This is a genomic window from Leucobacter sp. USCH14 (genome assembly GCF_037619215.1).
GTDB lineage: Bacteria > Actinomycetota > Actinomycetes > Actinomycetales > Microbacteriaceae > Leucobacter.
This window is the reverse complement of record NZ_JAQPZP010000006.1, coordinates 1-56,979: the sequence shown is the minus strand read 5'-3', so window position 1 is coordinate 56,979 and position 56,979 is coordinate 1. Positions and strand designations below refer to the sequence as shown.

The 56,979-nt window shown below is 67.6% G+C and carries 53 protein-coding genes and 1 other RNA gene (1 of these 54 only partly in view); 35 read left to right on the top strand and 19 right to left on the bottom strand.

Translation table 11 applies throughout. The annotated features are described in order from the left end of the window. Both PQI23_RS07870 and PQI23_RS07865 read left to right on the top strand, forming a co-directional pair. Positions 1-501: the 3' end of an endo-type 6-aminohexanoate oligomer hydrolase gene (locus PQI23_RS07870; protein ID WP_339973248.1), read on the top strand. The gene continues 579 nt to the left of window position 1, outside the view; the window shows 501 of its 1,080 coding nt (coding positions 580-1,080); its start codon lies beyond the left edge, outside the window; it ends in the stop codon at positions 499-501. Between the two features lie 10 nt (positions 502-511). After that, entirely contained in the window at positions 512-1,630 is a 1,119-nt protein-coding gene (locus PQI23_RS07865) for a C45 family peptidase (protein WP_339973246.1), read from the top strand. A gap of 4 nt (positions 1,631-1,634) precedes the next feature. On the opposite strand, the gene PQI23_RS07860 is transcribed toward PQI23_RS07865, so the two are convergent. Next, complete coding sequence (locus PQI23_RS07860) at positions 1,635-3,287, bottom strand: amidohydrolase (RefSeq protein WP_339973244.1); 1,653 nt, start codon at positions 3,285-3,287, stop codon at positions 1,635-1,637. Positions 3,288-3,300: 13 nt separating this feature from the next. Then, positions 3,301-4,563 (bottom strand): MFS transporter, encoded by a 1,263-nt coding sequence (locus PQI23_RS07855; RefSeq protein ID WP_339973242.1) that lies wholly within the window; start codon positions 4,561-4,563, stop codon positions 3,301-3,303. Between the two features lie 162 nt (positions 4,564-4,725). Between PQI23_RS07855 and PQI23_RS07850 the strand changes: the two genes are divergently transcribed. Beyond that, entirely contained in the window at positions 4,726-5,721 is a 996-nt protein-coding gene (locus PQI23_RS07850; protein ID WP_339973240.1) for a LacI family DNA-binding transcriptional regulator, read from the top strand. 1 nt (position 5,722) lies between these two features. Here PQI23_RS07850 and PQI23_RS07845 read toward each other — a convergent pair whose 3' ends face one another. Both PQI23_RS07845 and PQI23_RS07840 read right to left on the bottom strand, forming a co-directional pair. Beyond that, positions 5,723-6,793: an LLM class flavin-dependent oxidoreductase gene (locus PQI23_RS07845; protein ID WP_339973238.1), complete on the bottom strand. Its 1,071-nt coding sequence runs from the start codon at positions 6,791-6,793 to the stop codon at positions 5,723-5,725. An 80-nt stretch (positions 6,794-6,873) separates the two neighbouring features. Beyond that, positions 6,874-7,242 (bottom strand): DUF2568 domain-containing protein, encoded by a 369-nt coding sequence (locus tag PQI23_RS07840; RefSeq protein WP_339973236.1) that lies wholly within the window; start codon positions 7,240-7,242, stop codon positions 6,874-6,876. A 479-nt stretch (positions 7,243-7,721) separates the two neighbouring features. Here PQI23_RS07840 and PQI23_RS07835 point away from each other — a divergent pair, with 479 nt between their 5' ends. The 7 genes from PQI23_RS07835 (at position 7,722) to PQI23_RS07805 (ending at position 17,306) form a co-directional block, all read left to right on the top strand. Continuing rightward, positions 7,722-8,969: an amidohydrolase family protein gene (locus PQI23_RS07835; protein WP_339973234.1), complete on the top strand. Its 1,248-nt coding sequence runs from the start codon at positions 7,722-7,724 to the stop codon at positions 8,967-8,969. Next, positions 8,966-10,585 (top strand): ABC transporter substrate-binding protein, encoded by a 1,620-nt coding sequence (locus PQI23_RS07830; protein WP_339973232.1) that lies wholly within the window; start codon positions 8,966-8,968, stop codon positions 10,583-10,585. The genes PQI23_RS07835 and PQI23_RS07830 overlap by 4 nt, the downstream gene beginning before the upstream one ends. Before the next feature lie 28 nt (positions 10,586-10,613). Next, entirely contained in the window at positions 10,614-11,630 is a 1,017-nt protein-coding gene (locus PQI23_RS07825) for an ABC transporter permease (protein ID WP_339973465.1), read from the top strand. A 32-nt stretch (positions 11,631-11,662) separates the two neighbouring features. Further along, the gene (locus PQI23_RS07820) at positions 11,663-14,242 is read left to right on the top strand and encodes an ATP-binding cassette domain-containing protein (RefSeq protein ID WP_339973230.1); all 2,580 of its coding nucleotides are present in this window, start codon (positions 11,663-11,665) and stop codon (positions 14,240-14,242) included. Between the two features lie 101 nt (positions 14,243-14,343). Further along, a complete protein-coding gene (locus PQI23_RS07815) occupies positions 14,344-14,910 on the top strand; it encodes a hypothetical protein (RefSeq protein ID WP_339973227.1) in 567 nt (188 codons plus the stop codon). After that, on the top strand, positions 14,910-16,670 hold the full coding sequence (locus PQI23_RS07810) for an SPFH domain-containing protein (protein ID WP_339973226.1): 1,761 nt from the start codon (positions 14,910-14,912) through the stop codon (positions 16,668-16,670). The genes PQI23_RS07815 and PQI23_RS07810 overlap by 1 nt, the downstream gene beginning before the upstream one ends. Before the next feature lie 42 nt (positions 16,671-16,712). Next, the gene (locus tag PQI23_RS07805; protein WP_339973224.1) at positions 16,713-17,306 is read left to right on the top strand and encodes a PH domain-containing protein; all 594 of its coding nucleotides are present in this window, start codon (positions 16,713-16,715) and stop codon (positions 17,304-17,306) included. Between the two features lie 21 nt (positions 17,307-17,327). On the opposite strand, the gene PQI23_RS07800 is transcribed toward PQI23_RS07805, so the two are convergent. Then, entirely contained in the window at positions 17,328-17,858 is a 531-nt protein-coding gene (locus tag PQI23_RS07800) for a YqaJ viral recombinase family protein (RefSeq protein WP_339973463.1), read from the bottom strand. A 297-nt stretch (positions 17,859-18,155) separates the two neighbouring features. Between PQI23_RS07800 and PQI23_RS07795 the strand changes: the two genes are divergently transcribed. The 15 genes from PQI23_RS07795 to PQI23_RS07725 all read left to right on the top strand — a co-directional run bounded on the left by PQI23_RS07795 (position 18,156) and on the right by PQI23_RS07725 (position 33,094). Beyond that, a complete protein-coding gene (locus PQI23_RS07795; protein ID WP_339973222.1) occupies positions 18,156-18,878 on the top strand; it encodes a response regulator transcription factor in 723 nt (240 codons plus the stop codon). A gap of 500 nt (positions 18,879-19,378) precedes the next feature. Beyond that, positions 19,379-19,888: a 50S ribosomal protein L10 gene (gene rplJ, locus PQI23_RS07790; RefSeq protein WP_058593907.1), complete on the top strand. Its 510-nt coding sequence runs from the start codon at positions 19,379-19,381 to the stop codon at positions 19,886-19,888. Positions 19,889-19,965: 77 nt separating this feature from the next. Continuing rightward, complete coding sequence (rplL, locus tag PQI23_RS07785) at positions 19,966-20,343, top strand: 50S ribosomal protein L7/L12 (protein ID WP_010154996.1); 378 nt, start codon at positions 19,966-19,968, stop codon at positions 20,341-20,343. Between the two features lie 209 nt (positions 20,344-20,552). Beyond that, positions 20,553-22,289 (top strand): ABC transporter ATP-binding protein, encoded by a 1,737-nt coding sequence (locus tag PQI23_RS07780; protein WP_339973217.1) that lies wholly within the window; start codon positions 20,553-20,555, stop codon positions 22,287-22,289. Further along, positions 22,289-24,334 (top strand): ABC transporter ATP-binding protein, encoded by a 2,046-nt coding sequence (locus PQI23_RS07775; RefSeq protein WP_339973215.1) that lies wholly within the window; start codon positions 22,289-22,291, stop codon positions 24,332-24,334. Before PQI23_RS07780 ends, PQI23_RS07775 begins: the two co-directional genes overlap by 1 nt. 63 nt (positions 24,335-24,397) lie before the next feature. Further along, positions 24,398-24,494: signal recognition particle sRNA small type (ffs, locus tag PQI23_RS07770), an RNA gene on the top strand. Positions 24,495-24,544: 50 nt separating this feature from the next. Further along, positions 24,545-26,020 carry a phytoene desaturase family protein gene (locus PQI23_RS07765; protein WP_339973213.1) on the top strand — a complete coding sequence of 492 codons (1,476 nt, stop codon included), beginning with the start codon at positions 24,545-24,547 and terminating at the stop codon, positions 26,018-26,020. 198 nt (positions 26,021-26,218) lie between these two features. Next, positions 26,219-27,103 carry an ABC transporter permease gene (locus tag PQI23_RS07760; protein ID WP_339973211.1) on the top strand — a complete coding sequence of 295 codons (885 nt, stop codon included), beginning with the start codon at positions 26,219-26,221 and terminating at the stop codon, positions 27,101-27,103. Between the two features lie 16 nt (positions 27,104-27,119). Continuing rightward, entirely contained in the window at positions 27,120-27,890 is a 771-nt protein-coding gene (locus PQI23_RS07755) for an ABC transporter permease (protein ID WP_339973209.1), read from the top strand. 56 nt (positions 27,891-27,946) lie between these two features. After that, entirely contained in the window at positions 27,947-29,005 is a 1,059-nt protein-coding gene (locus PQI23_RS07750) for an ABC transporter substrate-binding protein (RefSeq protein WP_339973207.1), read from the top strand. Positions 29,006-29,036: 31 nt separating this feature from the next. After that, positions 29,037-30,134, top strand: coding sequence for an ABC transporter ATP-binding protein (locus PQI23_RS07745; RefSeq protein ID WP_339973205.1), 1,098 nt, complete (start codon positions 29,037-29,039; stop codon positions 30,132-30,134). Positions 30,135-30,163: 29 nt separating this feature from the next. Continuing rightward, positions 30,164-30,964 (top strand): nitrilase-related carbon-nitrogen hydrolase, encoded by an 801-nt coding sequence (locus PQI23_RS07740; RefSeq protein ID WP_339973203.1) that lies wholly within the window; start codon positions 30,164-30,166, stop codon positions 30,962-30,964. Positions 30,965-30,975: 11 nt separating this feature from the next. Continuing rightward, complete coding sequence (locus PQI23_RS07735) at positions 30,976-31,662, top strand: RraA family protein (RefSeq protein ID WP_339973201.1); 687 nt, start codon at positions 30,976-30,978, stop codon at positions 31,660-31,662. A 105-nt stretch (positions 31,663-31,767) separates the two neighbouring features. Then, the gene (locus PQI23_RS07730; RefSeq protein WP_339973199.1) at positions 31,768-32,493 is read left to right on the top strand and encodes a 3-keto-5-aminohexanoate cleavage protein; all 726 of its coding nucleotides are present in this window, start codon (positions 31,768-31,770) and stop codon (positions 32,491-32,493) included. Positions 32,494-32,617: 124 nt separating this feature from the next. Continuing rightward, the gene (locus tag PQI23_RS07725) at positions 32,618-33,094 is read left to right on the top strand and encodes an Lrp/AsnC family transcriptional regulator (RefSeq protein WP_339973197.1); all 477 of its coding nucleotides are present in this window, start codon (positions 32,618-32,620) and stop codon (positions 33,092-33,094) included. A gap of 15 nt (positions 33,095-33,109) precedes the next feature. On the opposite strand, the gene PQI23_RS07720 is transcribed toward PQI23_RS07725, so the two are convergent. Further along, on the bottom strand, positions 33,110-33,625 hold the full coding sequence (locus PQI23_RS07720; protein ID WP_339973195.1) for an Lrp/AsnC family transcriptional regulator: 516 nt from the start codon (positions 33,623-33,625) through the stop codon (positions 33,110-33,112). A gap of 63 nt (positions 33,626-33,688) precedes the next feature. Here PQI23_RS07720 and PQI23_RS07715 point away from each other — a divergent pair, with 63 nt between their 5' ends. The 4 genes from PQI23_RS07715 (at position 33,689) to PQI23_RS07700 (ending at position 39,648) form a co-directional block, all read left to right on the top strand. Then, positions 33,689-36,532 (top strand): DNA polymerase III subunit gamma and tau, encoded by a 2,844-nt coding sequence (locus PQI23_RS07715; RefSeq protein WP_339973193.1) that lies wholly within the window; start codon positions 33,689-33,691, stop codon positions 36,530-36,532. Positions 36,533-36,607: 75 nt separating this feature from the next. After that, the gene (gene recR / locus PQI23_RS07710) at positions 36,608-37,204 is read left to right on the top strand and encodes a recombination mediator RecR (protein WP_339973191.1); all 597 of its coding nucleotides are present in this window, start codon (positions 36,608-36,610) and stop codon (positions 37,202-37,204) included. A gap of 70 nt (positions 37,205-37,274) precedes the next feature. After that, positions 37,275-38,552, top strand: coding sequence for an aspartate kinase (locus tag PQI23_RS07705; protein WP_339973189.1), 1,278 nt, complete (start codon positions 37,275-37,277; stop codon positions 38,550-38,552). A 37-nt stretch (positions 38,553-38,589) separates the two neighbouring features. Next, complete coding sequence (locus PQI23_RS07700; RefSeq protein WP_339973187.1) at positions 38,590-39,648, top strand: aspartate-semialdehyde dehydrogenase; 1,059 nt, start codon at positions 38,590-38,592, stop codon at positions 39,646-39,648. Positions 39,649-39,740: 92 nt separating this feature from the next. Here the strand turns inward: PQI23_RS07700 and PQI23_RS07695 are convergent, their stop codons facing one another. Together PQI23_RS07695 and PQI23_RS07690 are read right to left on the bottom strand one after the other, a co-directional pair. Continuing rightward, positions 39,741-40,682: a metallophosphoesterase gene (locus PQI23_RS07695; protein ID WP_339973185.1), complete on the bottom strand. Its 942-nt coding sequence runs from the start codon at positions 40,680-40,682 to the stop codon at positions 39,741-39,743. A gap of 2 nt (positions 40,683-40,684) precedes the next feature. Further along, complete coding sequence (locus PQI23_RS07690) at positions 40,685-43,381, bottom strand: transglycosylase domain-containing protein (RefSeq protein WP_339973183.1); 2,697 nt, start codon at positions 43,379-43,381, stop codon at positions 40,685-40,687. Positions 43,382-43,491: 110 nt separating this feature from the next. On the opposite strand from PQI23_RS07690, the gene PQI23_RS07685 reads away from it, so the two are divergent. Both PQI23_RS07685 and PQI23_RS07680 read left to right on the top strand, forming a co-directional pair. Beyond that, a complete protein-coding gene (locus tag PQI23_RS07685; RefSeq protein WP_010154983.1) occupies positions 43,492-43,665 on the top strand; it encodes a DUF4177 domain-containing protein in 174 nt (57 codons plus the stop codon). 1 nt (position 43,666) lies between these two features. Beyond that, positions 43,667-44,143 carry a RidA family protein gene (locus PQI23_RS07680; protein ID WP_339973178.1) on the top strand — a complete coding sequence of 159 codons (477 nt, stop codon included), beginning with the start codon at positions 43,667-43,669 and terminating at the stop codon, positions 44,141-44,143. 82 nt (positions 44,144-44,225) lie between these two features. Here the strand turns inward: PQI23_RS07680 and acs are convergent, their stop codons facing one another. After that, a complete protein-coding gene (gene acs, locus PQI23_RS07675) occupies positions 44,226-46,214 on the bottom strand; it encodes an acetate--CoA ligase (RefSeq protein ID WP_339973176.1) in 1,989 nt (662 codons plus the stop codon). Positions 46,215-46,462: 248 nt separating this feature from the next. Here acs and PQI23_RS07670 point away from each other — a divergent pair, with 248 nt between their 5' ends. Next, positions 46,463-47,485, top strand: coding sequence for a CpaF family protein (locus PQI23_RS07670; RefSeq protein WP_339973174.1), 1,023 nt, complete (start codon positions 46,463-46,465; stop codon positions 47,483-47,485). Between the two features lie 3 nt (positions 47,486-47,488). Further along, complete coding sequence (locus tag PQI23_RS07665; protein WP_339973171.1) at positions 47,489-48,463, top strand: type II secretion system F family protein; 975 nt, start codon at positions 47,489-47,491, stop codon at positions 48,461-48,463. Between the two features lie 23 nt (positions 48,464-48,486). Here PQI23_RS07665 and PQI23_RS07660 read toward each other — a convergent pair whose 3' ends face one another. The 4 genes from PQI23_RS07660 to PQI23_RS07645 are packed head-to-tail and all read right to left on the bottom strand — an operon-like array spanning position 48,487 to position 52,459. After that, entirely contained in the window at positions 48,487-49,287 is an 801-nt protein-coding gene (locus PQI23_RS07660; protein ID WP_339973169.1) for an ABC transporter ATP-binding protein, read from the bottom strand. Next, on the bottom strand, positions 49,284-50,357 hold the full coding sequence (locus PQI23_RS07655) for a FecCD family ABC transporter permease (RefSeq protein ID WP_339973167.1): 1,074 nt from the start codon (positions 50,355-50,357) through the stop codon (positions 49,284-49,286). Before PQI23_RS07655 ends, PQI23_RS07660 begins: the two co-directional genes overlap by 4 nt. Then, a complete protein-coding gene (locus PQI23_RS07650; protein WP_339973164.1) occupies positions 50,354-51,397 on the bottom strand; it encodes a FecCD family ABC transporter permease in 1,044 nt (347 codons plus the stop codon). The genes PQI23_RS07655 and PQI23_RS07650 overlap by 4 nt, the downstream gene beginning before the upstream one ends. A gap of 30 nt (positions 51,398-51,427) precedes the next feature. Beyond that, on the bottom strand, positions 51,428-52,459 hold the full coding sequence (locus tag PQI23_RS07645) for an iron-siderophore ABC transporter substrate-binding protein (protein WP_339973162.1): 1,032 nt from the start codon (positions 52,457-52,459) through the stop codon (positions 51,428-51,430). Between the two features lie 293 nt (positions 52,460-52,752). Between PQI23_RS07645 and PQI23_RS07640 the strand changes: the two genes are divergently transcribed. Together PQI23_RS07640 and PQI23_RS07635 are read left to right on the top strand one after the other, a co-directional pair. Beyond that, positions 52,753-52,956, top strand: coding sequence for a DUF4244 domain-containing protein (locus PQI23_RS07640; protein ID WP_339973159.1), 204 nt, complete (start codon positions 52,753-52,755; stop codon positions 52,954-52,956). Between the two features lie 58 nt (positions 52,957-53,014). Then, entirely contained in the window at positions 53,015-53,302 is a 288-nt protein-coding gene (locus PQI23_RS07635; protein WP_339973157.1) for a hypothetical protein, read from the top strand. A gap of 165 nt (positions 53,303-53,467) precedes the next feature. Here the strand turns inward: PQI23_RS07635 and PQI23_RS07630 are convergent, their stop codons facing one another. The 6 genes from PQI23_RS07630 to PQI23_RS07605 all read right to left on the bottom strand — a co-directional run bounded on the left by PQI23_RS07630 (position 53,468) and on the right by PQI23_RS07605 (position 56,887). Next, entirely contained in the window at positions 53,468-53,797 is a 330-nt protein-coding gene (locus PQI23_RS07630) for a DUF7882 family protein (RefSeq protein ID WP_339973155.1), read from the bottom strand. Positions 53,798-53,938: 141 nt separating this feature from the next. Next, positions 53,939-54,436 carry a Panacea domain-containing protein gene (locus tag PQI23_RS07625; protein WP_339973153.1) on the bottom strand — a complete coding sequence of 166 codons (498 nt, stop codon included), beginning with the start codon at positions 54,434-54,436 and terminating at the stop codon, positions 53,939-53,941. A 55-nt stretch (positions 54,437-54,491) separates the two neighbouring features. Next, on the bottom strand, positions 54,492-55,271 hold the full coding sequence (locus PQI23_RS07620) for a hypothetical protein (protein WP_339973151.1): 780 nt from the start codon (positions 55,269-55,271) through the stop codon (positions 54,492-54,494). A gap of 212 nt (positions 55,272-55,483) precedes the next feature. Continuing rightward, positions 55,484-55,807, bottom strand: a complete 324-nt coding sequence (locus PQI23_RS07615) for a hypothetical protein (protein ID WP_339973149.1) — start codon at positions 55,805-55,807, stop codon at positions 55,484-55,486. After that, positions 55,804-56,187: a hypothetical protein gene (locus PQI23_RS07610; RefSeq protein ID WP_339973147.1), complete on the bottom strand. Its 384-nt coding sequence runs from the start codon at positions 56,185-56,187 to the stop codon at positions 55,804-55,806. The genes PQI23_RS07615 and PQI23_RS07610 overlap by 4 nt, the downstream gene beginning before the upstream one ends. Before the next feature lie 94 nt (positions 56,188-56,281). Next, positions 56,282-56,887, bottom strand: a complete 606-nt coding sequence (locus PQI23_RS07605; protein ID WP_339973461.1) for a peptidoglycan recognition protein family protein — start codon at positions 56,885-56,887, stop codon at positions 56,282-56,284. Positions 56,888-56,979 lie beyond the last annotated feature (92 nt).

Below are 56,979 nucleotides of genomic sequence, written 5' to 3'. Positions count from 1 at the left end.
GTCGATTGGGAGCGCACCGAGATCACCGGACAGGGCGCCGCGTTCAGGCAGATCGGCGATGTCCGCATCCTGGCGGTCGTCGTGCCGAACCCCGTCGGGGTCATCCTCGACCGGGCCGGGCGCGTCGTGCGCGGCAACTACGACGCCTCCACCGGCGAGCGCCGCCATCCGGTGCACGACTACGCCGAGGCGTTCGCGGAGCATCGCGGCGCCGAGACGCAGTCGGGCAACACGACCATCAGTGCTGTGGTCACGAACGTGAAAATGAGCGCGGTCGAGCTGAATCAGTTCGCCAAGCAGGTGCACAGCTCCATGCACCGAGGCATCCAGCCCTTCCACACCGATATGGACGGCGACACGCTCTTCGCCCTCACGACGGATGAGATCGACCTGCCCGCGAACCCCGGTTCGTCTCGCGGCCGTCTCTCGGTGAATGCCACTGCGCTCGGGGCCATCGCCTCCGAGGTCATGTGGGATGCGCTGCTCGAAGCAGCGAAGTAGGGGGAGGCCGATGGACATCATCACAGCAACCCTCGCCGGTTCCGATCCGCGCGAGCGCGGCAGCGAGCTCGGCACCCGCTTCGGCGTCGAGATTCGGGAAGCCGTCAGCGGATACCTCGATTTCTTCGAGGTGCGGAGGCTCACGGAGGATCGCGTGCGCGAGATCGCGGAGAGCTGCTTCGCCGCACTGCAGCGCTGGGCCCCCAACCTCGCGGAGGAGCTCGCGGCGACCGCGCTCGCCGCCGAGGTGCCGCTGTGGCAGCTCGCGGCGCTGAACGCTCGGACCGAGGTGCTCGCGGTCGTCGAACCGGACACCGAGGGAGAGTGCTCCACTGCGGTCTTCGCGCCGCGCGGTGTCGCGATGCCCGAGAGCATCCAGACCTGGGACTGGCACGAGCACCTGTGCCGAGTCGGGCTCGTCGTCTCGTACGCGCCCGATGCACCCGCATCGTCGCATGCCGCGCCATCGACCTCGCCGAAGGTGGGGCGCGTCGCCATGTTCACCGAGCTCGGCGTGCTCGGCAAGATCGGCGTCAACGACGCGGGCCTCGCCGTGCACTTCAACATCCTGCACCACGCATCGGATCGCGGCGTCGGTGGGGTGCCGGTGCACGCGATCGCGCGGCGGGTGCTCGATGAGGCGACGACCGTCGACGAAGCCGAGGCCATCATCGCGTCGGCCCCGGCGAGCGCCTCGACCGTGATCACCGTTCTCGCTCGAGATGACGCCGAGCATCGCGCCGCCTGCTTCGAGATCTCATCGGAGCGCGTCGCCGCGGTGCGGCCGGACGCGCAGGGGTGGCTCGTGCACACGAACAATTTCCTGGCGCCCTCGCAGCTGCCGGGAGAAGCGACTCGGGACGCCTCGACGACGTACGCCCGGCTCGAGCATGTGAGCGACCAGCGCGCCCGCATGTCGGGGCGCTCGATCGAACAGCGAGCCCGAGCCATGGCGGGAGATGCGGGCGCGCTCGCCCCCATCTGCTTCCGGCCCGATCCCTCCGAGCCGCTGCACGAGCAGTGGTCGACCCTGCTCACCGTGGGTTTCGACCTCGCCTCGGGAGAGCTCGAGTTCTACCCGGGCTCTCCCGTCGCGCTGGCCGAGCACGGAGCTCGCCGCTTCGGCTGAACGCTCACCGGAGCACGGGCGCCCCGTCCACGTACGTCGCCACGACGTCGATGGTGGCGAGTTCCTGCGCCGAGGTGGCGAGCGGGTCGGCGGCGAACACGGTGAACGCCGCTCGCGCGCCCGGGCGGATGACGCCCTCGTCCTCGGCGCCGATCGCGCGCGCCGCGTGCGAGGTGTAGCCCTCGAGCGCCTGGCGCACGGTGAGCGCCTGCTCGGGCTGAATGGGTGCGAGTTCGGGGCGGGCAACGGGGTAGCGCAGAATCGACTCGGCCATCATCACGCGGGGGTCGTACGGGGTGACCGGCCAGTCGCTGCCGAGCGCGAGCACGGCGCCCGAGTCGCGGATGTCGCGGCACCGCCAGCCGTGCGACGCGCGCTCCTCGCCGAGCCGCACCGACCAGTTGTCGGAGCGATCCGCCCGAGTGTGGCGCGTGCCGTGGATGGGCTGCATGCTCGCGGCGACGCCGAGCTGCGCGAAGCGGGGCACCGTGCCGTCGGGGATCGTCTCGATGTGCTCGATGCGATGCGCCGACCGACCTGCGACCTCGCCGAGCGACTCGATAGCGTCGAGCACGAACGCGACGCCCTGATCGCCGATCGCGTGCGTGGCCGTGGCGATGCCGCGCTCGGCGAAGAACCGCAGCGCCTCGCGATACGCCTCCGTGTCGGTCCAGATCGAGCGACGCCCCTGCCCGTAGCAGTCGGGCTCGTGCAGCCAGGCCGAGCCGTTGTCGACGGTGCCGTCGATCATGAACTTCACGCCGTCCACGCGCCACCGGCGGCCGTGCAGACCCTGCACCTCTGCGATCCGCTCCAGCGCCTCACGAGTCGAACCGGGCGGCACCATGGGGGAGAAGCGGAGCCGGATCGGCAGATCGCCGCGCGACTCGAGGATCTCGAGCACTTCGCGACTCCCGGTGTGGAAGTCCATGACGTGCGTGCCCGTGATGCCGCTCGCGGCCATCCCGTCGAGCACGATCGCGAGCCGATCGGCGAGCTCCTCGTGGCTCTCGTCGGGGATCTGCCCCAGCACGAGATCCATCGCGGCGAGTTCGAGCAGATACCCGGTGGGTGCGCCGTGCTCGTCGACGCCGACGACCGACTCGTCGGGGAAGGTCTCCTGCCCTGTGAGCCCGATCGCCTCGATGCCGGCGCTGTTGATCACCGCGGAGTGCGCGTCGCGCATGCGGAGGAAGACGGGATGGCCGGCAGCCGCCGCGTCGAACAGCCTTCCCGTGAACCCGGTGCCGGTGAAGATGTTCGGGTCGATGCCCCAGCCGAACACCCATGCGCCGGGAGCGGCCTCGGTAGCGGCGGCGGCGATGCGATCCTGCGCCTCTTCGAGCGTCAGGTCGGTGAGCTGCACCCCGCGGGTGAGTTCGAGCCCGAAGACGATGTGCGTATGGCCGTCGACGAGACCGGGCACCAGCGTCGCTCCCGGGTGCTCGTCGATCACGGTGGTATTTCCCACATGGATCGCGAGGTCGTCGCGCGCGCCGACGGCGATCACGCGGCCCTCGCGGATGGCGACGGCGTTCGCGACGGCGTTCGTGTCGCCTCCGTCGAGGGCCTCCGCGAACGCGTGGACGCGGTCTGCGACGACCAGTCGGTCGGCGATGCCGGTGACTGCTGCAGGGGAAGGGGATGCGTGCGTCATGCTGGCCTCCGGGTCAGTGCTGCTGGGCGGGAGCGGAGTCGGGCTGGGCCGCCGCGGCCCGGGCGACGGGCACCGCCGTGGTGTTGCCCTGTTCGAACTTGCGGTTGCGGCGCGCGATGACGAAGAGCGCCGCGGCGAAGATCACGCTCGGAATCGTCACGGTGATCGCGTACTGCAGCGGGCTGAGCAGGCCGACGAGCTGGCCGCCGACGAGCGGGCCGAAGGCCACTCCCGCGAGGTAGAAGCCCGAGACGAGCACCCCGGTGCGCCCGGTGACGTCCATGATGGCGGCGAGCCCGGTGTAGAGGACGAGGATCGCGCCGTACATGACGCCCCAGACGAGAATCGACACGGTGTACGCGAGCGGCGTCGTGCTCGTGACCATGATGAACTTGGTGATCGTGCTGATCGCGATGATGAGCGCGAACGACCAGCTGCGGCCGAGCCAGCGCAGCGCGAGCGGGGCGAGCAGCGCCCCGACGAGCCCGCCGAGCACCTTGCCCGCGAGCAGCGAGCTGTTGGTCTCGGGGGTGATGTCGGACTGCTGCGCGAGCACGCTCGTCATGGAGTAGACCATGTCCTCGGTGAGCGACCAGAGGAGGATCGACACCGCGAAGACGAGCGCTGCGCCGCCGACGGTGCGTCGCACCCGCCCGTCGCCGGTGTCGATCGCGCCCGTCGCGTCGAGCGCGCTGGTGGGCAGGTTCGGGAGGCCGCCGGCGAGCAGGAGCCCCAGGACGCCGAGTGCCGCGATCACGATGAGCACGGTGCGCAGATCGTTGTGGAAGATCGGAGCGATCGCGAGGAGAGCGGACGCGCCGAGTCGGTTGATCACCATGATCGTGGTGACGGTGCGGTCCGGATTGCGGGTCGATGACGCCGCAGCGGTGCCGGTGGCGATCATGATGCCCGCGCCGATGCCTCCGACGATCAGGCCGATCATCACGGCGGGGGTGGTGAGCACGGCTGCGGGGAAGCCGTAGCCGAGCACCATGAGCACGAGGCCGATGCGGCCGAGCTTCGGGCGGTCTGCGCGGGCGATGAAGCGATTCGTCACGAACATCGCGAGCGCGGAACCCGCGGTCATGCCGGTGGCCAGGGCGCCTGCGGCGGCGATGTCGACGCCGAGATCCTGCACCATCGCGGCGATGAGCACGGGCACGAGGTTCGCCGCCATGAGCGCGAACACCCAGGTGCCGACGAAGCCGAAGACGACTCTGCCGGTGAGGGCGGCGAGGCCGCTCGATGCGGTGTTCGGGGGCGAGGTGTTCGACATGGGACTCCTTTGTCGCGTGCAGGCGGACGAGTGCGGTCGGTGATGCCGCCGCGGTGTGCGGTGCGGGAACGTTCCCGCACCGCATGCAAATATACGTCGCGGGTGCCGTCCCCGCAAGCGGCCCGCGCCGATGCGCGTCGGCGCAGACCGTACACTGAGGCTATGGCGCGTGTCGGTTCAGGGGTGACGATCGTCGACATCGCCCGTGCGCTCGGCATCTCGAAGACCGCGGTCTCGGCCGCGCTCCACGGCAGCGGGCGCGTGTCCGAGGCGACGCGATCCCGCGTGCTGGCGCAGGCCGCTGCAATGGGCTACGTCTCGAATCGGGCCGCCCAGCGACTGCGCGGCGGGCGGCACGGCGCGATCGGCCTGAGCGTTCCCCACGATGTGCGCGAACTGTCCTTCTACATGGAGCTGGCGTTCGGTGCCGCCGCCGCCGCATCCGAGGCGGGGAGCGATCTCCTGCTGCTCGCGGATGCCGCTCCCGGCGCCGCTCGACGCCCCAGCACCGACGGCGTGATCGTGGTCGACCCCACCCCTGCTGCGTTCCCCCGGCTGCTCGAGCGCGTCGGCGACGTACCGCTCGTCTCCGTCGGCGAGTACCTCGGACCGGGTCGGGAGCGGGTCTCCGCGTGGATCGCGGCGGACCACCGATCGCTCATCGCCGAAGCGCTCGACGCGCTGACGGAGGAGGGCGTGACCGCGCCGGCGCTCGTGGCGCTGCCCGAGGATCGCGAGCCCGCGTGGGCGAAGGATGTCGCAGAGGGCTACACCGCGTGGTGCGCCGCGCACGAGGCGACGCCCGTTCTCCTGCGATCCGCCCTCGACCCCTCCGATGCGGAGCTGCACGCCACGATGAGCCGTGCCGTGGACGCGCACTGCGACGGCATCGTGTGGGTGGCGCAGGGGCTCGTACTCCGAGCGCTCGCCGCGCAGTCCCGTCGCGCAGACGACTCGGTGCGCTCGACGACGGGCGGATCCCGGCTCGCCATGGCCACCATGGCCGCCGAGCCCGGCGCACCGGGGGTGACCGGGGTCGATCTCCGCGCGCGCGACTACGGCCGGTCGGCCATCAGGCTGCTGCTCGGAGTGCTGGGCGGGGAGGTCGCTCCCGGCACCCATGAGGTGCACGACGCACGGGTGATCCGCCCCGCCTGACTCACGACGCGGCGAGCAGCTCGCGCACGCGCGGCATCACCTCGGTCGCGTACAGCTCGATGCTCCGCATGAGCAGGGAGTGCGGCATGGTGCCGTTGGCGTACTTGAGGTCGAAGCGGTCGGCCGACAGCGTGCGGATGGTCTCCGCGATTCGCTGCGCAACCGTCTCGGGCGACCCGACGTACAGCGATCCGCCGTCCGCCTCGCGTTCGAACTCGGCACGCGTGGTATTCGGCCACCCCCGCTCGGCCCCGATGCGATTGCGGTTCGCCTCGAAATGCGGCCAGAGCTGCTCGCGCGCCTCCGCGTCGGTCGCCGCGACGTGACCGGGCGAGTGCACGCCCAGCGGCATGGGGTCGCGACCGAGCTCCTGCTGCGCCCTTCGGTACAGGTCGGCGAACGGCGCGAAGCGCGACGGGTCGCCGCCGATGATGGCGAGCATCATCGGAATCCTCATCTGCACCGAGCGCACCACGGACTCGGGGCTGCCGCCCACGCCGACCCAGGCGCGCACGCCGTCGGGCTGCTCGGTCTTGGGGAAGACGTGCTGGTCGACGAGGGGAGCTCGATGCTCGCCCGACCAGGTCACCGGGCCCTCCTCGCGCAGTCGGGTGAAGAGATCGAGCTTCTCCGAGAACAGGGCCTCGTAGTCGTCGAGGTCGTAGCCGAAGAGCGCGAACGACTCGATGAACGAGCCGCGACCCAGTACGGCCTCGGCGCGACCCGAACTCACCGCATCGAGCGTGGCGAAGCGCTCGTAGACGCGCACGGGGTCGTCGCTCGAGAGCACCGTGACGCCGGTGCCGAGGAGTATCCGCTCGGTGCGGCCCGTGATCGCCGCGAGCACGATCTCCGGCGAGGTGAGTGCGAAGTCATCCCGATGGTGCTCGCCGAGCGTGATCGCGTCGACGCCGAGGCGGTCGGCGAGCACCGCCTGTTCGACGACGTCGCGCAGCACCTGCGCGTGCGTGCTCCGTTCACCCGTGTCGTCGAGCGTGACGTCGCCGAAGGTGTCGAGGCCGAGAATGAGCTGGTCGGGGGTGGCGCCCGCGACGGCGCGAAGTGCGGTCATGCCGGTGGGAACGCCGCGCGCGCGGCGTGTATTCCTGGCTGCGCCCGCTGCCGCGGGTGGCTACGAGGGGTGGGGGTCCGTTACCCGCGGCGACTCGAGGCGATGAAACCGACTGCGGCGGCCGCGACGCCGAACAGGGCCGGCCACACCCAGTACAGGCCGAGGGCGAGCAGCGCGGCGACGGCGGCCGCGATGAGGCAGAGCTCGAACAGCGCCTGGGCGAAGCGGTCGACGCGCAGCACCGGTTTGGGGGAGAGGAACAGGGCCCACAGCAGCACGGCGAGCACGAACAGCCCGATGCCCGTGAAGATTCCGGGGAACGGCAGCGGCCATGCCAGGAAGCCCCACACCGTGACGATCACGATGGATGCGAGTTGGAAGAGCCCGCGTGCGAGCTGAAGTGCCGGGCTCGCAGCGTGCGGGGCTGGTGCGGAGGAACTACTGGTCACCGCACCAGTCTACCCGCCGCCCGAACCGCCCCCTCCCACCTGTGGGCGCCTCCCCGCTGCCCAGCCCGCCCCCTCCCACCTGTAGGCGCCTCCCCGCTGCCCGGCCCGCCCCCTCCCACCTGCGAGCGGGGTCACTTCGGGAGGGTGTTGCTCTCGACAGCGACGGCGACACGCTCTGAAAGTGACCCCTCTGCGGAGGAGCGAGCCCTCACATCTGCGAGCGGGGTCACTTCTCGTGCGTGTCGAAAGCGCGACACCCACGAGAAGTGACCCCGCCGTGGAGGGGCGCGCCATGGGCCGCGGAGGGGCGGGGCGGACGAGTGGCAGAGGGGCGGGCGAGCGTTGGGCGGCGGTGGTTCAGCGGAGCGCAGCGCGAATGGTCTACTCGTGAGCACGTGAATATGGTGAAGGGATAGACCACGCGGGCGCTCATGCTCGACGAAGCGAACACGAACCGAACACGCACCGAGGAGCACCGCATGAACACGGCGACGCTGCGCGTCATGGACGCGAACGGCGGCTTCTCCGCACCGCGGCGCGTCGCGTGGAGCGAGGGCGCGTTCACAGCGGTCGGTGGCGGCAGTGTCGATGGCGACAGCGCAGACGACGCGGTTCCCAGTGCCGCGGGGTGGATCATGCCCGGCCTGGTCGATGCGCACGTCCATGCCGCCTGGCACGCGTTCGACGCGGGAGACCGCGCTCGGCTCAGCCCCTCAGAGACGTATCGCGCCACCGCGGACGCACTCGCGCGCACACTGCGGGCGGGCTTCACGAGCGTGCGCGACGCCGGAGGGTTGAGCGCCGCCGACCGAGACCGCATCCCGGCGGGCGCCCGGCCCAGAGTCGCCTGCTCCGTCGCGATGATCGATCGAGCCCGGGCCGACGCTGCAGGTGGACTCGACCGCGCGGTCGGCGAGGTGCTCGAAGCAGGTGCCGCCTGGGTGAAGCTCGTCGCGACCGCCGGTGTCACGGCTCCAGCGGGCGCGACACTCGACTCGCACTTCTCGCGGGCGGAGTTCTCGGCTGCCGCGCGACGAGCAGCGGCGGCCGGCGCCGGCGTCATGGTGCACGCCTGGGGCGGCGACGCCATCGACTACGCCATCGAGTCGGGCGCGGCGAGCATTGAGCACGGCATCTACCTGACCGCCGACCAGGCGCGGCGGGCCGCCGATGCGCGCACTGCCTTCGTGCCGACCCTGCGCATCTACCGGCTCGTGCAGCGGATGATCGCCGAGGGGCGCCTCCCTCTGACACTCGGCGGGCGCGTCGACGAGGTCGTCTCAAGGCATCCGCACGCCGTGCGCATCGCGCGCGATCACGGCGTCGCGATCGCGCTGGGCACCGATTACGGCACGCCCGCGCAGCACGGAACCAACGGGCTCGAGTTCGATGCCCTCATCGGCGCCGGCCTCAGTGCGCAGGAGGCGCTGGTCGCGGCGACGAGCTCCGGTGCGGCTCTGCTCGCGCAGGCGCAGGATCCCGCGGCCCCGAGCGGCGCAGCGCCGAGCGGCGTGATCGCACCGGGGGCCGTCGCGGACGCCGTGCTGCTGTCGCGCGACCCGCGTGAGCCCGGCGTCCTGTCAGACCGAGGGGCGATCGTCGGCGTCTTGCTCGACGGGCGGCTGATCGATCCGCGTCGCCCCGAACCCGATCCCGAACCCGACCCCGAACCCCGACCCGGATCCGAACCCCACTCCCACCCCGTCTCACGAGAGGATCACCCGTGATTCCCGCCCATCGCAACGCCCACAGCGCCACTCATTACTCGGGCCCCCGTAACCGCCGCCGCACAGCGGCCGCGGCGGCCGCGCTCTCCGCAGCGCTCCTGCTCAGCTCCTGCGCCGGCGGCTCGGCGTCCTCCGGCGGCGGCTCGGACGAGGCGGGCGACCCGGTGACCGGCGGCACCCTCGAATTCGGCCGGGTCGCCGCGGTCACCGATCTCGATCTGAATCAGCAGATCACCGCCAACAACGCGTTCGCGATCGACAAGATCTTCGAACCGCTGGTGAGCTTCGACGCCGAGGGAGAGATCGTGCCGTGGCTCGCGGAGTACGAGGCCTCCGACGACGGACTGACCTACACCTTCACGCTGCGCGACGGGCTCGCGTTCTCGGACGGTGCAGAGGTTATGCCCGCCGACGTGGTGTACTCGCTCGAGCGGCACATCGACGTCGGCGGTCCGCTGCCGCTCGAAGCTCCCATCGAGAGCATCACGGCGTCGGGGGAGCAGGAGGTGACCATCACGCTCACGGAGCGCTACACGCCGTTCCTCTCCGAGCTCGCGAGCTTCTCGAACGGCATCTTCCCCGAGAATTTCGGGGGCGCGAGCGAGGAGGAGTTCTTCCAGGATCCCATCGGAACCGGCCCGTTCGCGGTCGAGGAGTGGGACCCGAACGGAGACTTGACCTTCGTGAAGAACGAGCACTACTGGCAGGAGGGCAAGCCCTACCTCGACTCGCTCGTGTACAAGCTCGTGGCGGATGACACGCAGCTGCAGCAGCAGCTCTCGGCCGGTCAGCTCGATGCGATCGACGACGTGCCGGCGGCGAACGCGGACCAGGTCGATGCGGGCGCCGGCACGGTGCTGTCGCAGACGAGCGGCTGGTCGACGGAGCAGGTCTTCTTCAACACGCAGCGCGAGCAGTTCGCCGACGAGCGCGTGCGTCGCGCCGTCGCGTTCGCGCTCGATCGGGAGGGCATCACGCAGGCGACCACGTTCGGCACGGCGGAGGTGGCGAACGCATTGCTGCCGCCGACCATCACGGACTCCGCGAACGAGACGGTCGAGCCGCTCGACTTCGACCTCGACGCCGCGCGAGCAGAGCTCGCGAAGTCGGAGTTCCCCGACGGGTTCTCCGTCACGCTGATGCTCGCGAGCGGCGACTCGCAGCGGGCCCAGATCGCTCAGATCGTGCAGGAGTCCCTCGCGCAGATCGACATCGAGGTCGAGATCGAGCAGCTCGACATCGCGGCGTTCCGCGAGCGCTTCTTCGCGTACGACTACGACTTCATGCTCAACAGCGGGCAGTCCGACGCGCCCGATCCGAACGGCTTCATCTCGTTCCAGGCCGATCCGGAGGGGTTCAGCAAGTCGTACTGGACGCACTACACGAACGATCGCGTCACCGAGCTGATGCACCGGGGACGGGTGACCGCCGAGGGTGAGGAGCGCACGGAGATCTACCGGGAGATTCAGCAGACGCTCGCCGACGACGTGCCGTACATCCCGCTCTTCTTCCCGGCGAACCTGAAAGCGACGCGCGACGATGTGCACGGATTCACGGTGCTCCCGAACGGCAGCGTGCGCTTCGAGGACACCTGGATCGCGGGCGGCTCGCGGTAGTCGCCGGGGCGCCTACAGTGGGCACGTGATGAAACGTGGAGCGCGGGCTGCCGGTCGCATCCTGGCGCGCACCGCACCGGTCATCCTCGGCGTCGTCGTCGCGGTGTTCTTCCTGCTGCGTCTCGTGCCCGGCGACCCGGCCGCGATGATCCTCGGCGAGCGGGCGACCCCGGAATCCGTCGCCGCCCTGCGTGCGGAGCTCGGACTGGATGCTCCGCTGTGGCGCCAGTTCACCGACTTCCTGGGGCAGGTCGTGTTCCACTTCGACACGGGCGCGTCCCTGGTCACGGGGGTCCCGACTCGGGAGCTCATCCTCGAAACGGCCCCGGTGAGCGCCGGCATCGTGGTGCTCGCCCTGGTGCTCGCAGTGCTCATCGCGGTGCCGCTGGCGCTCGTCGCCGCGCTGCGCCGTGACGGGTGGGCGGATCACCTCGTGCGGATCCTGCCCGCCGTCGGCATGGGCATGCCCCTGTTCTGGCTCGGGCTGCTGCTGATCATCGTGTTCGCGGTGCAGCTCGGATGGTTCCCGGTCGGGGGTGTCGGATCAGGGCCGGGCGAGCCGCTCCGCAGCCTCTTCCTGCCCGCGCTCGCCGTCGCACTCGGCATGGCGCCGCCACTGATCCGCTCGCTGCGTGCTCAGCTCATTGACGCGCTCGACGCCGACTTCGTGACGACGCTGCGAGCGGCACGGATCGCGGAGCGGAGGATCGTGTGGCGTCACGTGATGCGCAGCGCGGCGCTGCCCACCCTCACCCTGCTCAGCGTGAATACCGCGTATCTCATCGGGGGCACGCTCGTCGTCGAGCGCGTCTTCGGGATCAACGGTCTCGGCTCGCTCCTCTTCCAATCGATCAGCACCCGCGACTTCCCGGTGGTGCAGGGCGTCGCGCTCTACTGCGCGATCACGGTCGTCCTGGTCACGACCGTCGCCGAGATGCTCGCCGGCGTGCTCGATCCGCGCTTGCGGGCGGGGGACGCCCCGAGCTCCGCGCACGGAGCGGAGCGCGCCTCGCTCATCCCCGGTGCGCAGTCGGAGGCGCGATGACAGCGCTGCTTCGAGGAGGACGAGGAGGACGAGTGGGCCGGGTGCGCCGGGTGCGCCGTTCGCCGGCGTTCATCGCCGGTGCGATCCTCACCGCCCTGCTGATCTCGGTCGCGCTCGCCGCGCCGGTGCTCGCGCCGTACTCGCCGACCGAGCAGCAGCTCACGCAGGGGCTCCTGCCGCCGTCGCCCGAGCACTGGTTCGGCACCGATCAGCTCGGGCGCGACGTGCTGTCGCGCATGCTCTTCGCGGCGCGCACCGACTTCGGCATCGCCGCGCTCGCCGCGCTCGCGCCGTTCGTCGTCGGAGTGGGTGCGGGGCTCATCTCCGGGTACTTCGGTGGCGCCGTCGACTGGGTCGCCTCGCGAGTGACCGACACGGTCATCGCGTTTCCCTTTTATGTCATCGTGATCGCGCTCGTCTTCGCGCTGGGAGCCGGGGCGGGCGGCATCGTCGTCGCGTTCGCGCTCGTCGGCTGGGTGGGGTACGCCCGCGTGCTGCGCGCGATGACGGCAGCACTGCGCGAATCCGGGTGGGTGCGGAGCGCTCGGGGCAGCGGATTCTCCCACGCTCGGGTGCTGCTGCGTCACGTGCTGCCGAACGTGCTGCCGCAGGCTGTCGTGCTGCTCGCCACGGAGATCGTGCTCATCATGGTGGCGATCGTGACGCTCGGGTATCTCGGGCTCGGCATTCGCCCGCCGACTCCCGACTGGGGCACGATGATCGCCGATGCGCAGCCGTTCGTCACGACGCAGTGGTGGCTCGCAGCTATCCCTGGTGCCGGGGTGGTTCTGACGGGTATCGCGCTCTCGCTGCTCGGGGACGGGATCGGCGACCTGCTGCGTGTGCCCGCGACGCAGGGCCGACGCGGGCGGTCTCGGCCCGGTGGTCGGGCCGGTGCTCGCGCTGAGCGACGCGGGCCCGACGCTCCCGGCACTCCCGACACTCCTGGTGCCCGTGAACCGCGCAGCGACGACGCGCTCGCCGCCGGGGCGGTCAGTGTCGTCGGGCTCCGTATCGCCGCCGAGAGCGGTGCGATGCTCGTCGGCAAGCGGGCCGGCATCGACCTCGAGCTTCGCGCGGGCGAGTCCCTCGGCATCGTCGGCGAATCGGGCTCGGGCAAGAGTCTCACCCTCCGCGCGATGCTCGGCATGCTGCCGCGCGGAACGCGTGCGGTCGACGGCGGCGTCGCGGTTGCCGGGGCGGCTGGCATGGTGTTCCAAGAACCGCTCACGGCGCTCGATCCGCTCTCGCGGGTGGGCAGTCAGGTGCGAGCCGCCGTGCAGGCCGCGTCGCCCGGCATCGCACGACGTGCGACGGAGAAGCGGGTCCTCGATCTCCTCGAACAGGTGCGCCTTCCCGACCCGGCACGCATCTCGCGCGCGTACCCGCACGAGCTCTCGGGCGGTCAGCGGCAGCGGGTGGTCATCGCCCTCGCGCTCGCCGGTTCGCCGGAGGTGCTGCTCTGCGACGAGCCCACGACGGCGCTCGATGTGACCGTGCAGCGCGAAGTGCTCGACCTGCTGGGCCGACTGCGCGCGGAGCGCGGGCTCACGCTCGTCTTCGTGTCGCACGACCTCGCTGTGGTGGCGGAGATGTGCGATCGTCTCGTCGTGATGGCGGACGGCGACGTCGTCGAAACGGGAACGGTCGGCGATCTCATCGAAGCGCCGAGGTCGGCCGAGGCGCGCGCACTGCTGGCTGCGGCGCCGTCGCTCCCCGAACTCGCGGCTCCGGCCGAGCCGGCCGTACCGTCTGACCCGTTCGAGCCGTCCGTACCGGACACACCGGTCGCACCGGTTACGTCGGTCACCCATCGTGCGTCCGACTCGGTGCCACGACGCGATGCCCCGGCGCTGCTCGAGGTGCGCGACGCCCGGGTGCACTTCGGCGCAACCAGCGCGGTGGCCGGGGTGTCGCTTCGACTCGAGGCCGGTGCTGCGCTCGGCATCGTGGGGGAGTCGGGGTCTGGGAAGACGACGCTCGCCCGCGCGATCGCCGGGCAGTTGCCGCTCACGGCGGGCGAGGCGCGTCTCGGCGGCGCAGTGCTCGGGACGAAGCGGAGCCGGGCAGAGCTCCGCCGGATCCAACTCGTGCCGCAGGACCCGTATGCGTCGCTCACACCCCGTCGCACCGTGGGCAGCGTGCTCGACGAAGTGCTTCGCGTGCGAGGTGCCGGACCGACTGCGCACGCCGCATCGCGCAACCTCGCGGCAGACCGGAGTATTCGCGTGCGGCAGCTGCTGCACCGGGTCGGCCTCGAGCCCGACGTCGCCGATGCCACTCCCGACCGCCTGTCGGGGGGACAGCGACAGCGGGTGGCGATCGCGCGGGCGCTCGCCGCCGACCCGCAGGTGATCGTCGCCGACGAGCCGACGTCGGCGCTCGACACGACGGCGCGCGCCCGCGTGCTCGAGCTGCTCCGCGACCTCCGCGACGAACTCGGGCTCGGCGTCGTCGTCATCTCCCACGACCTCGGCGTCGTCCACGAACTCTGCGATCGGCTGCTGCTCATGCGCGGCGGCGAGGTCGTGGAATCGGGGGACCGGAGTTTCTTCACTGCGCCGCGCTCCGAGTACGGGCGCACGCTGCTCGCCTCCGTCGCGCGCCTCTGAGGTTCTGCGCGTCGGCGTGTGCAGGATCGTTGCCCGAGCACTGCGCCCGCTTGGTACTCTGCATGTAACAGCCTTCGGAACGACGGCGCCATGGAGGACACATGAACTGGATCGAGCGCCTGCTCGACGGCTCGCTGTTCGATGGCGGCATCTTTTTGATCATCGGCATCGTCGGCGGAGTCCTGCTCCTGATCTCGCTGCTGCTCGACGGCATCTTCGACGCGTTCGACTTCGGTGACGGCCCCCTGAGCCTGACGACCATCGCCGCGTTCACCGCGATCTTCGGGTTCGCGTCGTTCGCGAGCGTCGGGGCGGGCATGTCGACCCCGGTCGCGACGATCGTCGGCGCGCTCTCCGGTCTGCTCGGAGCCGCTGCGGCCTGGTGGCTCTCCCGCGCCATCAGAGGGGCCGAGTCCAACACCGCCGTCAGCGGCACCGATCTGGTCGGGTCGACGGGGGCGGTGGTGCTCGCCATCCCCGCGAACGGCCTCGGAGAGGTCGCCGTCACCCGGCACGGAGAGCGCATCTCGCTCTCCGCGACCGCGGGCGAGCCGGTGCCGAGGGGCGCCCAGGTGCGCATCGTGCAGGTCGTGACGTCGACGTCCGTGCGCGTCGAACCCGTACTCCCCGAAACCCACGCCCAACCGTCAGACCGAACGGAGACGTAATGTTCCTCGCAAGCCCGGCGATCGTCGGCATCTTCGGCGCGGTGATCGCACTCGTGCTGATCGCCCTCGTCATCATCAAGCGATACCGGATCGCGAAACCGGACGAGGCGATCATCGTGACCGGCGGCAAGGGCAAAGAGGTGGTCGACGCCGCCGGGAACAAGGGCCGCGACCTGTCCGGGCAGAAAGTCGTTACGGGCGGCGGCGTCTTCGTCGTGCCGTTCGTGCAGAAATCGTTCACGATCTCGCTGCGTTCGCGCCGGCTGTCGATCACGACGGAGGCCCAGACCACCGACGGCATCACGATGCAGGCGCAGGCGGTCGCCGTCGTCAAGGTCGGCGGAACCCAGGAGATGATCCGGGCTGCTGCTCAGCGCTTCCTCTCGAACTCGGACGAGATCGACGAGTCGACTCAGGAGGTGCTGTCGGGCTCGCTGCGCTCGATCATCGGCGGCCTCACCGTGCTGCAGATCATTCGCGACCGTGCCGTCGTGGCGCAGAGCGTGCTCGAAGCCGCAGAAGAAGCCCTGACCAAGCAGGGCCTCGTCGTCGATACGCTGCAGATCCAGGAGATCCGCGACGGCGCCGACTACATCGCCAATATCGGACGCCCGGAGGCCGCGAAGGTGCGTCAGGCGGCCGACATCGCCGAGACCAACGCCTACCAGGCCTCGCAGGAGGCGAAGATCGCAGCGGAGCAGGTGCTCGTCGACCGCAACCGCGAGCTGAAGCTGCGTCAGGCCGCGGTGCAGGTCGAGACCGATAAGGCGACCGCGCAGGCGTCGGCGGCCGAGCCGCTCGAGCAGGCGATCCAGCAGCAGGCGATCGTCGAGCAGCAGCAGATCACCGCCCAGAAGGAGGTCGCGCTGAAGACCGAGCGGCTGAACGCCGACGTGCGCGCTGTCGCCGAGGCGGAGGCGTACCGCGTCGAAGCGCTCGCGAAGGCGGAGGCGGCGGCTTCGGTGTCGGCCGCGGAGGGTCGTGCGAAGGCCGTCGAGCGCGAGGGCGTCGCGAGTCGCGTGGCGCGTATCGCCGCGGCCGAGGCGCTCGAGGCGGAGGGCCGCGCCGAGGCCGCCGCACTCGAAGCGAAGGGTACTGCTGAGGCGACCGCCATCGATGCCCGCGCCCGCGCGCTCGAAACCCAGTCGCAGGCGGTGCTCGCGCAGGAGCTCATCCACCTCCTCCCCGAGATCGCGACGGAGTACGCGCGCGCGATCGGCGCGATCGAGCACATGACGGTCGTGTCGGCGGACGGCACGTCGAAGGTCGCCGGCGAGGCGATGGGCAATATCAAGGGCCTGCTCGAGATGGCGAAGGACACGGTCGGCATCGACCTCGCCGGCATGCTCAACGGCGCCGTGTCGGGCGGGGCGGCCGGAGCTGCTGCGGGCCGCGCGTCGCGCGACGCGTCAGAGGGACGGCGGGCGGATCGTCGCGCTGACGACCGTCGCGCTGACGACCGCCGAGAGCACGGAGCTGCGGAAGGCGAGCGTGCCGACGCCGACTCCGAGGCCGATCACGCAGATCGCGGATCAGCCGATCGTTTCGACGCTGCGACCGAGTCGGGGCGGGATCGCATCTCGGAGAGCGCCCGTCGGCTCGCGGGAAGCGCGACGGGTGCCGCCTCCGCCGCGGCCGACGCCGCCGACGGCGCGGCCGATGCAGCGAGCGAGGCGGCGAAGTCCGCGGAGGATGCCGCCGAACGCGCAGCCGCGGTTCTGAGTGATCGGGCGCGCGGCTTCGCGGCAGGGTCCCAGTAGGCCCCTCGGGGGTCTCCCTTCTCGACAGTGCAGAATAGGGGCATGCCCTCACGCCACCCGCAGTCGCTGACGTCGGAGGTCGAGTCGGTGCTCGGCCCCGCGCCTGCGGAGTACGGTCAGCCCGAGGTGGTGGTGCTCCGGTTCCGGCGGCACGGGCGCAGGCTCGTGCTGCCGGTGCTGGTGCTCGTGGCGATCGCGGGAGCGGCCGGGTACTGGGTGGGCACCTTCGTGGAGGGGTGGATGAATCTGCTCGCGGCAGGGGGAGCGGTCGCGCTCGCCCTGCTGCTGGGCGTCTTTCCCGTGCTGCGCTGGTTGACGTTTCGCACCACCGTGACCACTCGGCGGGTGATTCAGCGGCATGGGGTGTTCTCGCGGCATCGCAGCGAGGTCTCCTTCGTCCGCATCCGCGAGGTGCGCACTCGGCGCACACTGGCGCAGCGCCTGTTCGGGTCGGGCGACATCGACCTGCACGTCGGTGCGGAGCGCAGCACGATCGCCGATGTTCCGGGGGTGGCCGCGGCCGCGGATGCGCTGCAGGAGCTCGTGGAGCGCAATTACGCGCACGCGACCCGCGTCGAGCGGCGCCTCGGTGATCGGCCTCCCTCGAACGTGAGCTTCACGAATCCGGAGGCGTAGGGCGCGACTCCCGAGGCCTCCTCAGGTGGTGCGCGCGATGAGCACGTCGATGAGTTGGCCTGCGAGCTTCACGAGTCGTTCAATCTCGTTCTCGTCCCGATCGATCCAGCGGCATTCGGGGTCGCCGACCGGCACGAAATTCTCGTGGCGCTCCCACACCATGAGGGTACGCTCGGCGCCCAGCACGTACTGCTGCCACCACACCTGGCGCAGGTAGTGCCGCGGAATGGAGCGCCACTCCTTGTTCGTCGTCTTGATCTCCGCCAGCTCGACGACGCCCGTGCCGCGGAACGCGAGCCCATCGGGCGTCGCGAGGTGCCGGAGATCGGTCTCCGCATGGAACAGGGCCTGGCTCGGTTCGATCTCGTACTCGCGCAGCACCCACGATGCGATCTCGGGCTCCCGCAGCTTTCCGTGCTCCGTATAGACGTTCCCGGTGAAGCGGCTGCCGTGCAGCTTCTCGTGCGCAGCGGCGGCGATGGACCGCGGGGTCGACAGCTTGGCGACGTCGGTGGCGGTGATGCCTCGGGCGCGCGCCCGCATCCAGGCCATGCGATCCGAGCCGTCGGTCACGATGCGCTGGAGATGAACGGGAGCGGGGGCGAACACCCCTCCAGTTTCTCACGGGGCAGCGCGCCCGAGCTGCAACATCAAGGGGGCGCGTCGTGCTCTCCCGTGCTCTGACGAGGGACCGGACCGCGGCAAGGTCTGAGCAATACCGAAGGGTTCGCATAGTTCCCGCACGGGAAAACACTAGTTCCATAGGTTTGAAACATCGAAAACGCGGGTGAGAGCGCTATTCTGATGCGCGAAGTTGTTGATGTCAGGTGAGAGGATCGCTCCGAGCGAATGGAAGCACAAGCACTGCAGCGCGCTGATGGCGGCAAGATCCGCGCACTGGTCGTCGATGATGAGGAGTCGATCACGCAGCTGGTCGCGATGGCCCTGCGATACGAGGGCTGGGAAGTGGATACGGCTGCGACCGGGCAGGAAGCACTCGATTCGATCAGGTCGTTCAATCCCGACGTCGCGGTGTTCGACATCATGCTGCCCGACTTCGACGGGATGCAGCTGCTCTCTCGTCTGCGTTCAGCGGGCGAGATGTTCCCCGTGCTGTTCCTGACGGCGCTCGATTCGGTCGAGGACCGCGTGAACGGCCTCACGGCCGGTGGCGATGACTACGTCGTCAAGCCCTTCAGTCTTGAGGAGCTCATCGCGCGCCTGCGCGGTCTGGTGCGCCGCTCGCAGCTCACGCTCGCGCAGCAGCCGGATCCGGTGCTGCGGGTCGGGGATCTCACGCTCAACGAGGACAGCTACGAGGTCGAGCGCGCGGGCGAGACGATCACGGTCACCAACACGGAGTTCGAGCTGCTGCGCTACCTCATGCGCAACCCGAATCGGGTGCTGTCCAAGGCGCAGATTCTGGATCGCGTGTGGGCGTACGACTTCACGGGGAAGTCGACGGTCGTCGAGCTGTACATCTCGTACCTCCGGAAGAAGATCGACGCGGGCCGCGTCCCGATGCTCCACACGGTGCGTGGCGCGGGCTACATGCTCAAGCCCGTGGCTTGAGCATCGCAAGAGCACCGCTCTTGCGCAGCCCGCGGCGCGGCTTCGCCGCGGCTCACGGAGCGTTGCGAGGAGTGGCGGGCTACATGCGGGGGCCCGTGGCGTAGCGCTGCGGGAGAGCTTGTCTGCCGCGAGCGCGCAGCGAAGGCGGCGGATCCGCAGCACCGTGCTGGCTGGGTCTGGCAGCAACCGCGGCTCGCCGCAGTTGCCGGATGCACGGTGCTGCGGATCCGCCGCCTTTGCGTTCCCTGCAGTGTGATGGTAGAGTCTCCCCTGGCCCAAGACCGCCGGTAGAGTCCGCAAGGATTCCGGAACGTTCGCGAAAGCGAAGACCTGCGCAGGTGCAGAACTCCTTGAGTACGGGATCTCAATCCCGATCTTATGAAGCTCCGTGCATGCGCGCCGGAGCTTTTTTCGTTTTCGGGATTCCCGAGCGAGTTGCTCCGAGCGGCGCGGCCCCCGAGCGGCATCCGCCGCGCGGGTACGACAAGCTAGGGAGCGCCATGGCTACGAAGGACGCTACGGTTACCGATCTTCAGCAGAAGTTTGAAGAGTCGAACGCCGTTTTGCTGACTGAGTACCGCGGTCTCTCGGTTGCTGAGCTGCGGGAACTCCGCGACAGCATCCGCGAGCACGCGACGTACGCTGTGGCGAAGAACACGCTGACGAAGATTGCGGCCAACAACGCCGGGATCACCGCATTCGATGACGAGCTCGCCGGTCCTTCGGCCCTCGCCTTCGTGCACGGTGACACCGTCGCGGTCGCAAAGTCGCTGCGTGACTTCGCCAAGGCACACCCTCTTTTGGTGGTGAAGGCGGGCTACTTCGATGGCAACGCCATGACCGCCGCTGAGGTAGGCAAGCTTGCCGATCTCGAGAGCCGCGAGGTGCTGCTGGCCAAGGCCGCCGGCGCTATGCAGGCTGCTCTGGTCGGTGCTGCACAGCTGTTCGCCGCCCTGCCCGCCAAGGCCGCACGCGGCTTCGGCGCGCTGCAGGAGAAGCAGGACGCGTAAGACTCGGCTCACGCCGGATCGGTTATACAACCCCGCCCGCACGCATGGCGTGAGGGCACACATCAAGGAGAAACATTATGGCTAAGCTTTCCACCGAAGAGCTGCTCGAGCAGTTCAAGGAGCTCACCCTCATCGAGCTCTCCGAGTTCGTCAAGGCATTCGAGGAGACCTTCGACGTCTCCGCTGCTGCTCCGGTCGCCGTTGCTGCTGCTCCGGCTGCCGCTGCTGAGGCCGTCGAGGAGAAGGACGAGTTCGACGTCGTCCTCGAGTCGGCTGGCGACAAGAAGATCCAGGTCATCAAGGTCGTGCGCGAGCTGACCGGCCTGGGCCTCGGCGAGGCGAAGTCGCTCGTTGAAGAGGCTCCCAAGAACGTGCTCGAGGGCGCGAAGAAGGAAGCCGCTGAAGAAGCGAAGGCAAAGCTCGAGGAGGCTGGCGCGGGCGTCAAGCTCGTCTGAGTCGCTTTCGATGAGGCTCGTGCACCGAGTCTGATTTCCTGTGGGGGCAGGTTCGCCGAGAGGCGAACCTGCCCCTGCTGCATGTGCGGCCCTGCTCGGTACGCGGCGGTGAACGATGGAGTTCTTCCGCGGAAAGTGGTAGCTTGTTGCGGCCGCGCCGGTCCTCTCGTAAGACATGACTCCGGCGCTGCCCGGAGAAAGGATCCCCCGTGGCTCTCATCGCCTTGACGCTCCGCCACGCGAGGCAGTACTGGCCGTTCATCGTGGCGGTGCTCGTGCTCCAGCTGCTGTCGACGATCGCCGCACTCTGGCTGCCGAGCCTCAATGCTCAGATCATCGACCAGGGCATCGCGAGGGGCGATACCGGCTTCATCTGGAGCACGGGCGGCACGATGCTGCTCGTGTCGCTCGGGCAGGTTGCGACGGCGGTCACCGCGGTGTACTTCGGTGCGCGCACCTCGATGGGAGTGGGCCGAGATCTGCGCCGTGAGGTGTATCGCAAGGTCGATTCGCTGAGCACGCTCGAGGCGACGAAGTTCGGGGCGGGCACGCTGATCACGCGCGGTACGAACGATGTGCAGCAGATTCAGATGCTGGTGCTCATGACGCTGAACTTCATGGTGACGGCCCCGATCATGGCGGTGGGCGGCATCATCATGGCGCTTCGCGAGGACGCAGGGATGGCCTGGCTCGTCTGGGCTTCGGTCGCGATCCTCGCCGTCATCGTGGGGTTCCTGGTCTGGCTCCTCCTGCCGCTCTTCCGCACGATGCAGACGAGGGTCGACGCCATCAACGGAGTGCTGCGCGAGCAGATCATGGGGATCCGCGTGGTGCGCGCGTTCGTGCGCGAGCGCTTCGAGGTGGATCGCTATGAGCGGGCGAATCGCGATATCACCGAGGTGTCGGTCAAGGTCGGCAATGTCTTCGTGCTCATGTTCCCCGTCATCATGATGGTGCTGCACTTCGCGACAGCCGCGGTGCTCTGGTTCGGCGGTCATCGCGTCGACGACGGCCTGGTGCAGGTGGGATCCCTCACGGCCTTCCTGCAGTACCTGCTGCAGATTCTGATGGCGGTGATGATGGGCGTCTTCATGACGATGATGATCCCCCGCGCGGTCGTCTGCGCTGAGCGCATCCGCGAGCTGCTCGACACGCGTTCGACGCTGTCGTTCCCCTCGACGGAGTCCGTGCCGACGCCGCAGTCGGGCCGCATCGAGTTCGACGAGGTCACGTTCGGATTTCCGGGTGCCGAGAAGCCGGTGATCACGGGGGCGAGCTTCGTCGCCGAAGCGGGGAAGACGACCGCGATCATCGGCTCGACCGGAGCCGGGAAGACGGTGCTGCTCAATCTGCTGCTCCGTCTCTACGATCCTCAGGGGGGCTCGATCACCATCGACGGAGCCCCCATCGACGCCCTCACGCGGGCGCAGTTGGCTGAGACGGTGAGCCTCGTACCGCAGCGACCGTATCTGTTCTCGGGCACGATCGCCTCGAACCTCCGGTTCGGCCGAACCGACGCGAGTGATGAGGAGCTGTGGGAAGCGCTGCGCATCGCGCAGGGCGAGGACTTCGTGCGAGACAAGGAGCTCGGTCTCGACGAGCCGGTGTCCCAGGGCGGCACGAGTGTGTCGGGGGGCCAGCGGCAGCGCCTCTCGATCGCACGGGCGCTGGTCGCGAAGCCGCGGGTGTACCTGTTCGACGACTCCTTCTCGGCACTCGACGTCGCCACGGACGCGAAGCTTCGCGCCGCGCTTCCCGATGCGACGGCCGGTGCGACCACCATTATCGTCGCGCAGCGCGTATCGACGATCACCGAAGCCGACCAGATCCTCGTGGTCGAAGCCGGCGAGATCGTCGACCGGGGCACGCACGCCCAGTTGCTCGACACCAGCGAGGTCTATCGAGAAATCGTTCGGTCTCAACTCGAATCGGCGGAGGCGGCGTAATGGCACGGAAGCGATCCTCAGCCGAGGCGGCGAAGGCGGAAGAGCTCGAGCTGCCCGACGACTACCAGCCCGATAACGACGACTGGACGGGCGGGCAGCCCGTGAAGAAGGCGAAGCACTTCTGGCCGTCCGCGAAGCGCCTGGTCGGGCTGCTCGCTCCCCACAAGTGGCAGTTCACCCTCGTCGTGCTGCTCGTGATCGGGTCGGTCGTGCTCACCGTCATCGCACCGAAGATTCTCGGTCAGGCCATGGATGTCATCTTCAACGGCATCCTCGGCAAGCAGCTGCCGGCGGGCATCACCCAGGAGCAGGCCATCGAGGCGGCTCGCGCGTCGGGCAACGACCAGTTCGCCGACGTGCTGGCCGGCGCCGAGATCGTGCCGGGCGAGGGGATCGATTTCAGCCTGCTGGGCCGGCTGATCCTCATCGTGCTCGGCATGTACCTCGTGGCGTCCGTGCTCATGTGGCTGCAGGGGTTCATCCTGAACCGGCTCGTCATGAAGGTCGTGTACCAGCTGCGCGCGGATATCGAGGCGAAGATCAACCGCCTGCCCCTGAGCTACTTCGACGGCCGCCAGCGCGGCGATGTGCTCTCGCGCGTGACGAACGACGTCGACAACATCCAGCAGGCGCTGCAGCAGGCCCTGTCGCAGCTGGTGCAGTCCCTGCTCATGGTGATCGGGATCGCGGCGATGATGTTCATCGTCTCGTGGCAGCTCGCGCTCATCGCGTTGATCGCACTGCCGTTGTCGGGGATCATCGCGGGTGTGGTCGGCGTGCGGGCTCAGAAGCTCTTCGTCGCCCAGTGGAAGCACACCGGCGACCTGAACGGCCACATCGAGGAGTCGTTCACGGGCCACGAGCTGGTGCGCATCTTCAACCGTGACGCCGACATGCTCGACGAGTTCGACCGGCGCAACGAGGGGCTGTTCGGCGCCGCCTACCGCGCGCAGGCGCTGTCGGGCACCATCATGCCGGCCATGCAGTTCGTGCAGTACCTGAGTTACGTGCTCATCGCCGTCGTCGGTGCGCTGCGCGTGACCGGCGGTCAGATGACGCTCGGCGACGTGACCGCGTTCATTCAGTACTCGCGAGAGTTCTCGCAGCCCATCGCCGAGATGGCGGGCATGGCGAACATGCTGCAATCGGGCGTCGCATCGGCCGAGCGCACGTTCGAGCTGCTCGACGCCGAGGAGCAGGACGTCGACACTGCTTCGGAGCGCCTTCCCGAGCGGACGAGCGGTCACGTGCAGTTCGAAGACGTGTCGTTCAGCTACGAGCCGTCTCAACCGCTGATCGAGGGGCTGTCGCTCGAGGCTCGGCCCGGCCACACGGTCGCCATCGTGGGGCCGACGGGCGCGGGCAAGACGACGCTCGTGAATCTCATCATGCGCTTCTACGAGCTGAACCGCGGGCGGATCCTGCTCGACGGAGTGGATATCACCCACCTGACGAGGGCCGAGCTGCGGAGCCAGGTCGGCATGGTGCTGCAGGATGCGTGGCTCTTCGACGGCACGATCCGCGAGAACATCCGGTACGGGCGTCTCGACGCGACGGACGCCGAAGTGATCGCAGCGGCCGAGGCTACGATGGTCGACCGGTTCGTGCGCCAACTGCCCGAGGGGTACGACACCGTCATCTCGGAGAACGCCTCATCGCTGTCGGCGGGAGAGCGGCAGTTGCTCACGATCGCGCGCGCATTCATCGCGAACCCGTCGCTGCTGATCCTCGACGAGGCGACCTCGTCGGTCGACACCCGCACGGAGGTGCTGGTGCAGCAGGCCATGCGGGCGCTGCGGGCCGACCGCACCTCGTTCGTGATCGCCCACCGTCTGTCGACCATCCGCGACGCGGACACCATCCTCATGATGGAGCGCGGCAGCATCGTCGAGCAGGGCGCGCACGACGAGCTGCTCGCGCGGCGCGGCGCGTACTACTCCCTGTACCAGGCCCAGTTCGCCGGAGAGGACGCCGAGGCGCATGCCGAAGAGCTGTTCGCGGCCGAGGGGCAGATGACGGGAGAACCGCAGCAGGAGACGCGCTGACGGGCGAGGCGACGGGTGATCCGCCCCCGCGTTCTGAGTGAGGCTCATCGTCGGGTAGACTGGTCGGGCTCCCCACGTGGCGCTATCTTGAGGAACTCCCCCAGGTCGGAAACGAAGCAAGGGTACTCGGGCTCTGGCGGGTGCGTGGGGAGTCTTTCGTCTCCGCAGCACGTCTGCGCGGGGAGTGCAGGCGAAGAGTACGATCGGAGCATGCAGTCTTCTGGGGGAGCGGCCGTCATCGGTGCGGGCCCGAACGGGCTCGCCGCAGCGGTCACGCTCGCACGAGCGGGCATTCCGGTCACGGTCTACGAAGCGGCCGAAACGATCGGCGGCGGCACGCGCACGACTGAGTTCGTCGAACCGGGTGTGCTTCACGACGTATGCTCGGCGATTCACCCCATGGCGCTCGCGACCGGATTCTTCCGGGCGTTCGAGATCGAACGGCGCATGGAATTCGTGGTGCCCGAGGCCTCGTACGCGAACCCGCTCGACGGGAGGGCGGGGGGAGGGGCGGATCGCGCGGCGATCGCCTACCACGACCTCGAACGCACGATCGCGGAGCTCGGGCGAGACGGCGACGCCTACGGCCGCTTCTACCGTCCCCTCCTGCAGCAGCTCCCGGGGGTGCTCGACTTCACGCTGGGCGGCGGCATGCTGCGGTGGCCGGCGCACCCGGCCGCGGCGATGATCACCGGCCTCCGCGCGCTCGAGCAGGGCACGCCGCTGTGGAATCTGCGCTTCCGCGAGGCGGCCGCGCCCGCGCTGCTCTCCGGCGTCGCCGCGCACAGCATCGGTCGGCTTCCCAATCTCGCGACCGCGGGGGTGGGGCTGGTGCTCGGCGCGCTCGCGCATACGGTCGGGTGGCCGGTGCCGGTCGGCGGATCCCGCGCCATCACCGATGCGCTCGCCGCGGACCTGCTCGCGCACGGCGGCCGCATCGAGACGGCTCATCCGATCGAGGACGTCCGCGAACTCGATGCGTATCGCGTACGCCTGTTCGACACGTCGGCTCGCGGGTTGGAGCGCATCGCAGGCTCGGCGCTGCCGGTGCGCTACCGGCGTGCGCTGCGCCGTTTCTCCTACGGCGACGCCGCGACGAAAGTCGACTTCGTGCTCGACGGTCCGATTCCGTGGAGCGACCAGCGCATCGCTCAGGCTCCCACCGTGCACGTCGGCGGGAGCCGGCCCGAGCTCGCGGCGTCGGAGCGAGTCGTCGCCTCCGGCGGGCACCCGGCGCACCCCTACGTGTTGCTCGCGCAGACCGCGGAGTTCGACACCGCGCGCAACGCTCCGGGCGTGAACGCCGTGTGGACGTACACGCATGTGCCGAGCGGTTCGACCGTCGACATGGGAGAGCCCGTGATCCGGCAGATCGAGCGCTTCGCCCCCGGATTCAGGGATCGGATCCGCGCGGTGCGGGTGACCACCGCCGATGAGATGTCGCGCTACAACCGCAATTATCACGGCGGCGACTTCAGTGCGGGCGCCATTACGCTGCCCCAGTTGATCGCCCGGCCGACGCTGTCGATCGACCCCTGGCGCACCCCGGGGCGCGGCATCTATCTCGCGTCGTCGTCGACGCCCCCCGGCCCCGGCGTGCACGGGCTGTGCGGGTGGTACGCCGCGAAGTCGGCTCTGCGTCACGAGTACGGGCTGGACGCGCCGGATCTGAGCCTGCTGACGTAACCGTCTGTCCGGCGAGGCGAGCGTGCCGTTTCTCAGACCGTGAGTGAAGGGCGGAACTCCGGTTGCCGGTGCAGTTGCGAAGTGCGTGGGTATCGGCCGCTACCACGACGGATTCGGCGGCGCTCGACGCGGGTGAGATCCCGGGGGTGGGGGAAGATGAAAACATCCATTCACCAGAGGCGATTGCGAAGGAGCGACGTGACATCGACGACACGGGTGATCCACATGGGGCGCAAGGAGCGGCCGAAGCGTAGCGCGCTGTTGCTGCTGATTCCAGGAGTCGCGACGGTGGTGCTGCTCGGCATTCTGCCGCTCTTCATCGTGGCGCGAAACAGCTTTGCGCTCGCCGACGATTATGGCGGCATCGTCGGCGGATTTACGCTCGACAACTACATCAAGCTCTTCGACCCGGTCTACTCGAAAACGATGCTGTACTCGATCGGGCTCGGCCTGCTCAATACAGTCGTGTGCCTCATCATCGGCTACCTGACCTCGTACTACATCGTGTCCCGACCGGAGGGAAGGCAGGGACTGCTGCTGCTGCTCATTATCATCCCGTTCTGGACGGACTTCCTCGTGCGGACGTTCGCCTGGATCACGATTCTGAGCTCCGGCGGGCCGATTGCGGGCATCCTCGGAATTTTCGGAGTATCCGGATTCTCGTTGATCCCCAGCAATGTTGCGGTCGTACTCGGGTTGCTCTACTCGTTCCTCCCCACGGCGATCTTCCCGATTTACGCATCGATGCGTTCCATTGACGGGTCGCTCAAAGAGGCGGCGACAGATCTGGGCTGCAGCTGGTGGGGGGTGCACCGCAGGGTGATTCTGCCCCTGAGCAGCCCGGGCATCCTGGGTGCGGCACTGCTCACCTTCATCCCGACTATGGGAGTCTTCGTGATTCCGGTGCTGCTCGGCGGAGGCAAGGATCCACTCGTCGGCAACCTCATCGTCACGCTCTACACAGAGTTCCGAAATCAGCCGATGGGTGCCGCGGTCTCGATGGTACTGCTCGTCCTCATGCTCATCTCCATGGCGCTCGTCGGACTCGCAATCCGCCGTCCCAGCAAGAAGAAGGGTGCGTGACCCGATGGATCGTCTCGTGAACAGCATTGCTCGCGCGGTGTTCGTATTCCTCTACATCCCCATCATCGCGGTGATCGTCTACTCCTTCAACGCGGCGGGCACCAACACCCGCTTCGAAGGCCTCACGCTGCAGTGGTACGTCGACCTGTTCCAGGATGCAGCGCTCATGCAGACGCTGCGCACGAGCGCCATCGTCGCGGTGATCACCGCGACGGTTGCGGCGATCATCGGGATTCTCTTCTCACTCGGCATCTCCCGCTATCGGGGTCGCGGCAAAACGGCGCTCATCGGGATGATCGCGCTACCGCTCATCGTGCCCGAGATCGTGCTCGGCGTCGCGCTACTCAGCGTGTTCAGCGCGACGAAGCTGCCGCTCGGAATTCCCACCCTCGTACTCGGCCACCTCATCGTGTCGCTCCCGCTAGCCACGCTCGTCATCATGAGCTCGGCCGCGATGCTCGATCCGAGTCTTCCCGAGGCGGCCACCGACCTCGGATGCAACCCATGGCAGACCTTCACCCGCGTCTACCTTCCGCTGCTGCGTCCTGCCGTTGTCGCGGCATGGCTGCTGAGCTTCACGACATCTTTCAGCAACATCGTAATGTCGACGTTCCTGAGCGGCGTCGGGTCGACCACGCTGCCACTCAAGATCTACTCGAGCCTGAAGACCGGCCTCACCCCCAGCATCAATGCGCTCGGCGCGCTGCTGATCCTGCTGACGCTCGTTATCGTGCTCGCCGTCGGCGTCACTCAGATGCGGCGCATCCTCGTGGAGTCTCGCGGCTGAGCCCGCGGCAGATTCCGAATCCCACCTCGCAGTTCCCACATCGAAAGGATCCTTCCATGACGAAGAAGATCACCCTCGCAGCAGTCGGCGTCGTCGCCGCGCTGGCCTTGACCTCGTGCAGTGCCGGCGGAGATGACGGGCCCTCGACCGAGCTCAACGTGTATGCGTGGGCCGACGAAATTCCCCAGTCGGTGTTCGACGCCTTCACGGAGGAGACCGGTATTACGGTTAACGTCGACAACTTTGACAGCAACGAGACCATGATCTCCAAGCTGGCCGCCGGCAACTCGGGCTACGACATCGTCGAGCCGAGTCAGTACGCGGTGCAGCAGCTCGTGGGCCAGGAACTCCTCGAGCCCCTCGATCATGAGCGCATCGAAGGTTTCGACGGTATCGCCGAGAAGTTCGTGAACCCTAGTTACGATCCTGACAACCAGTACTCGGTGCCGTGGGTCTGGGGTACGACCGGGCTGCTCTACAACGAGACCTGCACCGGGGGCGAGGAGATCACGAGCTGGAAATCACTGTTCGATGATAAGTGGTCGGGCAAGATCAACATGCTCGACAACATGCTCGCTTCATATATCGCCGGCCTGCAGGTGAACGGGTACGACGCCGACAGCACTGACGAGACCGAGATCGCCGAGGCCACTGACTCCCTCATCGAACAGAAGCCGCTGCTCGCGGGGTACAACTCCACGAACTACGGCGAGCTCGTCGCGAATGGTGATGTCTGCATCTCTGAGGCATGGGGTGGCACGAGCACAGCGAAGATCGTTGCCGAGAACGACGACGTGCACTACGTGCTCCCCGAGGAGGGCGGCAGCCTGTGGGTCGATGGCCTGTCAATCGCCAAGGGCGCTCCTCACACCGATGCGGCGTACCAGTTCATCAACTTCCTGCTGCGCCCCGAGATCGCCGCGATGGCGACCAACGACGGCGGGCTCGCAAGCGCGAACGCCGATGCCCAGGAGCACGTCGACGATCAGGGCCTTCTGGCTAACGCCGCCGTGTACGCCTCTGACGAGCAGGTCGCCAACGCCGATTTCATCGTCGATCCCGGATCCGCCATGTCGTTCTATCAGGACGGCTGGACGCGAGTGAAGGCTTCCTGACCCCTGCCCGATACGAACGACAAGCGAGATCATGAGCATGAATGACCACCCTGCAGCACACCCCGCAGTCGAAATCCAGGGGATCACGAAGAGCTTCGGCGGCAACCTTGCGGTGCACCCGCTCGACCTGTCGATCGGGGACAACGAGTTCTTCTCCATCCTCGGCCCGTCAGGATGCGGCAAGACAACGCTCATGCGCATGATCACGGGCTTCGAAGCGCCGACCGCCGGGCGTGTACTGCTCGACGGCGTCGACGTCACCGGTGTGCCGACGCGCAATCGCGACTTGAACATGCTCTTCCAGAGCTACGCCCTGTTTCCGCACCTCTCGGTGTTCGATAACGTGGTGTTCGAGTTGCGCGTGCGTCGCACGCCCAAGGTAGAGGCGAACCGCCGCGCGCAGGAGGCTCTTGAGCTCGTGAAGCTTGCGCACCTCGGTGACCGTAAGCCCGACCAGCTGTCGGGCGGCCAACGTCAGCGCGTCGCCCTCGCCCGAGCCGTCGTGTCGGGGCCGAAAGTCGTGCTGCTCGACGAGCCGCTCGGCGCCCTCGATCAGCAGCTGCGCAAGGAGATGCAGTTCGAGCTCAAGCGCATGCAGCGCGAGATCGGAATCACCTTCATCTACGTGACGCATGACCAAGAGGAGGCACTGACGATGTCGGATCGCATCGCCGTGATGTCCGAGGGCGTCGTGCAGCAGGTCGCCGCCCCCGAAGCGATCTACAACGAGCCCGAAACCCGCTTCGTCGCGGGGTTCATCGGCAGCTGCAATCTCATCGACGTCACGGTGCCGGTCGGCGCCGTGGGCGACGAGACTTCAGTCGAGGTGCCGGGCGTCGGCTTGGTTTCAGGTGTGCTTGCGGAGGACGTGCCGAGCGAGCGCCGGGGCACCCTGCTCCTGCGGCCCGAGCGCGTGGAGGTGCGTCGCGATGGCAACGGCATCAGCGGGGTGCTCGAAACCCTCACCTTCCTCGGCGAGGAGTGGCAGGCGCTTCTGCGGGTCGGGGAGCACGCCGTCAAGGTGACGATCCCGAGCCTCGCGCGCGAGCGCGACCTGCCCGGCCTTACTACGGGCGAGTCGCTGCGCATCTCGTGGCGTCCGCAGGACGCGCGCATCGTCGTTCGCTAACTCATCTCCGAACTCAGCAAGGAAGTCCCATGAAAGTCGCCGTCGCTCAGACCTCGCCGGGCATCGATCCGGCCGCCAACTTCGAAACCATCTCGACCTACACCGCGCAGGCAGCTGCGGCTGGCGCCCGTGTCATCGTCTTTCCCGAGGAGGCGATGCTGCTCGCGGATGACGCGATCAAACCCCGCTTCCCCGAACTGCTGGCTGAGATCTGGCCGAAGTTTGAGGTGCTGCTGCGCGAGCTCGCCCAGCAGCACCGCATCACGGTGATCGCGGGCGGGTATGAGCCGAACGGCTCCGATCTGCCGTTCAATACTCTCCTTGCGGTGAGCCCTGGAGGTGTCGAGCTTGCCCGCTACCACAAGGTGCACACTTACGACGCGTTCGCATACCGGGAAAGCGCATACGTGACCCGCGGTTCTCTGCTTCCGCCGATCATCGAGGTCGACGGCCTGCGCGTGGGCATCGCCAACTGCTACGACGTGCGTTTCCCCGAGCTGTTCCGCAGCTTCTCGGATCGCGGCGTCGATGTGATCTCGCTCTCCGCGGCCTGGGTCTCTGGTAAGGGCAAGGAGGCGCACTGGTCGGTACTCACGCAGGCTCGCGCCATCGAGAACGTGAGCTGGTTCCTCGCCGCCGGCACCGTCGGCGAGGATTCGGTCGGGCTGAGCCGCGTCATCGACCCGCTCGGTGTCGTCGTTGCGGAATCCAACGCCCACGACGAGGCGCTGCTCCTCGCCGAGGTCGATGCGTTGCGCCTGGCGCGCGCCCGACAGATGCTCCCCGCGCTCGACAATCGTCGCATTGTGCTCGAATACGCCATTAACTAGAAGGAACCCTCATGTTCTTCCAAACCGGAACCGTTCCCCCCGTGCTCAGCTCCGAGCTGCGCGGGAAGCTCGAACTATTGAGCTTCCCCACGCTCGGACACTACCTCGAAGAGGGATTTGTCGAGCCGGAGGTGCACCGCATCGTGGACTCGGGCAGGCGCACCATCGGCACGGCATTCACAGTGCGTACCACCGCCACCGACTCGACCGCGCTGCACCACGCCGCGGGTTTTATCGAGGCTGGTCACGTGCTCGTGCTCGACACCGGCGGAGATCGCCGTCATGCACCGCTTGGTGAGGTCGTCGCCGCGCAGCTCGCGGTTCGCGGCGCCGCGGGCGCCGTGGTCGACGGCGTGGTCACGGACACCGATGAAATTGCGAAACTTGGCATGACGGTGCACGCGCGCGGCACGAGCATGCTGACGACGAAGTTGCACGGGATCGACGCCGGCGGAGTCAACCTGCCCGTGACCTGCGGCGGTGCCGTCGTGCAACCAGGTGACGTCGTTCTCGCCGATGCGAACGGCGTGCTCGTCGTGCCGCTCGAGACGCTCGAGCGCATCGTCGACATCGCCCTTGCCGATGACGCCGAAGAACCCGAGCTGGTCGACGACCTCCGCGCGGGTAAGCGCCTCGGTGACGTCACCGGCGCGAGCGCGACCGCCGCCGCATTGCTCGCGAGCGACACTCCGCAGTAGTCTCCCGCACCTCGGCTTCCCGAACGCGCCGCCCGGCTTCGCCGAACGATGATGGACGGCGTGGTCGAGTGCGCCCGAAAACCCAACGAAAGGTTCTTCTCTACCATGCTCCTCAAAGCCGCAATCAACGGCGGGCGACCCCGTGCCGAGCACCCCGCAGTACCTCAGACCACCGCTGAAATCGTTGCGGCTTCAATTGCCGCGGTCGATGCAGGCGCCGACGTCGTGCATGCGCACGTCATTACGGCAGACGGTGGCCAGACGATCGACCCCGAAGCCGTCGGTGAATGGGTGCGCGCCATGCGCGCTGCCCGACCTGACGTCGTGATCGGCACGACGACCGGTCTCTGGACGGTCGATTCGCACGCAGAGCGCATGGCGCATGTCGCAGCGTGGCCAGTTGATGCGTTGCCCGACTTCGCCTCAGTGGCGTTCTGCGAAGAGGGCGCAGCCGAAGCCGCCGAGCTCGTGCTCTCGCGCGGCATGATCCTCGAATCCGCGGTGTGGTCGATGGACGACGTTCCCGCGCTGCTCGAGTCGCCGACTCTGCACCGCAACGTGCGCGTGCTCATTGAGCCCGAGACCGAGGATCCCGAGCTTGCCGTAGCGCAGTGCCGCGAGATTTCGGCGGTGCTGCGCGAAGCCGGCGTGAAGGCACCCATTCTGTATCACGGCTATGACGAAACCGTGTGGTCAGTGGTCGAGGCCGCGATTGCGGACGGGTGTGAGATGCGCATCGGTTTCGAGGACGGCGTGACGCTGCCCGACGGATCGGCGCCCGCAGACAACGCCGAGCTCGTGCGCGCAGTGCGAGCGCTCGAAGCGGGCTGATCGCGGTATCTCCTGCGACTTTTCGCTGTGTACCTGGAGCGCCTCGGGGCCGCCGAGGGCGCCTCCCGACTCGCTCAATGCGGAAGCGGTACGCTCGAAGTCGAATCGGGGGAGGCGCGATCGCATGGTGGATGATCTGGATCGACGACTGATCGAGCTGCTCGCGCGAGACGGACGCCGCTCGTTCGCATCGCTCGCCGAGCATCTCGGGGTCGCGCAGTCGACCGTGCGCACCCGACTCGCGAAGCTCGAGGACGACGACGTGATTACGATCGTTGCACTCTGCAATGCGCTGCTGCTCGGGCACCAGGTCGTTCGGCTGCTGCTGCGGGTGCGCAACCTCACGCCTCGCTCGGTCGCCGATAGTTTGTCGGGAATCAGCCAGATCAACCACATCGCGCTCGTCGCGGGGTCTCACGACATCTATCTCGAAGCGACATGTCGGGATCAGCCGCGCCTCATTGATTTGATGGACGAAATCAGGCGCCATCCGGGTGTGGCCTCGATCCAGCCGATCATCGTCACGTCGCTCGCCAAGGACTACACGTGGGAGGGGTTGCGAGGAACCGCAGGGCAGAGCATCAGCGACCCAAACGGGTAGTGGGGAGCGGGTCGCTCAGCTTGAGGTGCCTCGGGCGATGCTGCGCGGTGACGGTTCTCGGAAGCCCTGCCAGAGATAGGTGTCCTTCTGCACTTCGAGCACGGTGAGCGTCTCCACTTCGGAGATGCCGCGGATGCGCCGCAAATCTTGGAGCACGATGCGCCCGAGCGCTTGGGCGTCTTCCGCGACAACGTCGAGAATGATGTCGTAGTAGCCGAGTGCGCACGCCACATACTTGATCTGCGGATGGTCAGCGAGCTGCTCGGCGACGCGTGCCACGGGCACCTCTGCGACGCGAAGTCCGACATGAGCGGCGATGCCACCGATCTTGGTTTCGTCATACATACCAGCGACGTAGATGATGCCGAGCGAGACCAGCCGATTGTAGCGCTGACGAATCGTTGGTTCGGTGTAGCCGAGGCGTCGCCCGATTTCGGAGAACGACCTTCGGCCGTCGACGCGGAGCTGGTCGATGATGTCGCGATCCGCGTCGTCGAGCAGCTGATCGTCCCCTCCGGCAGCTGCGTCCATGCAGCCCAGTCTACTCGTGCCGGCTCCCGCAGGAATGTCGAAGGCCGCCGGTAGCATGGTGGCGTGGTTGCCGCACTCTATCGCCGATACCGGCCAGAAGCATTCTCCGAGATGATCGGGCAGTCGCAGGTCACCGAACCGTTGATGACGGCCCTGCGCACCGGTCGCATCGGGCACGCCTATCTGTTCAGCGGGCCGAGAGGGTGCGGGAAGACGACGTCGGCGCGCATTCTGGCGCGGTGCCTGAATTGCGCGGAGGGTCCGACGGATTCGCCCTGCGGCGTGTGCGAGAGCTGCGTCGAGCTCAGCCGTGATGGGGGCGGATCGCTCGACGTCGTCGAGATCGACGCCGCGAGCCACGGCGGCGTCGACGACGCTCGTGATCTGCGCGAGCGGGCGGTGTTCGCGCCGGCGCGCGATCGTTTCAAGATCTTCATCATCGACGAGGCGCACATGGTCACGCCCGGCGGCTTCAATGCGCTGCTCAAGATCGTCGAGGAGCCCCCGCCGCATGTGAAGTTCGTGTTCGCCACGACCGAGCCCGACAAGGTGATCGGCACGATTCGTTCGCGGACGCACCACTATCCGTTCCGGCTGATCGCGCCCGGCACGCTCATCGACTACGTGCAATCGCTATGCGACAGCGAGGGCGTGCAGGTCGAGCCGGGCGTGCTCCCGCTCGTCGTACGCGCGGGCGGCGGCTCGGTGCGCGATACGCTCTCGATTCTCGACCAGCTCATCGCGGGCTCCGACACGGCACTCGTGACTTCGGAGCGCGCCGCGGGGCTGCTCGGCTTCACCCACGCGGAGCTGCTCGATGATGCGGTCGCGGCGTTCGGGGCGCATGACGCCGCGGCGGCCTTCCGCGCGGCGGATCGGGTGGTGCAGACGGGGCAGGATCCGCGGCGATTCGTCGAGGACCTGCTCGAACGGCTGCGCGACCTCATCGTCGTGAACGCCACGACGGTCGACGGCGCCGCGGCCATCTTCCGCGGTGTGCCGCAGGACCAGCTCACGCGCATGTTCGAGCAGGCCCGCGCTTTCGGGCGGGGCGAGCTGTCGCGCATCGCCGATGTGGTCAGCGGTGCGCTCGACAAGATGGCGGGCGCCACGGCGCCGCGCCTGCAGCTCGAGCTCATGATCGCGCGCGCCCTGGTGCACGCGACGCAGGCCCCGGAGGAAGCGCAGGAGGCCCCAGCTCCGATCCCTGCACGTTCCGCCCCTGCGACGCAGCCTGCTGCACCTCAGTCCGTTGCAACTCAATCCGCTGCAAGTCAGTCGGCTGCGCCGGAACCCGCGGCGAACCAGTCGGCTGCGCAGCAGCCGGCGTCCGACCCGATGGCCGCGCTCGCGGCGGCCCGAAGCGCTGCGGTCGAGCAGACCGATTCGCGCGCCCCCGCCGTCCCGGCGCCGGATCAGAGCACCCCGAATGCGGCGCAGACGGCGGCCTCGATTCGTGAGTTCCTGTCGCAGGACGATCAAGCGGCGCGCACCGCAGAGGCCGGGCCGACCCCTGAAGCCGGGCCGACCGCTGGCGTCGCGCCCACCGCGGGCGCCGCGCCGCACCCGAATGAGGGCGCCGCGAAGTTCGGTCGACCGATCTCGGCGGTGCTCAGCTCGGCGCAGATCGAGAGCATTGGCAGCGATGCTCCGGCTCCGGCTCGAGCTCCGGCACAGCCGACCGCACAGGCCGAAGGGCCGCGTTCCGCGCAGCCAGCCGCGGAATCGGAGACGGCCGCAGCGCCGATGTCGTCTTCGGCACCGGCGTCTCCCGCTCCGGGAGACGCCGCTCCTGGAGCGTCCGTTGACCCGGCGGGCTCGGAGTCGGGCGATGAACCCTCTGGCGGGTACGAAGACCTCATGGACGTGTGGCCCGATCTGCTCGAGGAGCTGCTCGAGCTCGATCGCGAGGCCTGGAATGCCGTGCGTCCAGTAGCTCCCCTCGCGCTGGAGGGCGACGTGCTCACGGTCGGTCTCGCGTCGGAATCCGACCTCGCCGCGTTCAAAACCACGGGTGCGGGCCCGCTCCGCGAGACGATCCTCTCCGCCATCGGAATCAGCGTGAAGTACAAGCCGAAGCGCATGCCCGCGGGTGAGGGAGGTGCCGGTCACGGCACGGCCCGAGAACCGGCGCCCGCCGCCGACGCAGAGGAGCCTCATCAAGCGGGCCCATCCCGTGAAGCGGCTGCAGCACCCTCCGTCCCCGACACAGGAGGAGGCGCCGCGCCGGAACCGGACACCGACGACCCGATGGTTCGGGCAGCAGCACGCTTGAGCGGGCTCGGCCCCGCGCTCGCGGCACCCGCCTGGGCGGAGCTGCCACCCGAACCGGTCTCGGCCGCAGAAGACACCCCTGCGGTGCGCACACCGCCCGTCACGGCATCCGCGCCGCCTGCGCCCGTCACCGACGCGACACCAGACTCCGTCGCGGCACCGACGTCCGCTGCGGCCCCCGCTCCGGCACCCGACGCAGCTCCCGCTGCGGCGATGCATACTGCAGAGGGCGCGGAGCAGGTGGACACGGAGCAGATGCCCGCCGCTGCAGAGGCCGAAACGGAGTCGAACTCGACGCGTTTCGCCGATCCGGCCTCGTTCGGCGACCCCTATGCCGATGACCCCGGCGACGGGCCCGACGACGCGGGGGAGGGGGATCCGTACGCGGAGCACGCCTCTGCGTCGGCATCCGCTCCGGCTCCGGCCCCGAACCCGGCTCCGGCTCCGGATCCGGCCTCGAACTCTGCTTCGGCTCAGGCTCCGACGGCGGGTTCTGCTCCTGCCCCGAACCCCGCTCCCGCATCGACAGCGGGCCAGAGCGCACGGCCCGCATTCACGCGCTACGGCGAAGCGGTCGTGCGCGAGGTACTCGGAGCGCGCTTCGTCGAGGAGCGTCCGCTCCCGCCGCGGTGAGCGGCCCGGCAATGTCGCGACTAAGGTGTGTGCTGAACGGCGCACGTCACGTCGTCAATACGAGGAGGCACCACCGTGTACGACGGCATCGTTCAAGACCTGATCGACGAGTTCGGCCGGTTGCCGGGCATCGGCCCGAAATCAGCGCAGCGCATCGCGTTCCACATCCTGCAAACGCAGAACTTCGACGTGTCGAGGCTCGCCGAACTCCTCGGCGAGGTGCGCGAGAAGGTGCGCTTCTGCGAAGTGTGCGGCAACCTCACGGAGCAGGAGCGCTGCTCCATCTGCCGCGACCCGCGACGTGACGAGAGCCTCATCTGCGTCGTCGAAGAACCGAAGGACGTGGTGGCGATCGAACGCACGCGCCAGTTCCGCGGCCTGTATCACGTACTCGGCGGCGCCATCAGCCCGATCGACGGCATCGGCCCCGATGATCTCAGCATTCCCGCGCTCATGCGGCGCATCGGTGAGAACCAGGTGCAGGAAGTGATCATCGCGACCGACCCGAACCTCGAAGGCGAGGCCACCGCTGCGTACCTTTCGCGGTTGCTCACGACCATCGAGGTTCCGGTCTCGCGGTTGGCGTCGGGCCTCCCCGTGGGGGGAGACCTCGAATTCGCCGACGAGGTGACGCTCGGTCGCGCCTTCGAGGGCAGACGTAAAGTGGAGTAACCGGTGACATCACCCGAACCCCTGGTCCGGTAGACTGAGCGTTCGGCTCGGATATTCAGGAGGAACCCGCGTGGCGTTGATCGTGCAGAAATTCGGGGGCTCGTCCGTAGCCGACGCTGAGAGCATCAAACGCGTCGCCAAGCGCATCGTCGAGGCACGCCGCGGCGGCAACGAGGTCGTCGTCGCCGTCAGCGCCATGGGCGACACCACCGATGAACTGCTCGAGCTCGCCGACGCGTGCACGCCGATTCCGGCTCCCCGAGAGCTCGACATGCTCCTCACCGCGGGTGAGCGCATCTCGATGGCTCTGCTCGCCATGACCATCAAGGGCATGGGAATCGAGGCGCTCTCGTTCACCGGCAGCCAGGCCGGCATGATCACCACGGCCGAGCACGGCTCCGCCAAGATCGTCGACGTGACCCCCGGCCGCGTGCGCGAGGCCCTCGACCAGGGTGCCGTGGCGATCGTCGCCGGCTTCCAGGGCTTCAGCAGAGATTCACGAGACATCACCACCCTGGGCCGTGGCGGATCCGACACGACCGCGGTCGCACTCGCCGCCGCCCTCGGGGCCGACGTGTGCGAGATCTACACCGACGTCGACGGCATCTTCACCACCGATCCCCGCGTCGTTCCACTCGCCCGCAAGATCGACGCCATCACCGCGGAGGAGATGCTCGAACTCGCGGCCTCCGGAGCGAAGGTGCTTCACCTGCGCGCCGTTGAATACGCGCGCCGTCATGGCGTCGTGCTGCACGTCCGCTCATCGTTCTCCGACGAGCCGGGCACCATCGTCTACGACCCCGCCAAGGGGCATCCGAAGGGAGATCAGGTGGAAGAGCCGATCATCACCGGCATCGCCGCTGAGAAGAGCGAAGCGAAGGTCACCGTCGGCGGCGTGCCGGACATTCCGGGCAAGGCCGCGCAGATCTTCGAGATCGTGGCGAAGACGCACGCGAACATCGACATGATCGTGCAGAACGTCTCAGCAGCGCAGACCAACCGCACCGACATCTCCTTCACCGTGCCGCTCGGCGACGGACGCAAGGTGATCGAAGCGCTCGAGGCGGAACGCGAGTCGTTGGGCTTCGAGAGCCTGCAGTACGACGACCAGATCGCCAAGGTCGCGGTCGTGGGCGCTGGGATGCGAACGAGCACCGGCGTCTCGGCGCAGCTCTTCCGCGCGCTCTACGAGGCCGACATCAACATCGAGATGATCTCGACGTCCGAGATCCGCATCTCGGTCGTCACGCGCGCCGATCTGCTCGACAAGGCGGTTCGCGTGCTCCACACCGCATTCGGCCTGGACGCGGACACCGAAGCAACGGTGTACGCCGGCACCGGCCGGTAGTCTCCCCGGCGAAACACAGAACAGGATCTCGAAACACATGGCTGCACAGCAGGGACTCTCGGTCGCCGTCGTCGGCGCAACCGGTCAGGTGGGCGCGGTGATGCGCCGTTTGCTCGATGAGCGCGACTTCCCGATCGCGAGCATCCGCTTCTTCTCGAGCGCGCGCTCGGCGGGATCGACGCTCGCCTTCCGCGGCGAGGACATCGTCGTCGAAGACGTCGCCACCGCCGACAAGAGCGGCATCGATATCGCGCTCTTCTCCGCCGGCGGAGCCGCATCCAAGCAATACTCCCCGGAGTTCGCGGCCGCGGGCGCGATCGTCATCGACAACTCGAGCGCCTGGCGTCTCGATCCCGAGGTGCCGCTCGTCGTCAGCGAGGTGAACCCTCACGCGATCGCCGAGGCGCGCAAGGGTATCATCGCGAACCCGAACTGCACCACGATGGCGGCGATGCCCGTGATGAAGGCGCTCGACGCCGAGGCGGGGCTCGAGCGACTCGTGGTGACCACGTTCCAGGCCGTCTCCGGTTCGGGTCTCGTGGGCGCCCGTGAGCTGGCCGGTCAAGCAGAGGCGGCCGTGCAGTCGGGCAGCCTCGAGCAGCTCGTGCACGACGGTGAGGCTATCGACTTCCCGGCTCCCGAGGTCTACACCAAGACCATCGCGTTCAATGTGCTTCCGCTCGCCGGTTCGATCGTCGAAGACGGCGAGGGGGAGACGGACGAGGAGAAGAAGCTCCGCAACGAGAGCCGGAAGATCCTCGAGCTTCCCGAACTCCGGGTGGCCGGAACGTGCGTGCGCGTTCCCGTGTTCACCGGTCACTCGCTGTCGATCAGCGCGGAATTCTCGCGCGAGATCACGGCCGACCGCGCCCGCGAGGTGCTCGCAGAGGCCCCGGGCGTCGAGCTGAGCGACGTTCCCACTCCGCTCGAGGCTGCGGGAAAGGATCCCTCGTTCGTCGGGCGCATTCGCGCCGACCAGTCCGCCCCCGAGGGGCGCGGCCTCACGCTCTTCATCTCGAACGACAACCTCCGCAAGGGCGCCGCGCTGAACGCGGTGCAGATCGCGGAACTCATCGCGCAGCAGCGCGCAGCGTAACCCGCTCGCTGCACAGCGGAGGCCCCGGGAGTCGTGAGAACGAACTCCCGGGGCCTCCGCTCGTCTGGGCGAATGCGCCCGACGAGCATCGACTACGGCGACTCGAGGGTGAGCAGCGAAGCTTCGGGGCGGCACGCGAACCGCACCGGAGCGTAGATCGAATTGCCCAGGCCGGCGCTCACGTTCAAGAACGCCGCGCGGTGCGCATCGAACCAGACGCTCAGACCCCGCGCCTGCTCCGTCGGGAGATCGCAGTTCGCGGTGAGTGCGCCGACGCCCGGTACGCGTACCTGACCTCCGTGCGTGTGGCCGGCGAAGATCACGTCTGATCCCTCCGTCAGAAGCGCTCCGAGAGCCTCCTGGTAGGGCGCGTGCACGACGCCGAGGCGCACGGATGCAGCATCATCTCCGTCACCGTTCTCCCCCTGCGAAGACAGCGCTGCGGCGGCGGCGCGCATCCGGTCGGGGTCGTCATATCGAATATGCGGGTCGTTCAAGCCGAGCAGCTCGACTCGGCTCCCGCGGATCGTGAGCCGAGTCGCGCTGTTGTTGAGATCGATCGCCCCCAGATCGGTGAGCGCGCGGGTGATCGCGACATTGTCGAGATCGGGCGTGCGCGTGCTCCGTCGACTCGGCTCGAGCAGGTACTTCATCGGGTTCTTGAAGAGCGGGCCGTAGTAGTCGTTCGAACCGTGCACGAACACCGAAGGCGTGTGCGCCACCAGCGGCCGCAGCGCATGCACCAGGGCCGGCAGAGCCTCGCGGTGACCCATGAGGTCGCCGGTGAGCACCACGAGGTCCGGGCGCAGCTCGGAGAGCGAGCGGACCCAATCGACCTTCTGCGCCTGCCAGGGCGCGAGATGCAGATCGGAGAGCTGCAGGACGCGGATCGGGGTTCGCGCCTCGGGGAGTACCGGCAGCGCGTGCCTGCGCACCGTGAAGAGCCGTCGCTCGATGAGGGTGGACCAGGTCAGTACGCCGACGGCGGCCGCTCCGAGAACGGCCGCCGTCGAACGTGCGGGATGCGAAGTCAAGCTCAGTCCTTCTTGCTGCAGGCGAGGGTCAGCGTCACCGTATCGCTCCGGTTCGCCTCGCTGCCGCTATCGGGGCTCACCGAGAGCACCTTGTTCGACTTCGGATTCGAGCTGCTGCCGGAGCCGCAGGTGAACTCCACACTGCCGAACCCGGCACCGTTCAACGCGGACTTTGCATTGTTGCCGGTCTGCCCGACGAGGCCGTCCGGAATCTTCGAGGCTTTCCCGTTACTGCTGTAGAGCGTGACGCCGGAGCCGAGCCCCACGGACGCCCCTGCTTCAGGATCCGTCCGCGCCGCACGTCCCTCGGACTCGGCCGAGTCGACGTCACCGCCGTCGCTCACCGAGAAGCCGAGCTGCGTCAGCATGTCGGTCGCTTCCTCGATCGACTTGCCCTTCACATCGGGCACGGAGACCATGGTCTGGCGAATCGCGGCCTCATCCGGCTCAGGGAAGGCTTCCCCGCCGTACTTGGCATCCGCCGTGTTCATGATGGCGGGCCAGATCGTCTGATCCGCATACATCAGGTTGCCGAAGCCCATGGTCGAAACACGCGCGCAGGTGTCGGGGTTGTTCGGGTCGCTGCAGAACGGATCCGCGTTGCCCACCCAGGTGGCGGTTGCGACCTTCGTGCTCGCACCGACCGTCCAGTTGTCGATCACGTCGTCGGTGGTACCGGTCTTGGCGAGGTGCGGCACGCCGGTCGACGACAGAGCGTGGTCGGCGAGCCCTCGGGTCACGGCGTTCTCCAGGGCGAATGCCACACCTGCGGCCACCTCGGGTGCGATCGCCTGCGAGCACTCGCTCTTCGTGAAGGGCACCTGCTCGCCGGCGTCGTCGACGATCGACTCGATCGGCACCGGGGTGCAGACGGTTCCGTCGCCGGCGAACGCGCCGTACGCCGCAGCCATGGTGATCGGTGCGATCTCGTCGACGCCGCCGTAGGTGTTCGAGGGCACCATGGAGAGGTCGCGGGGGCTGTTCGAAAGCGTCGGGACCTTCGTCTTGCCGAGCTGATCCGGCGGCGCCATCCCCTGGTCGATCTCCTCCTGCGACCATACGGGCAGGTCGGAGGCTCGATGGATGCCGAGCGAGCGAGCCATCTCGAAGGTGCCGCAGAGATCCATCTTCTGCTGCATCGACACGATGCCGCCGTTGATGGAGTTCGCGATGGTCGTGAGCACCGACTGATTTCCCTTGATGCCCTCGTTGTCGTTCGAGAAGTCGAACGTGCCGTAGCTGTAGACGCCGTCCGGCATGCAGCTCGCGGGGAACGACTGCAGGGGCACGCCCTTGCGGCTGTTCACGTTGACGATGTCGCGCACCGAGTGGCCCGTGCGAATCCACTCGGCGAGCGTGATCGGCTTGAAGGTCGACCCGACCTGGAAGCCGCTCGAGCCGCCGAGCTCCTCGTCCGTGTTGTAGTTCACGGTCGTGTACTCGGGGTTCTCCTTCAAGAACGACTCGGCGTTGTTGAACGGCCGGTTCTGAACCATGGCGCGCACCTTGCCGGTGCCGACCTCGACGCTGCTCGATGCCGATCCGACCTTGATGCCGTCCATCAGTGCGGGCACCGTGTTCCGCGTCGCCTCGTTGCCGGCGGCCTGCATGTCGAGATCGATCGTCGTGTAGATCTTGTAGCCGCCGCGGCTGAAGTTGAACTCGCGCTCCGTCGGCGTATCGCCGAAGTTGGGGTCGGCCTTGATGTACCGCTGCACGTAGTCGCAGAACGCTCCGAGCCCGTGATTCTGCTCGGCGACGTTGCATCCCTGCACGCGCGGGGTGATGTTCGGGGTCACTGCCGTCGCGAAGGCCTCGTCGTACTGCGCCTGCGTGATCTTCCCGTGGCTGAGCATGCTCTTGAGGATCTTGTTTCGGCGCTCCGTGTTCGCCGGAATGTTCTCCTCGACGTCGATCTGCAGCTCCGACGGATTGTTCACGATCGCGACGAGGCTCGCAGACTCGGCGAGCGTCAGATCCGCAGAGGACTTGCCGTAGTAGTACTTCGCCGCCGACTCGATGCCGTAGATCTGGCGGCCGAACAGCGCGATGTTCAGGTAGCCCAGCAGGATCTCGTCCTTCGGGTACTTCTTCTCGATGGAGATCGCGTACTTCATCTCCTTGAGCTTGCGGTCCACATCCTGGCGCATCGCATCCTCGTAGGCCGCCTCCTGCGCCTCCTTATCGGGGATCGCGATGGCCTCCTGGATGAGCACGTTGCGCACGTACTGCATGGTGATCGTCGAGGCGCCCGAGAGGTTCTGCCCCGCGGCGTTCTGCAGCACCGCGCGCGCAGTCGCGAGCACGTCGACGCCGCCGTGGGTGTAGAAGCGCGGATCCTCCTCGGCGACCGCGGCGTCCTTGACGAACTGCGGAATCTGATCCCAGCTCAGGGTCTCGCGATCCTGATCGTAGAACGTCGCGATCTCGATGTGCGAACCATCGTTCGCGGTCGCGTAGATCGTCGACGGTTCGGCGAGCTTGCCCGGATCGAGGTGGTCGGGCAGGCTCTCGAAAATGCCGACCGCCGATTTCGTCGCGGTACCGCTGAGGGCGACGACCGGAGTCACCGCTGCGGTGAGGAGCACGCCGGCGATCACGCTCATGGCGAGCGCGCCGAGGAGCCCCGCGAGGGCCCCTCCTGCGGTGCGCGGCTTCTGCGAGCGCACGCGCGAAGACTGAGATGTCTGACGGGTCATAGAATCAAGGGTAAGCGACGTAGCTGACAAAACAGCAACGCGCCGTCCGCGCTGCGACGACGCTGCTCGTCCGTATGCGCTGATGACCGTCAACCGAGGGAGATCCGCACGTGAGTGAATCCACCGAAGCCGCCCCGACCTGGGAGTACTTCGTGACGCCGCTGCTGCTGCACAACGAGGCGCAAATTCTGAACAACTGGGGTTCCCAGGGCTGGGAGCTCGTGCAAATCATCGAGGGCCCCGCAGGCGGCAACGTCGCGTACATGAAGAAGAGGAAGGCCTGACATGGCATCTGTGATCGAGGATCGGCTGCGCGAACTGGGGTACGAGGTTCCCGAGGTCGCTGCGGCGGTGGCCGCGTACGTTCCGGCACTGCGCGATGGCGACTACGTCTACACGGCCGGCCAGCTGCCGTTCGTGAACGGCGCTCTGCCCGAGACCGGCAAGGTCGGCACAGGGGACGGGTTGGTATCCCCTGAGCGCGCCGAGGAGCTCGCTCAGCTCTGCGCGCTCAACGCCCTCGCGGCAGCGCGCGGAGTCATCGGATCTCTCGACAAGATCTCCCAGGTCGTGAAGGTCACGGCCTTCGTGGCGTCCGATCCGTCATTCACCGGGCAGCCCGCGGTGGCGAACGGCGCCTCCATGTTCCTCGGGCGCGTGTTCGGCGACCTCGGCATCCACGTGCGCTCGGCCGTCGGCGTCGCGGTGCTCCCGCTCGACGCGCCCGTCGAGATCGAGTTCGTGTTCAAGGTGCAGGACTGACACGGCGAACGAACGACGCTGATACGCGGCAGAGGCCGGGAACCCGTCTTGGGTGCCCGGCCTCTGCCGTCTCGCTGCGGTCTCAGGCGCCGCGTTCGCTGCGCACGCGATCCGAGATCGTCTGCATCACCGACGTATCCGCGAGCGTGGTCGTGTCGCCGACCTCGCGTCCCTCTGCGGCGTCCTTCAGAAGTCGCCGCATGATCTTTCCCGAGCGGGTCTTCGGGAGCTCGGAGACGATGAAGATCTGACGCGGGCGCGCGATCGCTCCGATCTGGGCGGCGACGTGCTTCTTCAGCTCGGGCTCCGCCTCCTCGAGCGACAGGATGCTCTGCTGGGACTTCAGGATCACGAAAGCCACCACCGCCTGACCCGTCGTCTCGTCGTCCGCACCGACCACCGCGGACTCCGCGACCGCGTGGTGCTCGACCAGCGCCGACTCGATCTCGGCGGTCGACAGGCGGTGGCCCGAAACGTTCATGACGTCGTCGACGCGGCCGAGCAGCCACACGTCGCCGTCATCGTCGAGGCGGGCGCCGTCGCCGGCGAAGTAGCGGTCGCCGAACTTCGCCCAGTAGGTGTCGATGAAGCGCTGATCATCTCCCCAGATCGTGCGCACCATCGAGGGCCAGGGGCGCTGCACGACGAGCAGGCCGCCCTGACCCTTGTCGACGGGCTCGCCGTCCTCTCCGACGACCGTCACGGAGATGCCGGGCTGGGGCACCTGCGCGCTGCCCGGCTTCAGAGACGTCAGCCCGGGCAGCGGCGAGATCATGATCGCGCCGGTCTCCGTCTGCCACCACGTGTCGACGATCGGTGCAGTACCCGCGCCGATGACCTCCCGGTACCAGCGCCAGGCCTCCGGGTTGATCGGCTCGCCGACGGAGCCGAGCACCCGGATCGATGAGAGATCGTACTGCTCGGGAACCTGGCGCCCCACCTTCATGCAGGCGCGGATCGCGGTGGGGGCGGTGTAGAAGATCGTGACGCCGTACTTCTGGATGATGGACCACCAGCGGCCCCAGTCGGGCGTCTCGGGAGTGCCCTCGTAGATCACCTGCGTCGCGCCGTTCGCGAGCGGCCCGTAGACCACGTAGCTGTGGCCGGTGATCCACCCGATGTCGGCCGTGCACCAGTAGACGTCGGTCTCGGGCTTCAGATCGAACACGTCGCGATGCGTCGTCGAGACCTGCGTGAGATACCCGCCGGAGGTGTGGAGGATGCCCTTCGGCTTTCCGGTCGTCCCCGAGGTGTAGAGGATGAAGAGCGGGTTCTCGGCGGGGAAGCCCTGAGCTTCGTGCTCACCGTCGAAGGCGGTGATCTCGCGGTGCCACCACAGGTCCCGATCCTCGTCGAACGCGACCTCGTTGCCGGCGCGTTCGACGACGAGCACGCGAGAGACCGTGCTGCCGCCGCCGTTCAACGCGAGCGCGTCGTCGACGGTCGGCTTCAGGGCCGACACGCGGCCCTTGCGCCAGCCGCCGTCCGCGGTGATCACGAGGCGGGCCTCGGCGTCGTCGATGCGTGCGCGCAGGCTCTCGGCGCTGAAGCCGCCGAACACGACGGAGTGCGCGGCGCCGAGTCGTGCAACGGCGAGCATCGCGATGACCGTCTCGGGAATCATCGGCATGTAGATGGCGACGCGATCGCCCGCCTCGACGCCGAGGCTCGTGAGCATGTTCGCGGCCCGCTTCACCTCATGGGTGAGCTCGGCGTAGGTCAGGGTGCGGGTGTCGCCCGGTTCGCCCTCGAAGTGGAGCGCGACCCGATCACCGTTGCCGGCGGCGACGTGGCGGTCGAGGCAGTTCGCCGCCACGTTCAGCTCGCCGTCCTGGAACCACTTCGCGAACGGCGGATTGGTCCAGTCGAGCACCTCGGTGAACGGCTTCGTCCACTGCAGGTTCTGCGCCTGTTCAGCCCAGTACCCCTCGGGATCCTGCGCAGCCTTCCAGTAGACGGACGAATCGGTGACGTTGGCCTGCTCACGGAACTCGGGACTCGGAGCATAGGTCTCCGGGGTCTCTCCCTCGGGGAGGTGGTGGCTTTCGATACTGCCGGTCTGATCGCTCATTGACGCCCTTATCTTCGATCGATTCCCGGGGCGATCGCTCGCTCCCGGCCCCTCAGTGACGCTCGGGATCCGTACGCTCCCGAAGCGCAGATCCAGGCTATACCTTTCGCCCGATTCGGTTCACCCTGCCGTCCAGTGCGCCGTTCGCTTCGCCGCTCACAGTGGTGTAGACGCCGGGTCTTCTCGCGTGTACGCACAGATTTCCCCTCGCGCACTTCTGCTTCGGAGGATCCTGCTCGGATAGGACCATGCCCTCCGCAGCGATTCCGGATCACCCGCCGTCCGTCGGCCCTGCGCACCCGGTGGCGACGCGATCGGCGGCGCTCAACCGCGCGGCGAGGCGTTCGTTCGGGGGCCTGCTGCCGCTGCTCGACGACCCCGAGCTCCGAGACCTCGTGGTGCAGGTGCGCGACGGCGCAGCGCGACTCTGGTTGGACCGCTCCGGCGCGCTGCACGAGGTGCTCGACTGGGAGGCCGACCCGGAAGCCGTGCATCGTCTGGCCACCGGCCTGATCGCCGCCGGCGGGCGGCATCTCGACGAGCTCCACCCCTGCGCCGACGTGCGACTGGGCGACGGCATCCGCGTCCACGCAGTGCTGCCACCCATCGCGGTCGGCGGTGCGGCGGTGTCGATCAGGCTCCCGCGCATCTCGCCCCCGCGATTCCAGGAACTCGTCGCTGGAGGGCTCTGCACCACGAGCACCGCCGAGTTTCTGCGCAGGCTGATCGGCGACCGCCGCAATGTGCTCATCACGGGCGGCACCGGCAGCGGGAAGACCACGGTGCTGGCGGCGCTCCTCGATCTCTCCCCGTCGCACGAGCGCATCCTGACAATTGAGGATGTCGCCGAGCTGCGCCTTCGGCACCGGCACGCCGTGTCTCTGGAGACGCGACAGGCGAGTGCGGAGGGCATCGGCGAGATCTCGATAGATCGCCTGCTGAGAGAGGCGCTGCGCATGCGCCCCGACCGGATCGTGCTCGGCGAGTGCCGTGGCGCTGAGATCTCGACGCTGCTGGCCGCTCTGAACACGGGGCACGACGGCGGGGCCGGCACCCTGCACGCGAGTCGGCTGGAGGAGGTGCCGGCGCGCCTCGAGTCTCTGGGAGCGCTCGCGGGGTGGGGGCCGGAGGCGCTCGCTCGTCAGGCCGTGACCGCGCTCCACGCGATCGTGCACGTGGAGCGGGCAGCTCGCGGGCCCCGCGTGCGCGCCATCGGTGCATTGGAGCTGACGAGCGAGCGCCTGCTCGGGGTGCGAAGGGTGGTGGCGTAGCCGATGTGGAAGCGCCTTCGCGAGCTGATATACGCGCGGGCTTCTCGGGCGGGGGAGCTCGTCGCGGGCTCTGCGCAGGGAGCTCAGACGGAGCAGCGGAACGAGGCGACGGTGGTCGCCGAACGGGCGGCGGCGCTGCTGCGCGGGGGCGTGCCGCCCGCGCGAGCCTTCGCGGTGATCGCTGCGGACGCGTCCTCGACGTCGGCCACGGGCGTCATCGCCGCGAGAATCACCGACGGCGTTCCCATTCCCTCCGCCCTCGCAGCGAACGACGCTCCCGAGTGGCGCGTGCTGGCCGTCGCGTGGCGGCTCGCCGAAGAATGCGGCGCTCCGCTCGCTCCCGCGCTGCAGCGCATCGCCTACGCGCTGCGCGAGCTGGATCAGATGCGCGAACGGCGGTCCGTGCTTCTGGCCGGGCCGCGGGCGACGGTGCGGATGGTGGCGGCTCTGCCGATCCTCGCCCTGCTGCTCGGGGTGCTGCTCGGTTTTGACCCCGTGCCCGTGCTGCTCAGCCCGGCGGGGGCGGTCATCGCCAGTGTCGGCACGGGTCTGCTCGGAGTCGGAGTGCACTGGTCGCGAGTCATGCAGCGCCGTGCTGCGAACGACGACCAGATCGCCGGGCTCCCCTTCGAGCTCATGTGGGTGGCGCTCGGCGGAGGCGCCCCGCCTCCCGCGGCCGCACGGCACGTGGTCGACCGCGTGGATCACTACGGGGCCGAGTGGGTGCCTTTCGACGGCTTCTGCTCGGGAAGCTCACTGCACTCGACCCTCGCAGCCGCCGAGTCTGCCGGGGTGCCCATGCGACCTCTGCTGCTCGAACAGGCGGATGCCGAACGTGTGGCGTCCGCTGCGCGGCTGGAGCGCGAGGCGGAGCGCCTGGGTGTGCGCGTGCTGCTGCCGCTCGGAGTGTGCGTGCTGCCCGCGTTCATCGTGCTCGGCGTGGTTCCCGTGGTGCTGTCGATGTTCGGAGCCGTGTGATGACGACCGACTCGGTGCACTCCTCAGCGGGCATGGTGCCTCCCGATCGGCGTCACCATGGGCATGCCCGATACCGGGTCCCTCGTGATCCGATTCGGGAGACCGAATACCTCTTCGACGTGCGCGACGGTCATGACTTCTTGAGGAGTGCCGGTGACGTGCACGCGGCCGTTCTTCATGGCGACGAGTTCGTGAGAGTAGCGGGCCGCGAGATTCAGATCGTGCAGCACCATCACGATCGTCGTGCCTCGCGAGATGCTCAGGTCGGTGAGCAGGTCGAGCACCTCGATCTGGTGCGCCACGTCGAGATACGTCGTGGGTTCGTCGAGCAGCAGGATGTCGGTCTCCTGCGCGAGCGCCATCGCGATCCAGACCCGTTGACGCTGACCGCCGGAGAGCTCGTCGACGTTCCGATCCGCGAGCTCGACGATGCCGGTGGCGGCGAGCGCGTCGGCCACGACCTCGTAGTCATGCGTGCTCCAGCGCGAGAGCACCTTCTGGTGCGGATGTCGACCACGGCCCACGAGATCCGCAACCGCGATGCCTTCCGGAGCGACGGGCGATTGCGGAAGCAGGCCGAGAATTCGAGCGACCTCCCTGGTGGATCGGGCGTGCAGCGAGGCCCCGTCGAGAATGACCTGGCCCGATCGAGGGGCGAGCAAGCGCGCGAGCGCACGCAGCAGGGTCGACTTGCCGCAGCCGTTCGCGCCGACGATGGTCGTGATGCGACCGGGACTGATCTCCAGGTCGAGATCTCGAATGATGGTGCGGTCGCCGTACCCGAGCGTCACGGCGTCCGCACTCAGCGTGCGCGCTTCGGTCACAGGGCTCCTCCCGAGCGGTTCGTGCGAATGAGGAGATACATCAGATAGGGAGCTCCGAGGACACCGGTGATGACGCCCACCGGGTAGCGCTCGCCGAAGGCGAACTGGCCGATGAGGTCGCTGCCGAGCACGAGCACGGCGCCCACGAGGGCACTCGGAATCAGCAGATTCGCTCCCGGCCCGGTGATCCGCGCCGCAATGGGACCCGCCATGAACGCGACGAACGCGATCGGCCCGGCGGCTGCGGTGGCGCAGGCCAGGAGCGTCACCGCGCCGAGGATGAGCAGCAGCCGCGTCAGGTTCACGCGTATCCCGAGGCCGGCTGCGGAGTCGTCGCCCAGTTGCAGCGCGCTCAGCGCGCGACCCTGCGCGAGCATGAGCGGAACGATGACGATCACGGCGACGAGGAGCGGCGCCGCTCGTTCCCATGAGGCGTTGTTCAGACTGCCGGTGAGCCACTGCATCGCGGTCTGGATATCCCAGGCTGCGGCGCGCGACAGCAGGTAGGAGATGATGCTCTGCAGCATCGCCGCGATGCCGATCCCGATAAGGATGAGTCGGGTGCCTGCGAACCCGCCTCTGATCGACAAGAGGTAGATCGCGCCCGCCGTGAGCAGGGCGCCGGCGAGCGCGAGTAGAGAGACCAGTGGCCCCTTCGCGGAGAATGCGATGATGCCGATGACGGCCGCGGCGCCGGCGCCGTTCGATATGCCGATGATGTCGGGTGATGCGAGCGGGTTGCGCAGCAATGTCTGGAAGCTCACGCCAGCAATGCCGAACGACACGCCCGTGAGCACGGCGAGCACGGAGCGCGGCAATCGCAGCTCGCCGACGGTGAAGGAGGCTCCCGGAACCGTCTCGCCGAAGAGCACGCGAAGCACCTCGCCGAGCGTGTAGAACGTGTTCCCGACCATGAGCGCGACAGTGAACAGCACGACCAGCAGCGCGGCGAGTGCGACCGTCGCGCGCGCGTGGCGGCGTCGGCGCGATCGACGGCCGACCACGATCGCGGCGATGTCGTCGGAGGTCGGAAGCCGATGCGCGCGGGCGGTTCCAGTCGATCTGTTCACAGTTCTCGAACTTTCTGACGCCGCACGATCCAGATGAAGAATGGCGCGCCGATGATCGCAGTGATGATGCCGACCTGAATCTCCTCCGATGCCGGCGACACGAGCCGGCCGATGACGTCGCTCATGAGGAGCAGGCCGGCGCCCGCCAGTGCCGAGAATGGAAGCAACCAGCGGTGGTCGGTGCCGATCAGCATTCGACATACATGGGGAATGACCAGGCCGACGAAGCCGATCGGTCCGGCGATCGCCGTCGCAGCACCCGCGAGGATGACCGCTCCGAGCGCGGAGACCAGACGAGTTCGGAGCACGTGCTCGCCGAGCCCCCGGGCCATGTCGTCGCCGAGTGCGAGCGAGTTCATTCCTCTCGCGCTCACGAAGCAGATCAGCGCTCCCAACGCGAGCACGGGCGCCGTGATCGCGATGCGGGGCCACTCCGCACCTCCGACTCCGCCGATCTGCCAGGACTGGAACGCCTGCAGCACGTCGACGCGCGGCAGCATGACGGCGTTGATGAGCGAGGCGCAGGCGGCCGAGGTCGCCGCCCCGGCGAGCGCGAGCTTCAGCGGAGTGGCACCGCCGCGCCCGATCGAACCGACCGTGTAGACGAAGGTCGCCGCGATCGCGGCTCCTGCGATCGCGAGCGTCATCTGGCCGTAGGGGTCTCTGATGCTCAAGAAGGCGAGACCGAATACGACGGCGAGCGAGGCTCCGTTGGAGACGCCCAGAATGCCCGGTTCGGCGATCGGATTGCGGGTGACCGCCTGCATCGTCGCGCCGGAGAGCGCGAGGGCCGCACCGATGAGAAGCGCGAGAACGGTGCGGGGGATCCTCTTCACGATGGCCGCCGTTGCGAGCGTGTCGTCTGTTCCGGCGAGCGCGGCGACGATGTCGCCGAGGGACACCTCTCGAACGCCGAAGCTCACCGACAGCGCGCACAGCAGGATCAGCGAGACCGCTCCGACGAGCAGCCAGAGGGTGCGGGCCCACGTCGGCCGCCGCAGGACTGCGGTGACCGGCGTGGGAGCGGTGGCGGCGGACACGGATCTACTGCGAAGATGCGACGCGGAGCGTCACTTCTCGAGCGGAGCTGCGAGCATCGCGAGGTAGTCGCTGAGTCCCCAGGGGATCGATAGCGGAGACGGATTCGCGGACGCAGCGATCGGCGTGGCGTCGGGAAGGATCGCGATGCGGCCTTCGGCGATCGCTGGAATCTTCGACAGCAGAGGATCGGCTTGGAGCGTCGCGATCAGTGAGTCGTCGCCGTACGTCACGAACATATCGACATCGGAGAACTTGTCGGCGTCCTCCGCGCTCACCGTCAGGTAGAACTCGTCGCTGTCCGCGTTCTCCTCGACGATCGAGGGGAGTGGTAGGCCGAGGTCGTCGTGCAGATAGCCGGGGCGCGTGTCGGCTGCGGTGTAATAGCCCAACTGACTGAGATCGGACGGGTCGACGTACGCGAAGAGCACCTTCTTGTCCTTGAGGATGCTGTGCTCTTCGAGCGATGCGGCGGCGTCGGATTCCAACTGATCCACGAGAGCGTCGCCCTCTGCGCCGAGCCCGAGGGCGGCTGAGTTTATCTCGACCATCTCATCAACCGGAGTGCCCCACGGCACATCCGGGTATGCGACGACGGGAGCGATCTTCGAGAGTGTGTCGTACTCCTCCTGCGTGAGGCCGGAGTAGGACGCGAGGATGACGTCGGGCTGCGTGTCCGCGACGGCTTCGTAATCGATGCCGTCGGTCTCGTCGAAGAGGACGGGCGTTTCGCCGCCGAGTTCATCGAGCTTCTCCTCGACCCAGGGCAGAATTCCGTTGTCGTCGTCATCGCCCCATGTGGCCTTGCTCATCCCGACGGGCACGATCCCGAGCGCGAGCGGTACCTCGTGGTTCGCCCACGCGACGGCGGCGACCCGCTCGGGCTTCTCATCGATGGTGGTCTCGCCGTACACGTGCTGGATCGTGACGGGGAAGGCGTTGTCGTCGGCGGGATTGGCCTCCGCCGTCGAACCGGATTCGGGGGAGGAGGAAGAGCAGGCCGTGAGGCCGACCGCGAGTGCTGCGGCGATGCCGGCAGCAGCCAGAAGACGGGAAGTGCGCATGAGCGCTCCATTCGGGTCGAGGAAGGTGGTTGGACGCTGGAGGGCGTCGACGGCATTGACGGGCCTCGGTCAATGTAGCAGAAAGTTAGGCAAGCCTCATCTAGATCAGCTGTTACGCAGGTCGTCGGCTCGCGATGAACGGTCCCACGATCCGTAGTCCACAGCAGGCGAGAGTGGGATCGGAACTCCGGTTCTCCACAGTTCGCGCCGGCCCACGCATGTGCTCCGCCGCAATCCGTGAGGATGAGGGCACCGGCGACCGCCGGGGCCGTGCGAGGTCAAGGAGAGTTCCGATGCAGCCCACACTTCAGCTCGTGTCCGACCGAGGATCGACGCCCGAGCACAACGATCAGCAGCGTCGTCGAGCACACAAGACGCGGAAGCGCCGAGCAGTGAGCGCCGGGAGCCGCGCGCTCACCAGGGAGGTGCGAGAGCTCGCCGACGACGAGCGCGGAGCCGTCACCGCGGAGTACGCGATCGTCATCATGGCGCGATAACTGCATGCGCACACGACGGCCGTTTTCGATGTCGGACGCGGAGCGTACGATGCTGCGCATGAGTAGACCTGCACCGATCCGCCTCGACGCGGACACGTGGGTGATCATGCGCAGCGCGACGGATCACCCGACCGCGATCGTGAACCGCGTCACGGACACGACGGGGGAGGCGCGGTTCCTGGTGATGAAGTGGCACCTCGATCCGGCGCAGCGGCGCATGACGGGTATCTTCCCGACGCTCGAGCAGGCGGATGCCTCGGTGCTGTACGACAATGCGGCGCACATTGCGCATGCGCAGCGGAAGACGTCGGGGCCGCCGAATGGAGGCGGGCCGTTGCACACGTGAGCCTATAGCTTCTGCTCCGCGGAGAGGTCAACGGCTTACTCAGACGGTGTGCAGTGTTGCACTCTGGTCGCGTCGCCCCGGGCTACCGTGTACCCCATACATCAGCCGGCGTACGACAAAAGGACGGCCCCTCTCAGAACTCTAAGAGGGGCCGTCCGTCTTGTCTTACATCACGTCCGGGTTGTTCTTGATGAATCTCTCGGCTTCGTCCTCGCTGATTGCGATGAGCCCGCGTGGAGTGTTCGCGAGCGCGTTGAGCGCGAGGATCCACACCTTGCTCAGCTCGGGGTCCCTACTTCCAGAGAAGTGAAACCCCACCGTCATGTAAGGCGAGATCCATACGGACACACGGCCATCACCCTGGTCGTGTGACTTGTGCCAGCTGAGGAAGAACCTCTCATGCTTCTTAAGCTTCTGTCCAATCACGAACTGCAAGTGCGCGAGTAGTCGATCCTCGAACTCGTAATCCTGGCCCCCGTGTTTTAAATACCCCATGAGGAGCATTCTGGCACGGATAGCGGCGCGCGAACGGTTGGCGTGTAAATTGTTCCGCTCGAACCCAAACTTGCCGTAGAAGACAGATACGCCCCCGCTCAGCCCGGAGGCTAGGAGGGGGCGTATCGTTTGCTCGGATGGTTACGACGCGCTGGCGTAGCCTCGAAGAGAAGCAGGAATGGGCTGCGTGCGGAAATAGGCGGCCATGGAGGACCGGCTTATCGGGTACCCACGAAGTGCCCCCTTTTGTGACGCTTCCCAAGCTTCGATCCACGGAGTTTCGTGATGCGTCATCTCTCTCAGGGCCCAACCGGACATATCGCCGTAAGCGTCAATCACGCAGTTGATGAAGACGCGGTCGTCAGGGGAGACGTGTCTCAAATCGCCTCCCATTGAACGATCTAGCACGATCTTCCGACTATGAAAGCCATACAACGAAGCAACGACGGGGCCGTGCTTCCAAGCTTGAATTTCGTCCGTAAACAGTTCCCGTCCTCGAAGTGTCACACTCCAAGCCGTGCTGTAGTAAAGCAGCTTCTGAAGCTTGAGTGTCTCGACAGCGTGGCCGAGCTTTCTGAGTCGGTCGTAGATAAGATCCGAGACGTTGAGCACTGATTGGCTCGCGTTGGTGTAAGACATTCGACTTACCTCCTGCCTTCATCATATGTCTCGTAGTTGCAACTTTTATCGCAAATCACGTTTGTTGTCCAAGCATTTGTTTCGTTGTTCGGTCTGTGAGCAAAAGTAGCTCGACGGCCAAGATGATGATGTCGTCTGCTTGTTGCGGGAAAGGCTCTCCTGATACCGAATCAGCAGTAAGAAGCCCTATGGGTTCGCCACCGTTGGCTCCAACGCCCATCTGGCGAGCCTGCCGCCATCCCATTGGCCCGGACTTCTTGGCCTTTCGAGGAGCTGGTGACGATGGGGCGGACGACGTCAATGCTTCGAACATGTGCCGAGTCTCGGCACTTAGTTCATGTAGATTTTTAGGCTCGTGCCGACCGACTCCACACGAAGCGTAGCGGAGTGAAAGTGCTGTGTATTCCGAGGTCGTGCTGTCGCTCTCATCGGGCCCATCCTCAGCAGCGCTCGGAGTGTAAAGAGAAACCCGAACCTTTTCTACACCGATCCCCTCAAGGAAGTGGCGCGCAAGGTCGACGGCTGCTTCACGCAGAATGTCACCTACCTCAGGTGACCAATTGCTGATATTTCGATGGTGCTTCTGCATTAGCGATTTGACCATAGAAGCTGCAGCCTGAAAACCGTCCGATTTTGCGGTTCGCGCCTGCTCTCGTAGCTCTTCTTCTTTGCTCTTATCGATGCCAGAAGCGACAGCCAGCCACACCGCTGCAATGAAGCTGAGTACAAGCCCTAGCACTGTGAGGGTTGTCGCATTTCCGCTGTCGGCGTCGAATACCAACTTAGAGAACGCTGCAAGCAGGGTGCCGAAGGCGGCCAAGATGCCGACCCACATCTTGGTTCGCTGACGTCGCCACCACGGGGTTCGCGTGGACGCTGTGACTGCCGATGTGTTGCGCATGGCGCAGTCCTTTCCACAAGAAGACGCAGTATCAGCGAACTTAACACAGCTTGAGATAACACACTGCGATGCACCAGAAGACACCATGAACGCCCCCTCCCAGCCCGGAGGCTAGGAGGGGGCGTATCGAGGCGCGAGAGGTGCGGTCAGCTTTGCGCGTAGCGAGGTTCGTAGTGGGGCCGCGCGTCGGAGCCGAGCATCAACTTTTCGACGCTCGGCCAGCGATCTCCAAGCCACTGCGCTACTCGCTGATAGGCGAGGATTACGACGGCGGTCACGACGGCCTGCAGCAGCGCGAGGGCTGGCACCGACACGATGCCGGCCTCGCTGATGAGTCCGTCGACCCACTCGAGCGCCGCGGCGAGCAGCGGGATCGTCGCGACGAGCCGGGCGACGAGGACGCCGACGATTGCGGCCATGATGGTGCGCCGGTCCTGATTCTTCCGGTCGGTCTTGGTCTGGATGTTCACGGGCGGTCCTTCCGCAGGTCGAGGGTGTCTTCGATGTTGGTGAGCCGGTCTGCGGCGCCGCGGTCGGCCGTTCCGAGCTCGTCGATCTTGACGTGCAGTTCGCGCATCTCGCGGCCGCGCTCGATGTCGCGTTGGTCGAGCCTGCCGATGTCGCGGCGGATGCCGCGGATCTCGCCGAGCACCGCCGACTGGTTGTGGTCGATGTTGTCGCGCAGGTTGTACGGCTCGCCGTTCGGGAGCACGTGCGAGTTCGCGACTTGCTCTTTGACGGCCTCAGTCGATCGCTTCGTGCGGCGCGCATCGATCGTGACCTTGCTGATGAGAGCGACGACGACGCCCTGCATCGCGACGATGAGGGCGACCCAAATGGGTTCTGTCATCTGGACCGCCGCTCTAGCCACTGCCCGACAGCGATGATGCCACCGAGCACCACGAGACAGAGCGCGGCGACCAGCAGCATCATCACCGTCGCACTCATGCGTTCGGTATCGCCTTCAGCTCAGCCGCGGAGATGTCGGTGACCTTCGGGTTGAGGCTTCCGCGGCGAGCGTTCCACTCCGCCTTCGACATCTTCCGCTTCTTGCCGTCGACGTTTCGGATCAGGTAGATCGAACCCTGCCCATTCGTTGCGGCGTCGCGAACGTATGCGTGTCCTTGTTCAGCCATTTCGTCGTCCTCCTCGGTAATCAGCGCCGGTTTCGGCTTCGGTTTCGGTTTCGGCTTGGATGCGGTGCCAGTACCGCCCCCGGTGCGGAGCTGTTCCGCGCGGGCGATGACGCTCGGGAGCTTCCGCATCATGTACGGTCCCGGGCACTGGGTCGGCACGAAGTCCTGGTGCACTGCAATGCCGCTGCTCGTGCCGCGACGCACCGCGCCGAGACCGTACCGGCGGTACACGTCGGCGATCAGTCGGGCAAGTGCTTCCAGTGCGGAACTCGAGATCTCCCATGTGCCGTTGCGCACGCCCTGTGGACTGTTGCTGACCTCGACCGTGATGAAGCGATGGTCCGCCTGCGCACCGGCGGGATACCCAGCCATGCCGGACGTGAACGCGCGGTTCTCCTCGTCCACGTTCGGAATGATGATGCCGCTGTTGGGTCTGCTGCACGTTTAGGTGACAGATTAGTCAGGCAGCGAGTGCGACCTGCTCGTTCATGATGGCCTCGTACTCG

Bases quoted from the DNA above. Each gene is read 5' to 3' on its own strand.
- PQI23_RS07740 (WP_339973203.1), top strand. From the start codon at position 30,164: ATGAAAGTCGCCGTCGCTCAGACCTCGCCGGGCATCGATCCGGCCGCC.
- PQI23_RS07645 (WP_339973162.1), bottom strand. From the start codon at position 52,459: ATGCGCACTTCCCGTCTTCTGGCTGCTGCCGGCATCGCCGCAGCACTC.
- PQI23_RS07735 (WP_339973201.1), top strand. From the start codon at position 30,976: ATGTTCTTCCAAACCGGAACCGTTCCCCCCGTGCTCAGCTCCGAGCTG.
- acs (WP_339973176.1), bottom strand. From the start codon at position 46,214: ATGAGCGATCAGACCGGCAGTATCGAAAGCCACCACCTCCCCGAGGGA.
- PQI23_RS07745 (WP_339973205.1), top strand. From the start codon at position 29,037: ATGAGCATGAATGACCACCCTGCAGCACACCCCGCAGTCGAAATCCAG.
- PQI23_RS07810 (WP_339973226.1), top strand. From the start codon at position 14,910: ATGTTCCTCGCAAGCCCGGCGATCGTCGGCATCTTCGGCGCGGTGATC.
- PQI23_RS07640 (WP_339973159.1), top strand. From the start codon at position 52,753: ATGCAGCCCACACTTCAGCTCGTGTCCGACCGAGGATCGACGCCCGAG.
- PQI23_RS07625 (WP_339973153.1), bottom strand. From the start codon at position 54,436: ATGTCTTACACCAACGCGAGCCAATCAGTGCTCAACGTCTCGGATCTT.
- PQI23_RS07815 (WP_339973227.1), top strand. From the start codon at position 14,344: ATGAACTGGATCGAGCGCCTGCTCGACGGCTCGCTGTTCGATGGCGGC.
- PQI23_RS07865 (WP_339973246.1), top strand. From the start codon at position 512: ATGGACATCATCACAGCAACCCTCGCCGGTTCCGATCCGCGCGAGCGC.
- PQI23_RS07775 (WP_339973215.1), top strand. From the start codon at position 22,289: ATGGCACGGAAGCGATCCTCAGCCGAGGCGGCGAAGGCGGAAGAGCTC.
- PQI23_RS07805 (WP_339973224.1), top strand. From the start codon at position 16,713: ATGCCCTCACGCCACCCGCAGTCGCTGACGTCGGAGGTCGAGTCGGTG.
- PQI23_RS07635 (WP_339973157.1), top strand. From the start codon at position 53,015: ATGAGTAGACCTGCACCGATCCGCCTCGACGCGGACACGTGGGTGATC.
- PQI23_RS07730 (WP_339973199.1), top strand. From the start codon at position 31,768: ATGCTCCTCAAAGCCGCAATCAACGGCGGGCGACCCCGTGCCGAGCAC.
- PQI23_RS07665 (WP_339973171.1), top strand. From the start codon at position 47,489: ATGTGGAAGCGCCTTCGCGAGCTGATATACGCGCGGGCTTCTCGGGCG.
- PQI23_RS07800 (WP_339973463.1), bottom strand. From the start codon at position 17,858: ATGGCCTGGATGCGGGCGCGCGCCCGAGGCATCACCGCCACCGACGTC.
- PQI23_RS07630 (WP_339973155.1), bottom strand. From the start codon at position 53,797: ATGGGGTATTTAAAACACGGGGGCCAGGATTACGAGTTCGAGGATCGA.
- PQI23_RS07835 (WP_339973234.1), top strand. From the start codon at position 7,722: ATGAACACGGCGACGCTGCGCGTCATGGACGCGAACGGCGGCTTCTCC.
- PQI23_RS07845 (WP_339973238.1), bottom strand. From the start codon at position 6,793: ATGACCGCACTTCGCGCCGTCGCGGGCGCCACCCCCGACCAGCTCATT.
- rplL (WP_010154996.1), top strand. From the start codon at position 19,966: ATGGCTAAGCTTTCCACCGAAGAGCTGCTCGAGCAGTTCAAGGAGCTC.
- PQI23_RS07855 (WP_339973242.1), bottom strand. From the start codon at position 4,563: ATGTCGAACACCTCGCCCCCGAACACCGCATCGAGCGGCCTCGCCGCC.
- PQI23_RS07700 (WP_339973187.1), top strand. From the start codon at position 38,590: ATGGCTGCACAGCAGGGACTCTCGGTCGCCGTCGTCGGCGCAACCGGT.
- PQI23_RS07725 (WP_339973197.1), top strand. From the start codon at position 32,618: ATGGTGGATGATCTGGATCGACGACTGATCGAGCTGCTCGCGCGAGAC.
- PQI23_RS07825 (WP_339973465.1), top strand. From the start codon at position 10,614: ATGAAACGTGGAGCGCGGGCTGCCGGTCGCATCCTGGCGCGCACCGCA.
- PQI23_RS07670 (WP_339973174.1), top strand. From the start codon at position 46,463: ATGCCCTCCGCAGCGATTCCGGATCACCCGCCGTCCGTCGGCCCTGCG.
- rplJ (WP_058593907.1), top strand. From the start codon at position 19,379: ATGGCTACGAAGGACGCTACGGTTACCGATCTTCAGCAGAAGTTTGAA.
- PQI23_RS07610 (WP_339973147.1), bottom strand. From the start codon at position 56,187: ATGACAGAACCCATTTGGGTCGCCCTCATCGTCGCGATGCAGGGCGTC.
- PQI23_RS07720 (WP_339973195.1), bottom strand. From the start codon at position 33,625: ATGGACGCAGCTGCCGGAGGGGACGATCAGCTGCTCGACGACGCGGAT.
- PQI23_RS07860 (WP_339973244.1), bottom strand. From the start codon at position 3,287: ATGACGCACGCATCCCCTTCCCCTGCAGCAGTCACCGGCATCGCCGAC.
- PQI23_RS07750 (WP_339973207.1), top strand. From the start codon at position 27,947: ATGACGAAGAAGATCACCCTCGCAGCAGTCGGCGTCGTCGCCGCGCTG.
- PQI23_RS07620 (WP_339973151.1), bottom strand. From the start codon at position 55,271: ATGTGGGTCGGCATCTTGGCCGCCTTCGGCACCCTGCTTGCAGCGTTC.
- PQI23_RS07850 (WP_339973240.1), top strand. From the start codon at position 4,726: ATGGCGCGTGTCGGTTCAGGGGTGACGATCGTCGACATCGCCCGTGCG.
- PQI23_RS07680 (WP_339973178.1), top strand. From the start codon at position 43,667: ATGGCATCTGTGATCGAGGATCGGCTGCGCGAACTGGGGTACGAGGTT.
- PQI23_RS07795 (WP_339973222.1), top strand. From the start codon at position 18,156: ATGGAAGCACAAGCACTGCAGCGCGCTGATGGCGGCAAGATCCGCGCA.
- PQI23_RS07690 (WP_339973183.1), bottom strand. From the start codon at position 43,381: ATGACCCGTCAGACATCTCAGTCTTCGCGCGTGCGCTCGCAGAAGCCG.
- PQI23_RS07765 (WP_339973213.1), top strand. From the start codon at position 24,545: ATGCAGTCTTCTGGGGGAGCGGCCGTCATCGGTGCGGGCCCGAACGGG.